This is a genomic window from Streptomyces sp. NPDC029956, from assembly GCF_055574655.1.
Genome location: NZ_JBVHZJ010000037.1, coordinates 42232 through 85490, shown reverse-complemented (window position 1 = coordinate 85490; position 43259 = coordinate 42232). Strand labels below are relative to the sequence as shown.

The 43259-nt window shown below is 72.1% G+C and carries 35 protein-coding genes, 1 tRNA gene and 1 pseudogene; 15 read left to right on the top strand and 22 right to left on the bottom strand.

Translation table 11 applies throughout. From position 1 onward, the window contains the following. The first annotated feature begins 137 nt into the window (after positions 1 to 137). Both ACZ4XX_RS26595 and ACZ4XX_RS26590 read left to right on the top strand, forming a co-directional pair. Complete coding sequence (locus tag ACZ4XX_RS26595) at positions 138 to 3434, top strand: ALF repeat-containing protein (RefSeq protein ID WP_468510384.1); 3297 nt, start codon at positions 138 to 140, stop codon at positions 3432 to 3434. 88 nt (positions 3435 to 3522) lie between these two features. Then, positions 3523 to 3906 carry a hypothetical protein gene (locus ACZ4XX_RS26590; protein ID WP_468510383.1) on the top strand — a complete coding sequence of 128 codons (384 nt, stop codon included), beginning with the start codon at positions 3523 to 3525 and terminating at the stop codon, positions 3904 to 3906. Between the two features lie 118 nt (positions 3907 to 4024). Here ACZ4XX_RS26590 and ACZ4XX_RS26585 read toward each other — a convergent pair. From ACZ4XX_RS26585 to galU, 7 genes are all read right to left on the bottom strand, one after another. Beyond that, a tRNA-Ala gene (locus ACZ4XX_RS26585) sits at positions 4025 to 4098 on the bottom strand. Positions 4099 to 4361: 263 nt separating this feature from the next. Further along, positions 4362 to 5402, bottom strand: a complete 1041-nt coding sequence (sepX, locus tag ACZ4XX_RS26580; protein WP_468510382.1) for a divisome protein SepX/GlpR — start codon at positions 5400 to 5402, stop codon at positions 4362 to 4364. Between the two features lie 137 nt (positions 5403 to 5539). Then, entirely contained in the window at positions 5540 to 6109 is a 570-nt protein-coding gene (locus ACZ4XX_RS26575; protein WP_468510381.1) for a GNAT family N-acetyltransferase, read from the bottom strand. A 38-nt stretch (positions 6110 to 6147) separates the two neighbouring features. Next, positions 6148 to 6720, bottom strand: coding sequence for a MogA/MoaB family molybdenum cofactor biosynthesis protein (locus ACZ4XX_RS26570; protein ID WP_468510380.1), 573 nt, complete (start codon positions 6718 to 6720; stop codon positions 6148 to 6150). Continuing rightward, complete coding sequence (moaC, locus tag ACZ4XX_RS26565) at positions 6717 to 7202, bottom strand: cyclic pyranopterin monophosphate synthase MoaC (RefSeq protein ID WP_468510379.1); 486 nt, start codon at positions 7200 to 7202, stop codon at positions 6717 to 6719. Before moaC ends, ACZ4XX_RS26570 begins: the two co-directional genes overlap by 4 nt. Positions 7203 to 7259: 57 nt before the next feature. Then, positions 7260 to 8519, bottom strand: coding sequence for a molybdotransferase-like divisome protein Glp (glp, locus tag ACZ4XX_RS26560; RefSeq protein WP_468510387.1), 1260 nt, complete (start codon positions 8517 to 8519; stop codon positions 7260 to 7262). A gap of 169 nt (positions 8520 to 8688) precedes the next feature. Then, positions 8689 to 9600, bottom strand: a complete 912-nt coding sequence (gene galU / locus ACZ4XX_RS26555) for a UTP--glucose-1-phosphate uridylyltransferase GalU (RefSeq protein ID WP_468510378.1) — start codon at positions 9598 to 9600, stop codon at positions 8689 to 8691. 103 nt (positions 9601 to 9703) lie between these two features. On the opposite strand from galU, the gene ACZ4XX_RS26550 reads away from it, so the two are divergent. Then, entirely contained in the window at positions 9704 to 10297 is a 594-nt protein-coding gene (locus ACZ4XX_RS26550) for a 5-formyltetrahydrofolate cyclo-ligase (RefSeq protein ID WP_468510377.1), read from the top strand. On the opposite strand, the gene ACZ4XX_RS26545 is transcribed toward ACZ4XX_RS26550, so the two are convergent. Beyond that, positions 10298 to 13063: a penicillin acylase family protein gene (locus ACZ4XX_RS26545; RefSeq protein ID WP_468510376.1), complete on the bottom strand. Its 2766-nt coding sequence runs from the start codon at positions 13061 to 13063 to the stop codon at positions 10298 to 10300. A gap of 204 nt (positions 13064 to 13267) precedes the next feature. Between ACZ4XX_RS26545 and ACZ4XX_RS26540 the strand changes: the two genes are divergently transcribed. The 6 genes from ACZ4XX_RS26540 (at position 13268) to mscL (ending at position 19109) form a co-directional block, all read left to right on the top strand. Then, positions 13268 to 14878 (top strand): potassium/proton antiporter, encoded by a 1611-nt coding sequence (locus ACZ4XX_RS26540; RefSeq protein WP_468510386.1) that lies wholly within the window; start codon positions 13268 to 13270, stop codon positions 14876 to 14878. A gap of 250 nt (positions 14879 to 15128) precedes the next feature. Beyond that, entirely contained in the window at positions 15129 to 16403 is a 1275-nt protein-coding gene (locus ACZ4XX_RS26535; protein ID WP_468510375.1) for an MFS transporter, read from the top strand. A 68-nt stretch (positions 16404 to 16471) separates the two neighbouring features. Next, positions 16472 to 16792: an FmdB family zinc ribbon protein gene (locus ACZ4XX_RS26530; protein ID WP_468510374.1), complete on the top strand. Its 321-nt coding sequence runs from the start codon at positions 16472 to 16474 to the stop codon at positions 16790 to 16792. 133 nt (positions 16793 to 16925) lie between these two features. Beyond that, a complete protein-coding gene (locus ACZ4XX_RS26525; protein ID WP_468510373.1) occupies positions 16926 to 17771 on the top strand; it encodes an S-methyl-5'-thioadenosine phosphorylase in 846 nt (281 codons plus the stop codon). 123 nt (positions 17772 to 17894) lie between these two features. Further along, the gene (locus tag ACZ4XX_RS26520; protein WP_468510372.1) at positions 17895 to 18437 is read left to right on the top strand and encodes a hypothetical protein; all 543 of its coding nucleotides are present in this window, start codon (positions 17895 to 17897) and stop codon (positions 18435 to 18437) included. 114 nt (positions 18438 to 18551) lie between these two features. After that, positions 18552 to 19109 (top strand): large conductance mechanosensitive channel protein MscL, encoded by a 558-nt coding sequence (gene mscL / locus ACZ4XX_RS26515; RefSeq protein WP_468510371.1) that lies wholly within the window; start codon positions 18552 to 18554, stop codon positions 19107 to 19109. Positions 19110 to 19128: 19 nt separating this feature from the next. Here the strand turns inward: mscL and ACZ4XX_RS26510 are convergent, their stop codons facing one another. The 10 genes from ACZ4XX_RS26510 to ACZ4XX_RS26465 all read right to left on the bottom strand — a co-directional run bounded on the left by ACZ4XX_RS26510 (position 19129) and on the right by ACZ4XX_RS26465 (position 32665). Then, entirely contained in the window at positions 19129 to 19347 is a 219-nt protein-coding gene (locus ACZ4XX_RS26510; protein ID WP_468510370.1) for a hypothetical protein, read from the bottom strand. 72 nt (positions 19348 to 19419) lie between these two features. After that, the gene (locus ACZ4XX_RS26505) at positions 19420 to 19893 is read right to left on the bottom strand and encodes a hypothetical protein (protein ID WP_468510369.1); all 474 of its coding nucleotides are present in this window, start codon (positions 19891 to 19893) and stop codon (positions 19420 to 19422) included. Next, complete coding sequence (locus ACZ4XX_RS26500; protein ID WP_468510368.1) at positions 19890 to 20549, bottom strand: Rieske (2Fe-2S) protein; 660 nt, start codon at positions 20547 to 20549, stop codon at positions 19890 to 19892. Before ACZ4XX_RS26500 ends, ACZ4XX_RS26505 begins: the two co-directional genes overlap by 4 nt. After that, the gene (locus ACZ4XX_RS26495) at positions 20546 to 21193 is read right to left on the bottom strand and encodes a 4Fe-4S dicluster domain-containing protein (protein ID WP_468510367.1); all 648 of its coding nucleotides are present in this window, start codon (positions 21191 to 21193) and stop codon (positions 20546 to 20548) included. Before ACZ4XX_RS26495 ends, ACZ4XX_RS26500 begins: the two co-directional genes overlap by 4 nt. 7 nt (positions 21194 to 21200) lie before the next feature. Then, positions 21201 to 23513: a molybdopterin oxidoreductase family protein gene (locus ACZ4XX_RS26490; protein ID WP_468510366.1), complete on the bottom strand. Its 2313-nt coding sequence runs from the start codon at positions 23511 to 23513 to the stop codon at positions 21201 to 21203. Further along, positions 23510 to 24661 carry an MFS transporter gene (locus ACZ4XX_RS26485; RefSeq protein WP_468510365.1) on the bottom strand — a complete coding sequence of 384 codons (1152 nt, stop codon included), beginning with the start codon at positions 24659 to 24661 and terminating at the stop codon, positions 23510 to 23512. Before ACZ4XX_RS26485 ends, ACZ4XX_RS26490 begins: the two co-directional genes overlap by 4 nt. A gap of 97 nt (positions 24662 to 24758) precedes the next feature. Beyond that, positions 24759 to 25583: a pyruvate formate-lyase-activating protein gene (pflA, locus tag ACZ4XX_RS26480; RefSeq protein WP_468510364.1), complete on the bottom strand. Its 825-nt coding sequence runs from the start codon at positions 25581 to 25583 to the stop codon at positions 24759 to 24761. Between the two features lie 80 nt (positions 25584 to 25663). Next, the gene (gene pflB / locus ACZ4XX_RS26475; protein WP_468510363.1) at positions 25664 to 28003 is read right to left on the bottom strand and encodes a formate C-acetyltransferase; all 2340 of its coding nucleotides are present in this window, start codon (positions 28001 to 28003) and stop codon (positions 25664 to 25666) included. A gap of 225 nt (positions 28004 to 28228) precedes the next feature. Further along, positions 28229 to 29650 (bottom strand): MFS transporter, encoded by a 1422-nt coding sequence (locus ACZ4XX_RS26470; RefSeq protein WP_468510362.1) that lies wholly within the window; start codon positions 29648 to 29650, stop codon positions 28229 to 28231. Positions 29651 to 29806: 156 nt separating this feature from the next. Then, positions 29807 to 32665, bottom strand: coding sequence for an FAD-dependent oxidoreductase (locus ACZ4XX_RS26465; RefSeq protein ID WP_468510361.1), 2859 nt, complete (start codon positions 32663 to 32665; stop codon positions 29807 to 29809). A 318-nt stretch (positions 32666 to 32983) separates the two neighbouring features. On the opposite strand from ACZ4XX_RS26465, the gene ACZ4XX_RS26460 reads away from it, so the two are divergent. The 4 genes from ACZ4XX_RS26460 to ACZ4XX_RS26445 all read left to right on the top strand — a co-directional run bounded on the left by ACZ4XX_RS26460 (position 32984) and on the right by ACZ4XX_RS26445 (position 37194). After that, complete coding sequence (locus ACZ4XX_RS26460) at positions 32984 to 33718, top strand: sirohydrochlorin chelatase (protein WP_468510360.1); 735 nt, start codon at positions 32984 to 32986, stop codon at positions 33716 to 33718. Positions 33719 to 33906: 188 nt separating this feature from the next. After that, positions 33907 to 35136, top strand: coding sequence for a low temperature requirement protein A (locus ACZ4XX_RS26455; RefSeq protein WP_468510359.1), 1230 nt, complete (start codon positions 33907 to 33909; stop codon positions 35134 to 35136). Between the two features lie 26 nt (positions 35137 to 35162). Further along, a complete protein-coding gene (locus tag ACZ4XX_RS26450; RefSeq protein ID WP_468510358.1) occupies positions 35163 to 36269 on the top strand; it encodes a P1 family peptidase in 1107 nt (368 codons plus the stop codon). 82 nt (positions 36270 to 36351) lie between these two features. Further along, positions 36352 to 37194 carry a DUF6227 family protein gene (locus ACZ4XX_RS26445; protein ID WP_468510357.1) on the top strand — a complete coding sequence of 281 codons (843 nt, stop codon included), beginning with the start codon at positions 36352 to 36354 and terminating at the stop codon, positions 37192 to 37194. A 72-nt stretch (positions 37195 to 37266) separates the two neighbouring features. Here the strand turns inward: ACZ4XX_RS26445 and ACZ4XX_RS26440 are convergent, their stop codons facing one another. Continuing rightward, entirely contained in the window at positions 37267 to 38358 is a 1092-nt protein-coding gene (locus ACZ4XX_RS26440; protein ID WP_468510356.1) for a glycosyltransferase, read from the bottom strand. Between the two features lie 281 nt (positions 38359 to 38639). On the opposite strand from ACZ4XX_RS26440, the gene ACZ4XX_RS26435 reads away from it, so the two are divergent. Beyond that, a complete protein-coding gene (locus ACZ4XX_RS26435; protein ID WP_468510355.1) occupies positions 38640 to 39665 on the top strand; it encodes a hypothetical protein in 1026 nt (341 codons plus the stop codon). Between the two features lie 93 nt (positions 39666 to 39758). On the opposite strand, the gene ACZ4XX_RS26430 is transcribed toward ACZ4XX_RS26435, so the two are convergent. From ACZ4XX_RS26430 to ACZ4XX_RS26420, 3 genes and pseudogenes are all read right to left on the bottom strand, one after another. After that, positions 39759 to 40043, bottom strand: coding sequence for a hypothetical protein (locus ACZ4XX_RS26430; RefSeq protein ID WP_468510388.1), 285 nt, complete (start codon positions 40041 to 40043; stop codon positions 39759 to 39761). A gap of 13 nt (positions 40044 to 40056) precedes the next feature. After that, positions 40057 to 40260: pseudogene (locus ACZ4XX_RS26425) on the bottom strand (PTS fructose transporter subunit IIB); the annotation flags it as partial. A gap of 70 nt (positions 40261 to 40330) precedes the next feature. Further along, a complete protein-coding gene (locus tag ACZ4XX_RS26420; RefSeq protein ID WP_468510354.1) occupies positions 40331 to 41866 on the bottom strand; it encodes an MFS transporter in 1536 nt (511 codons plus the stop codon). Positions 41867 to 41928: 62 nt separating this feature from the next. Between ACZ4XX_RS26420 and ACZ4XX_RS26415 the strand changes: the two genes are divergently transcribed. Beyond that, positions 41929 to 42891: a helix-turn-helix transcriptional regulator gene (locus ACZ4XX_RS26415; protein ID WP_468510353.1), complete on the top strand. Its 963-nt coding sequence runs from the start codon at positions 41929 to 41931 to the stop codon at positions 42889 to 42891. Positions 42892 to 43259 lie beyond the last annotated feature (368 nt).

Genomic DNA, 43259 nt, shown 5'->3' with positions numbered 1-43259 from the left:
ACAACGTCGGCGAGACCGCCGACCCCCAGGGCCGTGACTTCACCCTGCTGCAGATCGTCGCAGCCAGGTAACACCCGCCCCCACCACCGCACCACTCGTTCACGGAACCCGATTGAGACCACGTGGAGTTGTTCCGCATGACTGAAGGAAGTCGCTCGAGACGGCGACGCGGCACCGGAATATCCGGGCTCGCCCTGGGCCTGACGCTGAGCCTCTTCGGCTCGGCATGGGCCGAATCCGCCGCAGCGGCCGAAGTGGGCCTGCCCACGAACGCGCGCGCCCAGGTCCTCGACGCCTGGCAACTCGGCGGCCGCGCGGTACGCGCGGAAGCGGAGGCCGCGCTCGTCGGCGGCGACGAGAACCTCAAGGCCTTCCTCGACACGGGCCTGGTCCGCGCCCGCACCGAGGACGAACGCGCCGCCGTCCTTTCGATGCTCAACTACGCCGGCCCCGGCGTACGCGCGGCGGTCCAGCGCGCACTCTCCGGCTCGGACGCCGAACTGCACGCCTTCGTGACGGGGGGCTACAAGAACCCCCTGAACGACGACCGCCGGGCTGCGGTGCTCACCATCCTGGGCACCGGCGGCAAGGCGATCACCCGCGAGGCCAACAAGGCGCTCAACAACGGCTCCCCCACGGTCCTCGAAGCCTTCCTCACGACGGGCCGGCACAAGGCCCGCGAGGAGGACGAGCGCGCCGCGGCCTTCACCATGCTCAACGGCGCCGGGCCGAACCTGACCCAGGCCGTCAACCGGGCCCTCGACGGAACCGCGGTCGACATCACCCGGCTGCTGGAGAAGGACCAGTACCTGGCCCGGGCGCGCGACCAGGAGTCGCTGACGATCGGCCAGCTGGTGGAGCAGGCCGAGAGCGCGGGGCGCCGGGCCCGTGAGGCCACGCAGGCGGCCAAGGACGCCTCGGAGCGAGCCGAGGCGGCATCCGCCGAGGCCAAGAAGGCCGCCCTGAAGGCGGCCGCGGAGAGCGCCCAGGCACAGTCCGACTCCGTCAAGGCGTCACGCGCCGCCGGACGCGCGGCCGACGCGGCACAGGGTGCCGCCGACGCGGCCCGGACGGCGATCTCGGCCTCGCGGACCGCGATCTCCGCCGCCAGGACGGCGGCCTCCGCCGCCCAGGCCGCGGCCGGTGCGGCGGCTGCCGCGTCGAAGGCCTCGGTCCGTGCCCGCGACGCCGCCTCCGCGGCGTCCCAGGACGCCTCCCAGGCCGGTGCCGCCAGCGAGGCCGCCAAGACGGCCCGTGACACGGCGAAGATGGCCCGCAGGGCGGCGGACGCCGCCACGGCGGCCGCAGACGCGGGTGCCTCGGCCCAGCAGTCGAGCGAGGCCGCGGCGCGTGCCGGGCAGAACGCGGCCGACTCCGCCGAGGCGGCGGCCGACGCCGCCGCGGCCTCCGGCGTCTCCCAGGCGCAGGCCGACCGAGCCCGGCAGGCCGCGAACCTCGCCCGGTCCGCCGCCGACACCGCGACGCTCGCGGCCGGCCGGGCGGCGAAGCTCGCGGCCCGTGCCGCGACCGAGGCACGGGCGGCGGGCGCCGCCGCCAGCAGCGCCGCCGTGCACGCCGACGCCGCGGCGGCCGCCGCCGAGGACGCGGCCGCCCACGCCGGACAGGCGGTGGACTGGGCCAACAAGGCAACGGCGAACGCCAATGCGGCCATCGCGGCTGCCGAGGACGCCGGCCGAGCGGTGGAACAGGCCAAGGGGATCGCCCAGCTCGCCCGCGACACCGAGACCGCGCAGATCGCCGAGGAGCGCGCGCTGGCCATCGAGGTGGCCAGGCAGTTGAAGGTCGAGGAGAGCCAGTACCAGGCCCTGACACAGAAGAGCCAGGCCCAGGAGCAGTCGGCCACCCAGGAGACCCAGGACCTGCTGAACCGGGCGAAGACCGAGTCCGACGAGGACAAGGCCGCCTCCCTCGGCCGCAAGGCCGCGCTCAACCTGATGGACTCCTCGGGAGTCTGGACGCGCCAGGCGGCGCAGGCGGCACTGACCGCCGACGACGAGGGCGTGGTCGACTGGGCGAAGGAGGGGTACACCGACGCGGCGCAGCTCGACGACCGGGAGAAGGTCCTCACGCTGGCCAAACTCAACAAGGTGGTCCTCTCGGAGGCCGCGCAGCGGACCCTGGAGAGCGACGACCCCCGGGCCGTGACCGACTTCCTGGCCCACGGCGCCCGGAACGTGCAGGCGGACGACTACCGCGCGGCCGTGCTGAAGTCCCTGAACGGCGCGGGCAAGGCGGTGACCGCGGCCGCCAACGCCGCGCTGGACGACGGCAGCATCCCGGCTCTGCACAAGTTCCTGCTCGTCGACTACTCCACCGCGCAGACCGAGGACGACCGCGCGGCGACGCTGGCCGCTCTGAAGGATGCCGGGCCCAATGTGGAGGCCACGGCCCAGGCCGCCCTCGAGGGCCCGCAGTGGATGGTGCAGCAGTTCGTCGACTACGCCTACTACAAGGCTCAGGAGGCGGACCGGGACACCGCGACCCACGTGGAGTCCATCAGCACGCAGATCAGCGCGGCGGCGCGTATCGCCGCCACCGCCTACCAGGACGCCGCGGAGGCTTCCGAGGCGGCCGCCCGGGCCCGCAAGGCGGGCGAGGAAGCCACGATGTGGGCGACGAGGGCTTCCCAGTCGGCGCAGGACGCGCGCTCGTTCGCGGACAAGGCGGCTGCCTCGTCCAGGGCCGCCGACAAGTCCGCCGCGGAGGCGCAGGTATCGGCGAACACCGCTGCGTCGGCGGCGGCGTCCGCTCGTACGGCGAGCCGCCAGGCCAACTACTCGGCCAACCAGGCCACTCAGTCGGCCCGGGACGCGGTGGCCTCGGCCGCCAGCGCCAGGGACTCCGCCGAGCTCGCGCACGCCGCCCAGCTCGCCGCCGGCAAGAGTGCCGGCGAGGCCAGGGCCGCGCGGGACGAGGCCCAGCAGGTGGCCGAGCAGAAGCGCAGGGACGAGATCACCGTCGAGGCCGCGCAGGCGGCCGAGTCGGCTCGTCAGAACAAGGCGAACAACATCGACCCGGCCAACACGCCGGCCAACGACAGCGTCGTCGTGGGCCCGAGCCCGGAGGAGGAGCAGGCCTCCGCCGCCGCGACGGCGACGGAGATGGCGAAGATCAGCGCCTACCTGGGCGGAGCCGCGGTCGTCGTGGCCTTCGTGCCGGGCGGTCAGCTCCTGGCGGCCGGCCTGGGTGCGGCGTCGCTCGTCTTCGCGGGCATCAGCACCCTCTACAACGCCAAGGCCTACGGCTGGGGAAGCAAGGAGTTCGCCCGCAGTGTCGGCGGCATGGCCCTGAGCATCGGTCTCGGCGGCGTGGGAGGCCTCGCGGCTTCCATGGCGGCCACCAACGCCGGCAAGGCCGCGGTCAGCGGCATCAACAACGCGGCATCCACCCTCGTAGGCTGGTTCACGAGGTAGGACGATCGCCCGGACGGGCGGCGAGGGGCTTCCCCGCCGCCCGTCCGGGACGGCAGGTCTCATCCGAACCAAGACGGAAAGAGCATTGGTGATAGACAGAACATCCCCGCTGTGGTGGGTCTTCGCAGCAGGCACCGCGGCGCTCTACCTCGCGGTGATGTTCCCGGGCATGGTCACCCGAGGACAGAAGGTATTCGTGTCCTGCGGACCGGTGGCGGGATTCCTCGCACTGGCCGCCATGAGCGCGCACTACGGCTGGCCTCTCACCGAGACGCTTCCCCACTACTGCGCGATCAACCTGGGCGTCGTGACCGGCATGCTGGGCCACCGGAAGGCGCTCCACTCCTACATGGCCGACCGGGCGGAGAACCCGAGCCTGCCCGAGGACGGAACGGCCACCCCGTGGATCCTGCAGATGGCGCTCACCCTGCCCGTCTTCCTCGGCCTTGCCTTCTGGTACGCGCGCGGCTGAGCCCTCGTCGTTTCCGCCCCCACAGGGGAGGGGCGGAAACGACGAAGATCCCGTCCGATCTTTCGATCGGACGGGATCTCGTCACCGTTCCCGAGAGCTACTCGCGAACTGTCGTTTGTGGACCTGTGGGGATTTGAACCCCAGACCCCCTCGATGCGAACGAGGTGCGCTACCAGACTGCGCCACAGGCCCTTGCGACGTGTGAAACATTAGCATCCCGACCGGCTCAGGTAAAAATCCGTTCCCTCGCAGGTCAGCCGGGGCCGTCGCGGGGCGATGCGGTCGCCTCCGCGCATGGGCCGCCGAGCCGCAGCAGCTGTGCCGTCCCGCCCAGGGCCGGCTCTCGCTGCCCGCGCAGTTCCGTCACCGCCTCCGAGGCCTCCCGGCGCACCTCGGAGTGGGAGTGGTCGAGGAACCGCTCGCCCGCGCTCCGTCCCCGAGTGCCCCCGCGGGGGTCATTCGTTGGCCGCTCGGGGGCGGTCGTCGTCCGCGTACTGGTCGAAGAGCGGGGTGCGGCCGTTGTCGCGGTTGCGGCGGGGCGGGGTGGTGCGCTGGCGCGGGGCCGGGGGCGGGGTGGGGGTCGGGTCCGCCGCCGTGGAGGAGCGGGCCGCGCTCCAGGTCTCCGGGTCCGTGATGTCGATGCCGCTCGTGGCGCGCGGGGCGACCGGGGCGGTGACGTACGTGGGGAGCGGGACCGGGACCGGTTCCCAGCTGTCGCCGCGGGCCGGGCCGCGGTCGCGCTGCTGGTCGACCCACTCCGCGTGGTCGGTCTGCTCGACCAGGGCGCGCCGGTCCGCCTCCTGCGGGGAGGGGCCCGGGGCGGACTCGGGTGACAGCTCGGGCGTGGGCGTCGGGCGTCGGCTCTCGCGCAGCCGCGCAGCCGCCGCCTCGGCGCGCCGCCGGTCCATCACGTACACGAAGCGGCGGCGTTCCTGGACCCGCAGGTGCACGATGTACGCACTGAGGAGCAGTGCGGGGACGGCCGGCACCCACAGGAAGGCGACCCCGCCGACGGCGGCGACGACCGCACCGAGGGTGAAGCCGGCGAAGAGCAGCGTCGTGGTGCGGCGACGCCGGGCGAGGACCTTGCCGCGGCGGGCCCGCTCGGCCGCCGCGCCCGTGGCGGGGCGCGCCGGCGCCGGGGCGGGGTTCGGGGCGGGTTGCGGTGCCTGTTCCCGCTCGGGGAGTTCCAGGCGCGCTTCCGTTCTGGCCGCGGGCGCGGAAAACGCCCGGACGTCGACCGAGCTCAGATGCTCGGTCTCCGCGTCCGGGTCCACGTCGGGCGTCGGACCCTCCGCCGTACGGTCCCGCTGCTTGAGCTCCTTGGCATATCGGCGCTCCATGCCCGCCCGTCCGGAAAGGAGCCGGATGGCGGTGCTGAAGCGTTCCGTCGGACGGGCTTCGTTCAGCTCGTCCTGCCTGCGGAGCCACATCGGTACCAAGTAGGCGGCCCAGGCCCCGACGATGACTGCGTAGATGAGGCCGCTGCTGCTCACGCTTCACACGGTAGAGGGGTTCGCGCGGCGGCATCGGCCAATTGGCCCGGTGTGTCGCACGATCTGGCTGATATCACTGAACTTTTTTGTGATTGTTCAGATCGATTGACTGCCAACTACCGATTGAATTCGAACACTTATTTTATTCTTGCCTGATGCCAGCGGCGCAGCAGCCCCTCCGGCACCTCCTCCGCCGTCAGCGCGAAGACCAGATGGTCCCGCCACGCGCCGTCGATGTGGAGGTAGCGGGGCCGCAACCCCTCCTCGCGGAACCTCAGCTTCTCGACGACCCGCCGCGAAGGCCCGTTCTCCGGACGGATGCACACCTCCATCCGGTGCAGACCGACCGAGCGGAAGCAGTGATCGACCGCCAGCGCGACCGCCGTCGGCATGACACCGCGTCCGGCCACCTCGCTGTCCACCCAGTAGCCCACGTGCCCGGAGCACATCGAACCCCAGGTGATGCCCGCGACGGTCAGCTGCCCGACCAGCCGCCCCCGGTACTCGATCACGAACGGCAGCATCCGCCCGGCGTTCGCCTCCGACCGCAGATGGCGGACCATCTGACGGTACGTCGGCCGCTGCGCCACCGGCCCGCCGGGGGACGGCGGCGGAACCGTCGCCTCCCAGGGCCGCAGCCACTCCCGGTTGCGCCGGTTCACCTCGCGCCAGGCCGCGTGGTCACGCATCTTTATCGGACGGAGCATCACCTCTCCGTCCACGAGGACGACCGGCCAGGTCGGGATCACGACGGTCTCGGGTGGTCGCCGCCGCGGATCTGGTCGACGGCGTGCCGCAGGATCGGCTCCAGGACGGTCAGCCCGTCCCGTACCCCGCCGGAGGACCCCGGCAGGTTCACGATCAGCGTGCCGCCCGCGACTCCCGCGAGGCCCCGCGAGAGCGCCGCCGTCGGCACCTTCTCCCGGCCGTACGCCCGGATCGCCTCCGGGATGCCCGGGATCTCCCGCTCCAGGACCCGGCGGGTCACCTCGGGCGTCTCGTCGGTGGGCGAGATGCCCGTACCGCCGGTGGTCACGATCGCGTCGTACCCCGCGGCGATCCCCGCCCGCAGGGCCGCCTCGACCGGCGCCCCGTCCGGCACGACCTGCGGGCCGTCCACGGCGAAGCCCGACCGGGTGAGGGCCTCGGCGATCAGCGGACCGCCCTTGTCCTCGTACACCCCGGCCGCCGCCCGGTTGGAGGCGGTGACGACCAGTGCCGAGTAGGGAGCGAGCAACGCGCCGCCGATCCCCGCGTCGAGCACCGCGGGGGCGTGCTCGTGCTCGTGGACGCCCGACACCCGGCCCCCGCGCGTCACGACTCGCTCCGCGTCCAGTGGCCCGACTTTCCGCCCGTCTTCTCCTCCACCCGTACGTCGGAGATGACCGCGCCCTTGTCGACCGCCTTCACCATGTCGACCACCGTCAGGGCCGCCACCGAGACCGCCGTCAGCGCCTCCATCTCGACACCCGTCCGGTCCGTGGTCTTCACCGTCGCCAGGATCTCGACCGAGTCGTCGGTGACCGCCAGGTCCAGGGTCACGCCCGACACGGCCAGCGGATGGCAGAGCGGGATGAGGTCCGGGGTCTTCTTGGCGCCCATGATCCCGGCGATCCGGGCGGTGGCGAGCGCGTCGCCCTTCGGGACGCCCTCGCCGCGCAGCAGCTCGATCACGCGCGGCGAGACGAGCACCCGCCCGCTGGCGCGCGCCGTGCGGGACGTGACGTCCTTCGCCGATACGTCGACCATGCGGGCCGCGCCCGCCTCGTCGATGTGGGTGAGACCTTGCTGCGTGCTCATCGCCGTGACACTCCCGGTCGCTGTGTGGGACGACACCGTACCCCCACCCTCGCCCCCTCAGCCGAGGAGGACCACTTCCAGGACGGCGCCCGGCTCCACGCTCTCCGTCTCCTCCGGGACCACGAGCAGGCAGTCCGCGTGCGCGAGGGCCGCGATCAGATGGGAGCCCGCACCGCCCACCGGAGTGACGGTGCCCGCCTCCGGGTCGTACGTCCCCCGGAGGAACTGCCTCCGCCCGGCCGGCGAGGACAGCGCCTTGTCGGCGGCCAGCTCGGCCCGCACCCGGGGCCTGTGCAGGTCCTCGACGCCCATCAGGGCCCGGATCGCGGGCCGGACGAACAGCTCGAAGGAGACGTACGACGAGACCGGGTTGCCCGGCAGGGCGAGCAGCGGAATCTGCTCGGCGCCGATCGCGCCGAATCCCTGGGGCTTGCCCGGCTGCATCGCCAGCTTGCGGAAGTCGACCTGCCCGTCGGCGGTCAGCGCCTCCTTGACCACGTCGTACGCGCCGACGCTCACCCCGCCCGTGGTCACGATCAGATCGGCCCGGATGAGCTGGTCCTCGATGGTGGCGCGCAGCGACTCGGCGTCGTCGGCGACGGCCCCCACCCGGTAGGCGAGCGCGCCGGCGTCCCGCGCGGCCGCGGCGAGCGCGAAGCTGTTGGAGTCGTGGATCTGCCCCTCGCCCAGCGGCTCGCCGGGCTGGACCAGCTCGCTGCCGGTGGACATGACGACCACCCGGGGACGGGGACGGACCCGGACCGTGCCGCGGCCGATCGCGGCGAGCAGCCCGATCTGCGGCGGCCCGAGGACCGTGCCCGCCGACAGGGCGAGCTCCCCTGCCCGTACGTCGCTCCCCCGCTCGCGGACATGGGCGCCGGCCTCCGCGGCGCGGTGCACCCGGACCTCCCCGGACGCCCCCTCGGGGGCGGCGCTCGCGGCGGTCATGCCGGTGGCCGCGCCCCCGCCCGTACCGCCGTCGGTCCACTCGACGGGGACGACGGCCTCGGCGCCGGGCGGCAGCGGGGCGCCGGTCATGATCCGGGCGGCCTGGCCGGGTCCGACCTCGGGCAGGCCGCCGGCGCCCGCCGCGACGTCGCCGACGACGGTCAGGACGGCGGGGAACTCCTCGGTGGCACCGGCGACATCGGCGACCCGGACCGCGTACCCGTCCATGGAGCTGTTGTCGAAGGGCGGCAGCGCGACCGGCACCGTCACGTCCTCGACGAGGACACAGCCCTGCGCGTCGAGCAGTTGCAGCTCGATGGGTTCGAGCGGGCCGACCGTCGCGAGGATGTCGGCCAGGTGCTCGTCCACCGACCACAGTCCACGCGCGGGCCCCTCGCAGGGGTCGGCCGACTTCTCCTCGCCGCCCCCGCCGCCCCCGCCGCCCCCGCCGTGATCGCCGTGATCGCCGTGGTCATGGCCGTCGTGGCCCTCGTGGTCGTCGTGGGACGGCGACGGTGCCGCGCTGCTGCTCAAGGTGCTACATCTCCTCGCTGACGTATCTCCGGAGCCAGGCCCGGAAGTCCGGTCCCAGATCTTCACGTTCGCACGCGAGTCTGACAATGGCACGCAGATAGTCACCGCGGTCACCGGTGTCATAACGGCGGCCCTTGAAGACGACGCCGTGCACCGGGCCGCCGATCTTCTCGTCCGAGGCGAGCTTCTGCAGGGCGTCCGTGAGCTGGATCTCCCCGCCGCGGCCCGGCTCGGTCTCCCGCAGCATCCCGAAGACGGCGGGATCCAGCACATAGCGGCCGATGATCGCGTAGTTGCTGGGCGCCTCGTCCGCGTCCGGCTTCTCGACCAGGTCCGTCACCTTCACGACGTCCGGGTCGACGGTCGCCTCGACCGCCGCGCAGCCGTACAGGTGGATCTGCGAGGGTTCGACCTCCATGAGGGCGATCACGCTGCCGCCCTCGCGCTCCTGGATCTCCACCATCCGCGCGAGCAGCGGGTCGCGGGGGTCGATCAGGTCGTCGCCGAGGAGCACCGCGAACGGCTGGTCGCCGACGTGCGGGGCCGCGCAGAGCACGGCGTGGCCGAGGCCGCGCGGGGCGCCCTGGCGCACGTAGTGCATGGTGGCGAGGTCGCTGGACTCCTGGACCTTGGAGAGGCGTTCGGCGTCGCCCTTCCGCGCCAGGGCCTCCTCGAGCTCGTAGTTCCGGTCGAAGTGGTCCTCCAGGGGACGCTTGTTCCGGCCGGTGATCATCAGGACGTCGGAGAGGCCGGCCGCGACGGCCTCCTCGACGACGTACTGGATGGCCGGCTTGTCGACGACCGGCAGCATCTCCTTCGGCGTCGCCTTGGTCGCCGGGAGGAAGCGGGTGCCGAGGCCGGCGGCCGGGATGACAGCCTTGCTGATCCGGCCGAGCCTGGGGAGCGAGTGATTCATGCCGTGCACTTTAGTCGTTCGTAATGAGAGAAAGATGTGGCTCCGATTAACTTCCTCCACATAAAGACAGTTACGAGAATTTAGTGAATTCACAGGGGCCGACATGACACCCGAGATGTCCGAAAAGACCGTGCTGCGCAGCCGACTTCTGGCCGCCCGCGCCGCGCTGAGCACCGATTCCCTGGCCCGCACGGCCGAATCCCTCGCCCGCCGAGGACTGGAACTCGCCGAACTCGCGGAGGCGTCCACCGTCGCCGCCTATGTGTCCGTGGGCCGCGAGCCGGGCACGCGCGCGTTGCTCGACGCGCTCCACGCGCGCGGGGTGCGCGTCCTGCTCCCCGTGCTGCTCCCCGACAACGACCTGGACTGGGCGGCGTACGAGGGCCCCGAGGGGCTCGCGAAGGCCGGCCGGGGCCTGCTCGAACCGGTCGGGCCCCGGCTCGGCCCCGAGGCCGTGTGCGCCGCCGATGCCGTCCTGCTGCCGGGCCTCGCGGTCGACGGGCGGGGGATGCGGCTCGGCCGGGGCGGCGGCTCGTACGACCGGGTGCTCGCCCGGCTCACGCGCGCGGGTGTCGATCCGGCGCTCGTGGTGCTCCTCTACGCGGACGAGGTGGTCGCGCGGGTCCCGGAGGAACCGCACGACCACCCCGTGCACGCGGTGGTGACCCCCGAGGGAGTCACCCGCTTCCGGCCCTGATCAGGGCTTCAGCTTCAGCGTGTCCTTCGTCGCCGCGTCGACGGCCGCCTTGCCGTGGGCCCAGTCGTACAGGTCGCCCTTCGCCCACGCGTCCGTCTGGTCGGTGTAGTGGGAGTTGAAGGCGTGACCGGAAGCGCCGGTGAGGTTGATCCACCGGGACTTGTCCCAGTCGCCGACGTTGACGACCATCCGCATCGACGGCACCCAGATGACCTCGTAGCCGCCGGCCGCGTTCCAGCCGGTGGCGTCGACGGCGGCCTCGCCGCCGCCCAGGTTCCACGGGCCGCGGTTGAGGAGCTGCTGGACGACGCCGGGGCCGGCGGTGCCGAGGGTCTGGTTCTTCAGGGTCAGCTGGTGCAGCCGGCCCCAGCTCCAGGTGGAGACGTCCTTGCCGAGCTTGGCGGTCAGCTCCCAGCGCGCGTCCTTCATGGCGCGGGCGAGCAGCTGGTCGCGGGTCTCGGTGGCCTGGTCGGTGCGGTTGCCCGCGGTGACCCACCACTCGCTCTTCTCCTGCTTGAGGAGCGGGCGGACCACCTCGTACCAGCGGTCGCCGCCGTCCGGCTGCGCGGAGTCGGGGTCACGCTGACCGCATTCGCGTACGAGCTTGTTCTGCTCGTCGACCGGGCCGGTGGCGTCGGCCGGGCGCACGTTGATGCAGTCGCCCTCGGCGCGGAGCTCCTTGGGCAGCTTGTTGCCGAAGGACAGCTTGAGGACGTTGCGCCAGACCGCGTTGAAGTAGGCGGCGGCGGCCGAGTCGGGCTCCTGGGTGTAGTCCCAGCCCTCCAGCAGCTTCTGTGCCTCGCGGACGTACGGGTCCGAGATGTCGATCTTCAGCAGGAGCGGGTTCAGAAGGGTCGCGATCTCGCTGCGGTTGTCCGTCTGCATGGTCCGCATGTCGTCCGGCGAGATCTTTCCGCCGTCCTTGATCTTCGACTCGATGAGGTCGTTGATCCGCTGGCTGCGCGAGCCGTAGCCCCAGTCCTTGGTGAGCAGGTCGGGGTAGTTCTTCGCGTCGATCACGGCCTGGTTGGCGGTGACGATGTAGCCGCGCTCCGGGTCGTACTCGTACGGCAGCTGCTCGAAGGGGATGTACCCCTTCCACTTGTACGAGGAGTCCCAGCCGGGCGCGGGCAGGGTGCCGTCGCCCTTGGTGCGCTGCGGGATCTTGCCCGGGGACTGGTAGCCGATGTGGCCCTCGGTGTCGGCGTAGATCAGGTTCTGGGACGGGACCTCGAAGTTCTTCGCGGCGGCCCGGAACTGGTCGAAGTCCTTGGCGCGGTCGAGGGCGAAGATCGCGTCCATCGACCTGCCGGGCTGGAGGGCGGTCCACTGGAGGGAGACGCCGTAGCCGGTGCCGCGGTCGGGGGCGGCGTTGCCGACGGGGGCCTTCTGGCCGACCTTCTCCAGTTCGGAGGCGCGGTCGGAGACGAGCGGGCCGCGGTCGGTGGAGCGGACGGTGATCTTCCGGTCTTCGCCGCCGGCGACCTTGATGGTCTCCTCGCGGACCGTGAAGGGCTTGACCTTGCCGTCCACGAGGTAGCCGTCGGGGCCGATCTTCTCCAGGTAGAGGTCGGTGACGTCGGCGCCCAGGTTGGTGAGACCCCAGGCGATCTTGTCATTGTGTCCGATGATCACACCGGGCATGCCGGAGAACGTGTAGCCGGAGACGTCGTAACGGCAGGTCGCCGAGACCGAGCGGCAGTGCAGACCCATCTGGTACCAGAGGGACGGCAGCTGGGGCGCGAGGTGCGGGTCGTTGGCGAGCAGCGGCTTGCCGGAGGTCGTGTACTGCCCGGAGACGACCCAGGAGTTCGAGCCGATGCCGTTACCGTTGGGGCCGAGGAGGGCGGGCACGCCGTCCAGGACCTCGGAGAGCGCGCCGAGCTGGGACTGCGCGCCGGAGCCGTCGGAGGAACCCGACGAGTCGGAGCCGCTGCCGGGAACGCTGCCCGGGGTCTCGCCGGTGCTCAGGTCGTCGTCGCCGTCGCCCGCCTTGCCCTTGGGGTCGAACTTCCCGGTGGACTCGTCCACCGCGCCCCCGTCGACGATCGGCTGGTGCAGCGCGTACGGGTAGTCCGGGTACAGCTGCTTGATCTGGCTCGCGCTCATCCGGCTCGTCATCAGCGAGCGGTCGATCTCGTCCTGCATGTTGCCGCGCAGGTCCCAGGCCATCGCCTTGAGCCAGGCCACCGAGTCGACCGGCGTCCACGGCTCGATCGCGTAGTCGTTGGTGAGGGCGAGCGCCGCGTACTCGACGGAGACCTCGGCGGGGTCCCGGTCCTTCAGATAGGCGTTGACGCCCTCCGCGTACGCCTGGAGGTACTTCTTCGTCTCCGGCGACAGGACCTTGTCGTACTCCTGCTGCGCGACCCGGCGCCAGCCGAGCGTGCGCAGGAAGGAGTCCGTCTCGATCTGGCTCTCGCCGAACATCTCGGAGAGCCGTCCCGCGGTCACGTGCCGCCGGACGTCCATCTCGTAGAAGCGGTCCTGCGCCTGGACGTAGCCCTGGGCGCGGAAGAGGTCCGCCTCGTTGTCGGCGTAGATCTGCGGGACGCCGTTCGCGTCGCGCTTCACCTCGACCTCGCCGGACAGACTGTCGAGCCGGATCTCGCCCGTGGTCTGCGGGAACGAGGCCCGGACGGTGCTCACACCCCAGAACCCGCCGTATCCCACGCCTGCGACCAGAGCGAGGACCAGGACGAGGAGGATCAGGCGGGCGCGCCGCCCTTTCTTCTTGGCGGGAGGCGCGGTCGTGTTGGAGGGCATCGCTGTCCTTCGAGGGGCAGGGTGGTCCTGGAGTACGGGAGCAACCTTAGGCGCAGCGCCTGGAGGGCCCGGACGCGGTGTCCGGAAGAGAACCGTACTGGCGAGCGAAGAGGTGCAAAGACGGCGTCAAGAAAACGTTAAAGATTAGGTAAGGTAACGAAGTGTCTGCCGCTGGAGGAACGATCCAGCCGCGCGCGACGGCCGCTGGGAAACGGTCCAGCTGCATGTGAGGGGAAGGAACGGCCACTGACTGTCCACGAGCTCAACGAACTCCTGCTCATCAGCTCCCTCGTGCTGCTGATCGCGGTCGCGGCCGTACGGATCTCGTCCCGGAGCGGGCTCCCCAGCCTGCTGCTCTACCTCGGCATCGGCATCGCCATCGGCCAGGACGGCATCGGCAACGTCGCCTTCGACAACGCCGAACTCACGCAGGTCATCGGCTACGCCGCCCTCGTCGTGATCCTCGCCGAGGGTGGCCTCGGCACGAAGTGGAAGGAGATCAAGCCGGCGCTGCCCGCCGCGGTCGTCCTCTCCACCGTCGGCGTCGCGGTGAGCGTGGGCATCACGGCCGCCGCCGCCCACTACCTCGTGGGCCTCGACTGGCGACAGGCCCTGATCATCGGCGCCGTCGTCTCCTCGACCGACGCCGCCGCGGTCTTCTCCGTGCTGCGCAAGGTCCCCCTGCCGTCACGGGTCACCGGTGTCCTGGAGGCCGAGTCCGGCTTCAACGACGCCCCCGTCGTCATCCTCGTCGTCGCCTTCTCCACGGCGGGACCGGTCGACCACTGGTACGTCCTCGTCGGCACGATCGCCCTCGAACTCGCCATCGGCGTCGCCGTGGGCCTCTCCGTCGGCTTCCTCGGCGCGTACGGGCTGCGCCACGTCGCCCTGCCCGCCTCCGGCCTCTACCCGATCGCCGTCATGGCCATCGCCGTCGTCGCGTACGCCGCCGGCGCCATGGCCCACGGCTCCGGCTTCCTCGCCGTCTACCTGGCCTCGATGGTCCTCGGCAACGCCAAGCTGCCGCACGCGCCCGCGAACCGGGGCTTCGCCGAGGGACTCGGCTGGATCGCCCAGATCGGCATGTTCGTCCTGCTCGGCCTGCTCGTCACCCCGCACGAGCTCGTCCACGACTTCTGGCCCGCCGTCGTCATCGGCCTGGTCCTGACCATGGTCGCCCGGCCCATGGAAGTCCTGGTCAGCCTGCTGCCCTTCCGCATCCCCTGGCAGGAACAGGCCCTGATGTCCTGGGCCGGCCTGCGCGGAGCCGTCCCCATCATCCTGGCCACCATCCCGATGGTGTCCGACATCGAGGGCAGCGAGCGGATCTTCAACATCGTCTTCGTGCTCGTCGTCGTCTACACCCTCGTCCAGGGGCCGACCCTGCCCTGGCTGGCGAAGGCCCTCAAGCTCGGAGCCTCCGGGGAGGCGGCCGACCTCGGCGTCGAGTCCGCGCCCCTGGAACGGCTGCGCGGCCATCTGCTCTCCGTCGCCATCCCGGAGCACTCCCGGATGCACGGGGTCGAGGTCGCCGAGCTGCGGCTGCCGGCCGGAGCGGCCGTCACCCTCGTCGTACGGGAGGAGACGAGCTTCGTCCCGGGGCCAGCGACCGTCCTGCGGCGCGGCGACGAACTCCTCGTCGTCGCGACCGACCCGGTACGGGACGCCACGGAACGGCGGCTGCGCGCGGTCGGCCAGGGCGGCAAGCTCGCCGGCTGGCTCGGCACGGGGGGCGCGACCGCGGCCTCCACTCCCACGGACACGGCCCTGCGCTTTCACCGCTCAGGTGAGCACCACCGCCGATCATCCGATTAATCCGAGGCATTAATTGCAGGGAGGAGCATTTTCCCAGGCGGGAAGCGGCTCCTCCCTGTACCATGAAGGCACACCTGATCGAACCAACTCTGCCTGACGCAGAGCTGGCGCGACCGTATGGCGGCCGTGGCGCCCCTCCGCAGTGGGGCCGGCCCGGTATCTACCGCAGTAACGCGCATGAGGACAGCTCTCGGCGACACCCGCACCACAGTGCCGGGGCGCGCTACCAGGCGGCAGAAAGGCCAGGACCGTGGCGTCCACGGTCATCTCGGACAAGCGGCCCGGCTACGGGCAGCTGCTGCGCACCCCCGGTGCGTTGTCCTTCCTGCTCCCCGGCTTCGCCGCCCGGCAGCCCTTCGCGATGCTGACCATCGGCATCGTCCTGCTCGTCCAGCACACCACCGGCTCCTTCGGCAGCGCCGGCGCGGTCGCCGCCGTCACCGGCGTCTCGATGGCGCTGTTCGCGCCGCAGAGCGGCAAGCTCGCCGACCGCTTCGGCCAGCGCGCCGTCCTGATCCCCGGCGTCCTCGTCCACACCGCGTCCGTCTCGCTGCTCGTGGCGCTCGCCCTGGGCGGCGCCCCGCTGTGGGCCCTGTTCCTGGCGGCCGTGCCCGCCGGTGCCTCCGTACCGCAGGTCGGGCCGATGGTCCGGGCCCGCTGGGCCGCCAAGCTGGACGGCACCCCGCTGATGCCGACGGCCGCGGCCTTCGAGTCCGTCACCGACGAGTTCACCTTCGTCGTCGGCCCCGTCCTCGCGACCGCCCTGTGCACCGGCGTCCACCCGGCCGCCGGTCTGATCGCCGAGGCCGCGCTCACCCTCTTCGGCGGGCTCTTCTTCGCCGCCCAGCGCGCCACCCAGCCCGCGTTCGGCATCGCCGCGGCCGGCGGCTCCGCCGAGCCGCGCCGCTCGGCGCTCTCCATCCCCGGCGTCCGTGTCCTCGTCGTCGCCTTCCTCGGCATCGGCTCCGTCTTCGGCGGCATGCAGGTCTCCCTCACCGCCTTCTCCGAGGAGATCGGCAACCCCGGCGCCAACGGCCTGCTGTACGGGATCTTCGCCGCCGGCAACATGCTCGCGGGCATCGCCATGGGCGCCGCCGCCTGGAAGATCGGCCCTCGCCGCCGCCTGATCCTCGGCTACGCCGGCCTCACCGTGGCCGCTTCGCTGCTGTGGACCACGCACTCGGTGCTGCTCCTCGGCGCCCTCGGCCTGGTCGTGGGTCTGTGCATCGCCCCGGCCCTGATCACCGGCTACACCATCGTCGAGACCCTGATCCCGGCGTCCTCCCGTACCGAGGCCTTCACCTGGCTCACCGGCGCCGTCGCGCTCGGCCAGGCCGCGGCCGTCACGGTCGCCGGCCGCCTCGCCGACGCCCACGGCGCGAGCACCGGATTCCTGGTGCCGATGGTGGGCACGGCGCTCGCCCTGGCCACCCTCCTCGCCCTGCGGTCGCGCCTCACGCCGCGCGAGACGAGCCGCGTCGCGGCGCGTGGCATCGGTCACCGCGTGCCGGTGGCGGTGGACTGAACCCGCGGAATACGTCAGTATGGATTGTCGTTAGCACTCGATGAGTGTGAGTGCCAGGAGGAAGACAAGTGCCGACCTACCAGTACCAGTGCACCGAGTGCGGCGAAGGCCTCGAGGCGGTGCAGAAGTTCACCGATGACGCGCTGACCGAGTGCCCCCAGTGCAAGGGCCGCCTGAAGAAGGTGTTCTCGGCCGTCGGCATCGTCTTCAAGGGATCCGGCTTCTACCGGAACGACAGCCGCGGCTCGTCGTCCAGCAGCTCGCCGGCGTCGAAGACCTCGACCCCGTCGTCGTCCTCGACGTCGGACGCCAAGCCGGCCGCGTCGACCTCGTCGTCCGCCTCCGCCTCCTCGACGTCCTCGTCGAGCACCGGAAGCTCGGCCGCCTGACCCCTGCACCAGGCCTGATCCCGGTATCGCAAGCCCGGTGTCAGGACGCAGTCCGTACGGTTCTTCACCGAGGGCCCCGTCGTTCGCGACGGGGCCCTCGGCGTACCCCCGTGCCCCGCATAGGGTGACCGCCATGGCGAACCAAGGTGCGTACGCGGACATCGGAGTGATCGGCGGCTCCGGCTTCTACTCCTTCCTGGAGGACGTCACGGAGGTCTCCGTCGACACCCCGTACGGCAGCCCCAGCGACTCCCTCCTCCTCGGCGAGATCGCCGGCCGGCGGGTCGCCTTCCTCCCCCGTCACGGCCGGAACCACAGCGTCCCGCCGCACCGCATCAACTACCGCGCCAACCTCTGGGCCCTGCGCTCCGTGGGCGTCCGGCAGGTCCTCGGACCGTGCGCGGTCGGCGGACTCCGCGAGGAGTACGGGCCGGGCACGCTCGTCGTCCCCGATCAGCTCGTCGACCGTACGAAGACCCGCGCGCAGACCTACTTCGACGGGGAGCGGCGGGCCGACGGGGCCGTACCCCGCGTCGTCCACGTGACGTTCGCCGACCCCTACTGCCCGGACGGGCGGCGGGTCGCGGTCAAGGCCGCACGGGGACGGGGCTGGGAGCCGGTCGACGGCGGCACGATGGTCGTGATCGAGGGGCCCCGCTTCTCCACCCGGGCCGAGTCCCGGTGGCACGCGGCGGCCGGCTGGTCGGTCGTCGGCATGACCGGTCACCCCGAGGCCGTCCTCGCCCGCGAGCTGGGCCTCTGCTACACCTCGCTGGCGCTCGTCACCGACCTGGACGCGGGCGCCGAGACCGGCGAGGGCGTCTCCCACACCGAGGTGCTGCGGGTGTTCGGCGAGAACGTGGGACGGCTGCGGGACGTGCTGTTCGACGCGGTGGGCGCGCTGCCCGCGACGATGGACCGGGACTGCCTGTGCACGCAGGCGCACGACGGCTGGGACCTGGGGATCGAGCTGCCGTAACCCCTCTCAGGAGTGAGGGAGTTGTCCACAGGCGGTGGGTGATCCCCAGGCCGGAGCGGGGAAGCGGCGCGGGCCGGAGAGTGGGAGCCGACCCCATTCCCGACCAGGACGGCGGCACCCACGATGACGCACCCCTTCCCCTCTCCCTCACCCGTTCCGGCGCCCTGCGTGGTGCCGCCCTTCGAGCCCCTGCGGGTACGGGGCGCCCGACTCCGGCTGCGCAGGGCACTGCGACGGGGGCGCTGGACCCCCGCGGTACTCCTGGCCCTCGTGGCGGCGGCCCTCGCCGTCACGAGCGGCGGCCCGCCGCCCGGCGTCGCGGCGGCGCCCCCACCGGGCGACCGGACCGCCCCCGCCGCAGCCCGCGCACGGCCGCCCGTCGCCGTCCGGCTGGTGTCCGCTCCGGTACGGATCGCCGACGCCGCGACCGTACGGCTGCTGCGCCCCGGCGACCGGGTCGACGTGATCTCCGCGCCCGACTCGCCGCTCGGCGGGGAGGGTGAGGCGCGGGTCGTCGCCACGGGCGCCCGCGTGGCCGAGGTTCCGCACCCGGAGGAGACTCGTCCGGACGGAGGGGCGCTCGTCGTCCTGTCCGTGCCGCGGTCGACGGCCGCCGCGCTGGCAGGAGCCGGTGTCACGTCCCAACTGGCGGTGACCTTGTGCTGATTCGCACTGACACCCTGTCAAGTCACCGGTCCGTGTGTACGGATTGGACGGCTCTGTTCCGTTCGCGGCCTAATGGCACCGCACACAGCAGCACAAGCGACGAAAGGCACCTTGGTGGCCGAGAACAAGGAAAGTCTGATGGGCGGCTTCAAAGCCTTCCTGATGCGTGGCAACGTGATCGACCTGGCCGTGGCCGTCGTGATCGGTGCCGCGTTCACCAACATCGTGAACTCGGTGGTCAAGGGCATCATCAACCCGGTCGTCGGCGCCTTCGGCACGAAGGACCTGGAGAGCTACTCGTCCTGCATCAAGGACTCGTGCGTGGTCGTCGACGGGGAGGTGCAGGGCATCCAGCTCCAGTGGGGCCTGGTCCTCAGCGCGGTCCTCAGCTTCCTGATCACCGCGGCCGTCGTCTACTTCCTGATGGTCCTGCCGATGGCGAAGATCCTCGCGAAGCGTGCGGCGCACGACAGGGCGAAGGAGGGCGTCGCGGAGACCATGGAGATCAGCGAGCTGGAGGTCCTCAAGGAGATCCGCGACCACCTGGTCTCCCAGCGCGGCCCCGTCACGGGCACGGGGACGGGAACGGCGGGCCCGGGGTCAGGCACGGGTACGGGGACAGGCACGGGTACGGGTTCCGGTGGTGGTTCCGGGACGCACCCCACCTCCTGACCGGCACCTCGCGCCGGTGTCAGAGGTGGTGCGGCGGCTTCTCGTCGAGGAAGCGCGCGAGGTCGGCGGCGCCGCCGCCGGCCGGAGGCCGCTCGCCCCATCCACGGTCCGTGTCGTCCGCGGACTGCTGGTCCAGCGGATCGTCGAAGACGAGTGCCGGCTTCGGACTGTTCTCGGGGCTGGGACGTACGCCGGGCTGCTTCGCGTCTCGCGGTCCGTGGGCGGGGGCGGTGCTCATACCTCAAGGGTACGCCCGTCACCCCGCCCCGAACCCCTCTGATCTGCACATCTTCGGCACGTCGGACGCCCCTCAGCGGTCCTTCGGGTCGATCATCCAGAGGCCGAGCACCACGAGGAACGACAGGCAGAGGAATCCCGCGCCCCACCAGGCGGTACCGGTGTTCCCGGCCATCCACTCGTCGACGACGATCGTCAGCCCCCAGAGCTGGCCGATGACCACCGTGAGCGCCAGCGTGAGGCGGGCCGTCAGCTTCGAGGAGCGCTCCGGCTCCTGCTCCGTACCGGCTCCCGGCCCAGGCCCGGTATGCGTGGTCCGCGGGTCGCCGTATCCGCTGGTGGGCCGGATCTGCGGATACCGCTCGTGCACGGGACGGTTCAGACGCGGCTGGGCGCTGCCCGGGGTGTACGCCGGGGGCCGGGGGGCCTCCGGCGCGGCGGGCGCCGGGGGCGCCGGCGATGCCCCGGGCGCCGCGGGGGCGGTGGTGACGGGGGGCTTCGGGGGTTGTGGGGCCTCCGGGTCGCGGGGGAAGGCGTCCTCGGTCATGTGCGCTCCTTCCTCTCCGGCACCGCGCCCCGCGCGGACGCGCCGGGGCAGCCCAGCCGGTCGGCGAGTTCGGGGCGGTCGTCGCCGAGCTGGCGGCAGAGACCCTCGCGGGCGCTCTCGCCCGAGCGGGCCGTGCCGATCGCCCAGACGCTGCCGTCGGCCTCCTCCACGAGCACCACCTTCGGCAGCCCCCGGGGCGGCGGTCCCGCCGTGACCTCTCCCGTACGGGCGTCGAAGACGCCCTCGTGGCAGGGGCAGTACAGCTCGCCCTCGCTGCCGCGTTCCTTGCGCCAGAGCACGGCGCAGGCGAGATGGGTGCAGACGGCGGAGTAGCCGGCGAGGGTGCCGTCCTCCAGGCGGACGGCGACCGCCCGGTCCTCGGAGCCGGGGTAGCGGAAGGCGAGGGACTCCCCCGGCAGGATCACGTCGGCGATCTTCTTCGCCTCGGTTGCCCCGTCGCTGTCCCCGTGCCGGTGCAGGATGCCGGAGGCCACGGCGACACCGCCGACGGCGAGGCCGCCGGAGACGGTGGCGACGATCCGCAGGTAGTCGCGGCGGGTGGTGAGCGAGTCGGCGGCGATCCGGTCGTGGAGCGCTTCCTGGGCCGCGTCGGAGTGGGGGCCCGATGCGGGCGGCTGGGGGTCGGTGACGCTCAACGGACGCCCTCCCCTCGCCCGCCGCCGCCCTTGTTCGCGTTCGCTTCGCTCACATCGACTCCATTGATCTCGACGACGGGAAGGCCGCCGGGCACCGGCCACTGGACCTTGTCTGCGGGGACGACCATCGCCACGCCGGTGGAGACGGTCGTGGAGCCGAAGGTGAAGGAGTCGGCGACCTGGACGCCGGGGCGTTCGGCCTGGAGCTCTTCGAGGGTTCCGTAGAAGAGGGCGCCGGTGGGGCAGACGGTGGCGCACATCGGGGCGAGGCCGTAGGCGGTGCGGTCGTAGCAGAGGTTGCACTTCATCTGGAGCTTCGCCTGGAGGTCGATCTTGGGGACGCCGAACGGGCAGGCGTTGACGCAGTTGGCGCAGCCGATGCAGCGGGTGGTGTCGGCCTGCTGCACGACGCCGTCGGCGGTGACGAGGATCGCGTCGGCGGGGCAGACCTCGGCGCAGGGGGCGACGGGGTCCTCGCAGTGCATGCAGACGGTGGGGAGGGAGGCGACGGAGTGGCCCTCGTCGGGGTAGTCGAGGTGGATCATGGACTTGCCCCGGTGGGAGTCGCATTCGCGGCAGGCGGAGACGCAGGCCTGGCAGCCGATGCAGCGGCCCGGGTCGATGAAGATCGTGCGGCCCATCATGTGCGGGTCAGCTCCTCTCCGCGGTGCCGCGGCCCTGGGGGGAGGTGGGGGGCAGCGGGTCGGTACGGGAGACCTGGGTCTCCGGGTAGGCCTGGTGGCCCGGTGCGGTGGGTGGGGCGGGGACCTCGTCGATCCGTTCGGCGGCCTCGATGCGGGCGGCGCAGACCTTGTACTCCGGGATCTTGGAGCGGGGGTCGAGGGCGTCGATGGTGAGGGCGTTGGCCGCGGTGGGGACCGGCCAGTGGTACGGGACGAAGACGGTGTCGGGGCGGATGGCCTCCGTGACGAGGGCGGGGAAGACCTCGCTGCCGCGGCGGGTGACGACCCGGACGGGGTCGCCGTTGCGGAAGCCGTGGGAGGGGTGGACCTCGACCCAGGGGCGCGGGGTCTGTTCGACGAGGGCGCCCAGGCGGCGGGTCTGGTTGCCGGAGAGGAAGTGGGCGACGGTGCGGCCGGTGGTCAGCGAGAGGGGGAACTCCTCGCTGTACGGGTCCATGGGCGGGTGCCACTCGACGACCTGCATGTGGATCATGCCGTCGGGGTGGTAGGTGCGGCCGTTCTCGAAGAGGCGTGGGGTGCCGGGGTGTTCGGTGCTGGGGCACGGCCAGGCGATGCCGCCGGTCTCCTCCAGGCGCTCGTAGGTGATGCCGTAGTAGTCGTTGACGGTTCCGGCGGAGGCGATGCGGAGTTCCTCGAAGACGGAGCGGGAGTCGGGGAACTCGAACTTGTCGCCCGCGCCGAGCCGGCGGGCGAGTTCGCAGATGACCCAGGTGTCGGTGCGGACGCCGGCGGGCGGTTCCTGGGCCTTGTTGTGCTTGACGACCCGGGCCTCTGCGTTGGCCATGACGCCCTCGTCCTCGGCCCACACGGTGACGGGGAAGACCACGTGCGCGTTGGCCGCGGTCTCGGAGAGGAAGAAGTCGAACTGGGCGTGGAACTCGAGGGTGTCGTAGCCGTCCTTGACGGTGGCGTAGTTGGGCAGCGAGACGAAGGGGTTGTTGCAGATGCCGACGAGTCCGCGGATCTCCTTGCGCTGCATCTGCCAGACCATCTCCATCATGGAGGTTCCGGCGGGCGGGAGTTCGGCCTCGTCGATGCCCCAGATCTCGCAGATCTGGCGGCGGTGCTCGGGGTTGGTGATGGAGCGGCCGCCGGGGAGGAGGTCGGACTTCTGGCCGTGCTCGCGGCCGCCCTGGCCGTTGCCCTGGCCGGTGATGGTGCCGTAGCCGGCGCCGGGCCTGCCGATGTGTCCTGCGGCGACGCACAGGTTGATGATGCTGAGGCAGTTCTCGACGCCCTGGGAGTGGTGCTCGACGCCGCGGGCGTGCCAGGCCATGGCCCGGTCCGCGCCGGCGAACATGCGGGCGACCTGGACGATCTGCTCCTCGGGGACACCGCAGATCTCGGCCGACCGGGCAGGCGGGTACGCGGCGACGGTCGCCTTGACCTCCTCCCAGCCGGTGGCGTGGGCGGCGAGATAGGCCTCGTCGGTGAGGCCCTCGGCGACGACGACGTGGAGGACGGCGTTGAAGAACGCGGAGTCGGTGCCGGGCTTGATGGCGACGTGGACGTCCGCCGTGCGGGCGATCGCGGTCTCGCGCGGGTCGACGACGATGAGGGTGGCGCCCCGGTCGCGGGCTCCCCACAGGTACTGGGTCATGACGGGGAAGCACTCGCCGACGTTGGAGCCTGCGATGAGGAGGCAGTCGGTGAGGAGGATGTCGGAGAAGGGGTTGCCGGCCCGGTCGATGCCGAAGGCGAGCTTGTTGGCTCCGGCGGCGGAGACCATGCAGAGGCGTCCGTTGTAGTCGACGTGCCGGGTCTTGAGCGCGACCCGGGCGAACTTGCCGACGAGGTAGGTCTTCTCGGAGTACAGGCTGGCGCCGCCGAGGAGGCCGAAGGCGTCGTGGCCGTACTCGCCCTGGATCCGGCGGATCTCGGCGACGGTGTGGTCGAGGGCCTCGTCCCAGCTGACCTCGCGGAACTCCTCGTCGCGGTTGCGGCGCATGAGGGGCGCGGTGAGCCGGTCGGGGTGGTTGACCTGCTGGTACGCGTTGATGCCCTTGGGGCAGAGCCGCATCCGGTTGATGTCGTGGTTGCGCGGTTCGACGCCGAAGACCTTGCCGCCGCGGTCGACGCGGAGGTACATGCCGCACTGGACGCCGCAGAAGCAGCAGTGGGTGGGGACGAGGGTCTCGCCGTTCTGGTCGGCGTGCCAGCGGTCGGCGGGGATGCCGCCGGCGTCGCGGAAGTTGCGGGTGCCGGGCGGGGCGAGGGAGGGGTCGAGCGGCAGCGCCCTGTTCGGGTCGGTCGCGGTCACTTGAAGCCCTTCTTCACGTGGTCGAGGTAGGCGTTGCCGCGCAGGACGCGCTTGCAGCGGGGGCAGTACTCGGCCCACTCGTCGAAGCCGAGGTCGAGGTCCCGCATGGTGCCCTTGAGGTTCTCCACGTACGGGGCGGTGTCGATGGGCTCGTGGCAGCGGCGGCAGGCGAGCACCTCCTCGTCCTTGCGGCGGGCGGTGTACTTGAAGAGCTGCATGCCGACGGCGGCGGGCCGCTGGACGATGTGGAAGAACTTCCCGAAGGGGATGTAGATGAGGGTGAAGACGACCGACACCATGTGGAGGATCGCGAGGAACTCGTAGCCTCCGCCGTGCAGGAAGATCGACGAGAAGGTGAGCAGCAGCCCGGTCACGGAGATGACGATGAGGGCGAGCAGCGGCACCAGGTCGTAGGCGAAGCGCTGGCCGGTGATGGCTCCGCGGTCCTTCATGCGGCGCCAGAGGAAGTAGCCCGCGCCGGGGATGACCAGGACGGCGGCGATGTCGAGGCCGTGGAACATGAGCCAGCCGACGACGCTGAGGGCGTCGAAGCCGAGGATCTTGAAGCCCCAGATCCGCATCTCGTAGCCGGGGCCCGAGCCGGTGGACGAGGTGAAGGTGAACCAGCCCCAGGTGAGGGGGAAGGTGATCGCGGCGGCCAGCAGACAGCCCCAGAAGATGAGCTGGTGGGCGGCCCAGCGGGCGTGCGAGCGGGCGCCGAGGAACTTCTGGAAGCCGAGGTAGGTGGCGATCATCTTCGGGAGCGCGGTGGGCGCCTTGCGGAAGTTCGCGACGGAGAAGAGGGAGCCCCAGCCCTTGTGGAAGAGGCGGCGGGCGCCGGGGGCGGAGATCCAGACGGTGTAGCGGTAGGCGACGCCGAAGGCGAGGAAGACCGTGGCGACGGCGTAGGGCAGCAGGGCCGAGTCGAAGTTCTGGAGCAGACGGCTGCCGAAGACGATCGCGAGGATCAGCAGTACGGAGACGACGGTGCCCGCGAGGGTGGCGCGGCGGTGCACGGCGGCCGGGGTCTGCGGGGGGAGGCCGGCGGCCGGCGGTTCTCCCGGCGCGGGGCTGCCGGCGGCTGGGGCGCCCGGTGTGGGGTCGCCCGGCGGAGGTGTCGGCTCGGCTGTCTGCGGTGGCTCGGTCACGCGGCCACGGTAAGGCCGTAAGGGCGTTTTTGCCCTGTTTTACGGGGTTCTGGGGTGAGGGCGTCGCCCGGACGGGTTCGGGTGTCGCGCCGGGGCCTCAGACCGCGTTCAGGCCGTGGGCACGGAACACCTCGCGGGCCTCGGCGACCTGCTCGGGCGTCGGGGAGGGCGTGTCGTGCAGGGTGAACGGCCTGGCGAGTGCCTGCCACTTCGCTTCGCCGAGCTTGTGGAAGGGCAGGATGTCCACGCGGGAGACGTTGCCGAGACCCCCGGCGAAGGCGGCGACTCCCTCCACGTCGGCCGGGTCGTCGGTGAGGCCCGGGACGAGGACGAAGCGGACGTGGACCTCCTGGCCGAGGTCGGCGAGACGCCTGGCGAAGTCGAGGGTCGGCGCGAGCGGCCGGCCGGTGACCTCCTGGTACGTGGCGGGGTCCGAGGACTTGATGTCGAGCAGGACCAGGTCGGTGTCGCGCAGCAGGGCGTCGGTGGCGCGGACGCCCAGGAAGCCCGAGGTGTCGAGGGCCGTGTGCAGGCCGAGCTCGTGCTTCATCCGGTGCAACAGCTCGCCGGTGAAGACGGGCTGGAGGAGCGGTTCGCCGCCGGAGACGGTGGCTCCGCCCCCGGAGGCCGAGATGAAGCGGACGTACTTGCCCGCCTCGGCGATCACGGCGTCGGCGGAGGAGCGCCTTCCGTTGCGCATCTTCCAGGTGTCGGGGTTGTGGCAGTAGAGACAGGTGAGGGGGCAGCCCGAGAGGAAGGTGACGAAGCGGGTGCCGGGGCCGTCGACACCGGTGGACAGGTCCCAGGAGTGGACCGAGCCCTCGGAGGGGCGCCGGGTCGCGGCGGCGGCCGGGGTGGCGGGGCGTGCCGAGGCGGTCGCCGCGGCGGCCGGAGTGGTGGGCCCGAGGGCGAGGCTGGTCATGGCAGGGCCTCTTTCGATCGTGTCGGGCGCGCCCCGGTTCCGGGGTGAGGGCCACCGGCCCCGGGGCGCGGTCGAGGGGGCTACAGGGAGCCGTGGAAGGTGCGGTTCAGGACGTCGAGCTGCTGCTCGCGGGTGAGCCGGACGAAGTTGACCGCGTATCCGGAGACCCGGATGGTCAGCTGCGGGTAGTTCTCCGGGTGCTCCATGGCGTCCATGAGGGTGTCGCGGTTGAGGACGTTGACGTTCATGTGGAAGCCGTCGACGGCCATGAAGCCGTCGAGGACGCCCGCGAGGTTCCTGATCCGCTCCTCGGGGGTGCGGCCCAGGCCGTCGGGGGTGACGGTGTTGGTCAGCGAGATGCCGTCCTCGGCGTCCTCGTACGGGAGTTTGGCGACCGACAGGGCCGAGGCGACGTAGCCGTGGGTGTCGCGGCCGTTCATCGGGTTGGCGCCCGGCGCGAAGGGCTCACCGGCGCGGCGCCCGTCGGGGGTGTTGCCGGTCTTCTTGCCGTAGACGACGTTGGAGGTGATGGTCAGGACGGACTGGGTGTGTTCGGCGTTCCGGTAGGTGGGGTGCTTGCGCACCTTCCTCATGAACTCCTCGACCAGCCGTACCGCGATCTCGTCGGCCCGGTCGTCGTTGTTGCCGTAGGCCGGGTAGTCGCCCTCGACGGTGTAGTCGGTGGCCAGGCCGGACGCGTCGCGGTGCACCGTGACCCGGGCGTACTTGATGGCGGACAGGGAGTCGACGGCGACCGAGAGGCCGGCGATGCCGAAGGCCATGGTGCGGCGCACGTCGCGGTCGTGGAGTGCCATCTCGATGCGCTCGTAGGCGTACTTGTCGTGCATGAAGTGGATGACGTTCAGCGAGTGGACGTAGACGTCGGCGAGCCACTCCATCTGCTCGTCGAACCTGGCCATGACCTCGTCGTGGTCGAGGACTTCGGCCGCCCCCTTCTCCATGGAGCGCAGCGCGCCGGTGTCGGGGCCGACCTGGACGCCGGACTTCTCGTCGCGGCCGCCGTTGATCGCGTACAGGAGGGTCTTGGCGAGGTTCACCCGGGCGCCGAAGAACTGCATCTGCTTGCCGACGGGCATCGCGGAGACGCAGCAGGCGATGGCGGTGTCGTCGCCGAAGCGGGGGCGCATCAGCTCGTCCGACTCGTACTGGACGGAGGAGGTGTCGATGGAGACCTTCGCGCAGAACTCCTTGAAGCCCTGGGGCAGGCGCGGCGACCAGAAGACGGTCATGTTCGGCTCGGGGGCCGGGCCGAGGTTGTAGAGGGTCTGGAGGTAGCGGAAGGAGGTCCGGGTGACCAGCGGGCGGCCGTCCTCGCCCATGCCGGCGAGGGACTCGGTCACCCAGGTCGGGTCGCCGGAGAAGCCCTGGTCGTACTCCGGGGTGCGCAGGAAGCGGACGATGCGGAGCTTGATGATGAAGTCGTCGACGAGCTCCTGGGCCTGCTCCTCGGTGAGGACACCGGCCTCGATGTCCCGCTGGAGGTAGACGTCGAGGAAGGTGGAGGTGCGGCCGAGGGACATCGCCGCGCCGTTCTGCTCCTTCACGGCGGCGAGGTAGGCGAAGTACAGCCACTGGACGGCGTCGCGGCCGGTGACGGCGGGGCCGGAGATGTCGTGTCCGTAGGAGGCGGCCATCGCCTTGAGTTCGCCCAGGGCGCGGATCTGCTCGGCGAGTTCCTCGCGGAGCCGGATGGTCTCCTCGATCGAACGGTTCCCGGCGGGGAGCGGGTCGAGCTCCGCCTTCTCCTCCTTCTTCACCTCGACGAGACGGTCGACGCCGTAGAGGGCGACACGGCGGTAGTCGCCGATGATGCGGCCGCGGCCGTAGGCGTCGGGGAGTCCGGTGACGACTCCGGCCTTGCGGGCGGCACGGATCTCGGGGGTGTACGCGTCGAAGACACCGGCGTTGTGGGTCTTGCGGTACTCGGTGAAGACCTTCTCCAGCTCCGGGGAGACGGGGTAGCCGTAGGTCTCCAGGGCGCCGGCGACCATGCGCCAGCCGCCGTACGGCATGATCGCGCGCTTCAGCGGGGCGTCGGTCTGGAGGCCGACGATCAGGTCCTTGTCGCGGTCGATGTAGCCGGGGGCGTGGGCGGTGATGGTGGACGGCACGTCGTACGAGACGTCGTGGACGCCCTTGGCGCGCTCCTCGGGGAACCTGTCCGTGATGGCCTTCCACACGGCGGTGGTCCGCTCGGTGGGTCCGGCCAGGAAGGAGTCGTCGCCCTCGTACGGCGTGTAGTTCTGCTGGATGAAGTCGCGGACGTCGACGGCGTCGCGCCAGAGTCCGCCCTTGAAGCCCTTCCAGGCCCGCTCGTTCACCGTTGCCTCAGCAGGGGTCGCAGTCACTGCCCGCACCGCCTTCTTCGATTCATTCGATCGCGTCGTTGCTCCCTCCATTCCACTCCTCCTGATCGATCGTTTCGGTCGGCGATGGTCACCTCCGGACGGCCTTAGGTCCTGTTCCGTATACGCAGAAAGACCCCGCCGCGCGGGGTCTTTCTGCGGGTCCTTTCCACGGGCCTTTCCACGGGCCTTTCTCAGGAGTCTCTGCGGGCCTCTCCAGGGTCTCTCCGGGCCTCTCCGGGGTCTTCCGGGGTCTCTCCGGGGTCTTCCGGCGTCGGGTCAGCTGGGGGCCTCGGCGCTCTTGCGGGCGTAGAACCACCAGGTCACGACCATGCAGCTGACGTAGAAGGCGACGAATCCCCACATCGCGCTGGTCACGTCCACCGAGCCGAACAGGGCCGGGATGAAGAAGAAGCCGTAGGCAGCGACGGCCGAGGTGAATCCGGTGACGGCACCGGACTCCATCTCCGCCTGCTTCAGCGCCCTGGTGTATTCCGGGGTGCCTTCCACGAGTCCCTTGAGGTGGGTGCCGCGGAAGATGACCGGGATCTGGCGGAAGGTCGAGCCGTTGCCGATCCCGGAGAAGAAGAACGCCGCGAGGAAGCAGAAGAAGAAGCCGTAGAACGAGCCGCCGTCACTGCCCGAAGGCAGGAATTCGATCACACCGACGAGGGAGACGGCCATGCCCACGAAGGACAGAATGGTGACCCGGGCGCCGCCCCACTTGTCCGCGATCCAGCCGCCGCCCCAGCGGGCGAGCGCGCCCACGGCGGGGCCCATCCAGGCGTAGGTGGCGATCGAGTAGTCCGGGAACGTGGTCTTGATCAGCATCGGCAGGGCGGCGGCGAAGCCGATGAAGGAGCCGAAGGTGCCGACGTACAGCCAGGTCATCAGCCAGTTGTGCTTGCGCCTGAAGATGATCTTCTGCTGCTTGAACGGGGTCGAGGCGACCTTCAGGTCGTTCTGTCCGAACCAGGCGACGGCCGCGAGGATCAGCAGGACCGGCACCCAGAGGAAAGCGGCGTTCTGCAGGTGGACGGGGGTGCCGTCGGCCTTGTGCTGGGCCGAGCCGATCGCGATCGTCGACCAGGTGATCACGATCGGGGTCAGCAGCTGCACGACGGAGACGCCGAGGTTGCCGAGACCACCGTTGATGCCGGTCGCGCTGCCCTTCTTCGCCTTGGGGAAGAAGAAGCCGATGTTGGCGAGGGAGGAGGCGAAGTTCGCGCCGCCGATGCCGCAGAGGGCGGCGATGGCGACCATCACGGCGTACGGGGTCGTCGGGTCCTGGATGGCGACGCCGAGCCAGATCAGCGGCACGATCAGCACGACCGTCGACAGCGCGGTGAAACGGCGCTGGCCGACCATCGGACCGAGGAAGGTGTAGAAGATCCGGGCGGTGCCGCCGGTCAGACCGGGGATGGCCGTCAGCCAGAACAGCTGGGAGGTCGAGAAGCCGAAGCCGACGTCCTTGAGGTTGGTCGCGGTGACCGACCAGACCTGCCAGACGACGAACGCCACGAGCAGCGCCGGCACGGCGATCCACAGGTTGCGGGTGGCGACCTTCTTGCCGATCGACTTCCAGAAGAGCTCGTTCTCCGGCTCCCAGTCGGTGATCGGCTTGCCGGGGCGGTACTGCTCCGTGTCGTACGAGGCGGAGGGCCCGCCCGTCCTTCTGCTGTCCTGGACTACGGAACTCATGGCGCTTCCCTGACTTCCCTGTTCGGGGCTTTCCTTGCTCTTCCAGGCTGCGCCGCGGGGTGGGGGGCGGGTCAGTGCCGATGGTCGCCGGACGGGCGGGCCAAGGTCGGGCCGTCGGGCGGGCCAAGGTCGGGCGGTCGGCGGGCCTAGGTCCCCTCAGGGGCGGGCCGTAGGCACCGGGAGGACCGGGAGGGTCACCGCCGGGTCGTCGAGGCAGGCGCCCGTCAGCAGGTCGAACTCCTGCTTGTGCAGGGGGGACGCCACCACCGGCACCCCGTCCCGGCTGCCCATGATCCCGTCCGCGATGACGTCGGACCCCGAGAACGGGTCCCGGTTGCCCACCGCGTACACCGCGCCGTCCCCGTCCCGGAACAGCGCCGCCTCGGTGCCGTCCGCGAGGACCGCCGCCCGGCCCCGGCCCGGCTCCAGGAACTCCGCGCCCGCCACGTGCGGCTCGAAGCGGGCCAGGGCCGCCGGGTCGTCGAGGACGGCCTGCCACTCGTCGCGGTACGCGGCCACGTGCCGGTCCATCTGTGCCTCGAGCTCCGCGCAGATCCCCAGCGAGTCCTCGATCAGGACCTCCCTGAGGTGCGCGGTCCCGCCGCCGATCCGTTCCAGCCACGCCGAGGTGCGTTCGAGGCGCTCCGCGGTCCGTACGTAGTACATGAGGAACCGGTCGATCAGCGCGAACAGCCCGGCGGCCGTCAGGTCGGAGGCGAGCAGGTCGGCGTGGCGGGGGTCGGTACCGCCGTTGCCGCACACGTACAGGTTCCAGCCGCCGGCGGTGGCGATCACGCCGATGTCCTTGCCCCGGGCCTCCGCGCACTCGCGCAGACAGCCCGAGACCCCGCCCTTGATCTTGTGCGGGGCGCGCAGGCCCCGGTAGCGGAGCTCCAGGTCGATCGCGAGCTGCACCGAGTCGCCCTGCCCGAAGCGGCAGAACCGGGACCCGACGCAGGACTTCACCGTGCGCAGGGACTTCCCGTACGCCTGCCCCGACTCGAAACCGGCCGCGATCAGCCTGCGCCAGATGGCGGGGAGTTCCTCCTTCCGCGCGCCGAAGAGGTCGATCCGCTGGCCGCCGGTGATCTTGCTGTAGAGGCCGTGGTCGCGGGCCACCTCGCCGATGACGATGAGCTGTGCGGCGGTGATCTCGCCGCCCGGGACGCGCGGCACGACCGAATAGGTGCCGTCCTTCTGGAGGTTGGCGAGGAAGAGGTCGTTGGAGTCCTGGAGCGCGGCCTGCTCGCCGTCGAGGACGTGACGCAGGCCGAGTTCGGGGGCGAGGCTGCCGAGGACGTTGGCGACGACGGGCTTGCAGACGACGCAGCCGACGCCCGCATGGGCACCCGCGCGCGCCTTCCCGCCCCGGGCCGCGCCCCCGTTCCCTCCCGCGCCCGCGTCGGCGTCGGCGGCCGAGGTCGCGCCGCCGGAGCCGTACCGCTCCATCAGCTCGGTGAACGAGCGGATGTGCTCGGTGCGGATCAGTTCGTAGATCTCGGGGCGGGTGAGCTCGGGGAAGTGCTCGCACAGCCCGCGGGACCTCTCCACGCCCGCCGCGTCGAGGACGGCCCGGAGCGTGTTCACACAGCCGCCGCAGCCCGTGCCCGCCTTGGTGCAGCGCTTGATGCCGCCGATGTCGGTCAGGCCGTGCTCGGCGATCGCTCCGGCCACCGCGCCCTTGGTCACGTTGTGGCAGGAGCAGACGACGGCGTCGTCGGGGAGCGCGTCCGCGCCGGGCAGTTCCGCCCCGGCCGCGCCGGCCGGGAGGAGGAACGCCTCGGGAGGGCCGGGAAGCCGACGGCCCGCGTGCGGCTTGAGGGAACCGTACGCCTCGGCGTCGCCGACCAGGATGCCGCCGAGGAGCTGCCCCTCGGGGCCGAGCAGCAGCTTCTTGTAGACGCCCTCGCGGCCGTCCGAGAACACGATCCCGGTGGCCCGCGGCCCACCGTCCCGCCCGTCGGCGAACGGGTCGCCGAAGGAGGCCACGTCCGCGCCGAGCAGCTTCAGCTTCGTGGAGGTGTCGGCGCCCGTGAACACCGTCGTACCGGAGCCGGCGAGGTGGTCGGCGACCGCCTCCGCCATCTGGTAGCCGGGCGCGACCAGCCCGTACACCCGCCCGTCGGAGGTCTGCGCGCACTCGCCGATCGCGTACACGAACGGATCGGTCGTCCGGCAGCGCTCGTCCACCGCCACTCCCCCGCGGTCCCCGACCGCGAGCCCCGCCTCGCGGGCGAGCCGGTCGCGCGGCCGCACCCCGGCGGAGAAGACGACGACGTCGGCGGGGAGCCGTTCGCCGTTCGACAGCCTCAGGGCAGCGGCCTTCCCGTCGGCGTCCGTCTCGACCTCGACGGCGCCGACCCCGGTGTGCACGGCCACGCACATCGACTCGATCGTCGCGCGCAGGGCCGCCGCGCCGCCGTCGTCGACCTGGAGCGGCATGAGCCGGGGCGCGAACTCGACGACGTGCGCGGCGAGTCCGAGAGTGCGGAGCGCCCCGGCGGCCTCCAGGCCGAGGAGTCCGCCGCCGATGACGACACCGGTCCCGGCCTGCTCGGCGTACCGGGTGAGGGCGTCGACGTCGTACAGCGTGCGGTACGTGAAGCAGCCGGGCGCGTCGGCGCCGGGGATCGGCGGCACGAAGGGGTACGAGCCGGTCGCCAGGACCAGCGCGTCGTACGGGACGACCGCGCCGGAGGTGGTGGTGACCGTGCGGGCGGCCGGGTCGAGGTGCTCGGCCGGGTCGCCGAGCCGCAGGTCGATGCCGTGTCCGGAGAGGAACTCGGGTGTGGAGAGACCGAGTTGGTTGGGGTCGGTGCCGGTGAAGACGGAGGACAGGTGCACCCGGTCGTAGGCGGGCACGTCCTCCTCGGCGAGCACCGTGACCCGCCAGCCGGGGCCGCCGGGCACGGCCGGGTCGGCGAGCGCGCCGCGCTCGGCCAGCGCCTCCAGGAGCCGGTGGCCGACCATGCCGTGGCCGATGAGCACGAGGGTCTGTGTCCGCTGGGCGGCCATGGCGGTCTCCGTGGGGTGGGGGGTCGGGTTCGCGGTACCGGTCGCGGTGCTGGTTCGCGGTGCTGGTTCGCGTACGGGTGGCTTCTCCTCCGACCGTAGGGGCGCGGGGTGGGCGTGTCGGGGCCGTGAACGGCCCGAGGATCCGGGACTTGCGACCCCCCGGCCGGGGCCGAACGGCGCGGCCGCGGGGCGGTGGCGCGGGCTTAGCGTGAGCGGGTGGGGCCGCGACGACGAACGACACCGTCGCGCGGCCCCCGACGGGACCGACAGGACCCGGGGGGCGTTGCGTCGCACGAGCGGGGGCGGGTGGAGGGCCGGATGACACGCGACCTGGTCCTCGCCGTGCACGGGAGCACCGTGCCCGAGGCGGGCGGGACGATCGCACGGCTCGCCGAGTCCGTGCGCGGACTGAGCGGCGCGCCCGTCGCCGTCGGGCACCTCGACCACCGGGCGCCCTCCCTGCCGTCCGTCCTCGCGGACCGGCCCGGGGCGGTCGTCGTGCCGCTGCTCCTCGGCGACGGCTACCACCGCACCGTCGACCTCCCGGCCCTCGCCCGCCCCTTCGACTGCACGGTCACACGCGGGCTGAGCGGCGAACACGCGGTGGCCCTCGCCCTCCACGACCGGCTGCGGGCCGCCGAACGGGCGGCCGGCGGTCCGGCGGACGCGGTCGTCGTCGCCGGCGCGGGTTCCTCCCGGCCGGGCGGCAACGACGGCACCCTCGCGGCGGTCCGGCAGCTCGGCCTGCTCCTGCCGGTACCGGTGACCCCCGCGTACTGCTCGGCGAGCACCCCGACTCCGGCCGAGGCGGTCGCGCTGCTGCACGCCGGTGGCTTCCACCGGGTCGCGGTGGCCACCCATCTCCTCGCCCCGGGCCGCTTCACGCGCGCGCTTGCCGCCGTCCCGGGCACCTGGACGGTCGCGGCCCCGATCGCCGACCACGCGCGCGTGGCGCGGCTCGTGGTGGCACGGTGGACGGGGGCGGGGGCGGGCGGACGCGCGTCGGCGGGAACGGGCGGGCTGCAGGCCGCGGGAACGCGGGCAGCAGCCTGAGGCCCCTCGGGCTGCTGCCCGCGTCCCCGCCACCTGAGGCCCCTCGGGCTCGCGGCCGGTCCCGCCACCTGAGGGCGCCCCTCCGCCTCGCGCCCTGCCCCGCCGCCCGGATGCCGTCCGGCTCCGGGCCGGTCCCGATTCGCGTGGCATGTGAGCAGGAGAGCCTTCGGCTCTGATGTGCTGGGGCCATGACACAACCGTTCCTCCCCCTCACCGCGCGCTCCCGCGAGGAGTCGCACCGGGCTGCCACGCCCCTGGAGCTCTTCTTCGACCTCTGTTTCGTCGTCGCCGTCGCCCAGGCGGGCGCGGAACTCGTACACGCGGTCGCCGAGGGCCACGCAGGCGAGGGGATCATCAACTACGCGATGATCTTCTTCGCGATCTGGTGGGCGTGGATGAACTTCACGTGGTTCGCCTCGGCCTACGACAACGACGACGTGCCGTACCGCGTCGTCACCCTCGTCCAGATCGCCGGCGTGCTGATCCTCGCGGCCGGCGTCTCGCGGGCCTTCGAGGACCACGACTTCCTCGTCGTGTTCATCGGCTACGTCGTGATGCGACTGGCGCTCGCCTCGCAGTGGCTGCGGGCCGCGCACCACGCCACCGATCCCGCCGAGCGGACGATGTGCCGGCGGTACGCGGGCGGGGTCGTCGTCGTACAGATCGGCTGGAGCGCGCTGCTCTTCGTGCCGGAGGCGGCCCTCCCGTGGGTCTTCCTCGTCATGGCACTGGCCGAGACGGCCGTGCCCCTGGTCGCGGAGAGGGACGCGCCCAGCACCTGGCACCCGCACCACATCGCCGAGCGGTACGGCCTGTTCACCATCATCGTGCTCGGTGAGACCGTCGCCGCGGCGACGGTGGCAGTGAAGACCGGCATCGCCGAGAACGACGCCCTGGGCGAGGTGCTGCCGATCGCCGCCGGAGGGCTGCTGCTCGTCTTCGCCGCCTGGTGGATCTACTTCGTCGTGCCCGCGCACAACCGGCTGACCTCCAGCCGTGAGGCCTTCCGGTGGGGATACGGCCACTACGTGATCTTCGCGGCGGCGGCGGCCGTCGGCGCGGGCCTGGAGATCGCCGTGGAACAGGCCGTGGGCAAGGCCCACATCTCCACGCTCGCCGCCTCGGCGGCGGTGACGATCCCGTCCGCCGTGTTCCTGCTGTCCGTCTGGCTCCTCCACGCCCGCTACTTCAAGGTCGGCCTCGCGCAGCAACTCGTCCTGCCCGTCTCGGCGCTCGCGATCCTGATGTGCTCGTTCGCGGGCCGCTGGGCGGTCCTGGCCGCGGGCGTCGTCGCGGCGGCGACGGTCGCGGTCGGCGTGACCCTGACGGCGAGGAACCCGGCGGCGCGACCGGGCGCGGGCACGGGGACGAACACGGGGACAGGCACGGGGACGGGCGCCGGCACGACGACCGGCTGAACCGGTCCGCGTGGTAGGCAGGAGACATGACACAGCCCGAACAGCACGGGACGACGGACTCGATCACCGATGTGCGCGGTCTGCGCGTGGGGCACGCGCGCGTGAAGGGCGAAGGGGCGCTGAGCGGTACGACCGTGGTGCTCGCGCCGGCCGGCGGGGCCGTCGCCGCCGTGGACGTGCGGGGCGGCGGGCCGGGTACGCGGGAGACGGACGCGCTCGACCCGCGCAACGTCGTCCAGCGGATCGACGCCGTGGTCCTGACCGGCGGCAGCGCGTACGGCCTGGAGTCCGCCGCCGGCGTGATGGCCTGGCTGGAGGAGCGGCACCGGGGCGTGCGGGTGGGTCCCGACCCCTCCCACGTCGTGCCGGTGGTGCCCGCCGCGTGCGTCTTCGACCTGGGCAGGGGTGGTGACTTCACGGCCAGACCCGGACCGGCGACGGGGCGGGCGGCGGTGGAGGCGGCCGACGCGAGCGGGGACCACGCGCGCGTGGAGACGGGCGCGGTCGGCGCGGGCACGGGCGCCGTGGTCGGCGGCCTCCGGGGCGGGGTGGGCACGGCGAGCACCGTCCTGGAGTCCGGGATCACGGTCGGCGCGCTCGTGGTCGTCAACGCGGTGGGTTCGGCCGTCGACCCGGCCACGGGTGCCCTGTACGGGAGTTACGGGGACTCTTCCGACGGCGGTCTGCCCACCTTCCCCGATCCGGCGGTGCACCAGGCCGCACTGCGGCGCCTCGCGGAGGCGCGGGAGGCGGCCGCCCCGCCCCCGCTGAACACCACGCTCGCCGTCGTCGCGACCGATGCCGTGCTGACCCGCGCACAGGCGCAGAAGGTCGCGGGCACGGCGCACGACGGCATCGCGCGCGCCCTGCGCCCGGTGCACCTCATGAACGACGGCGACACCGTCTTCACCCTCGCCACCGGGGCGCGCGAACTACCGGAAGATCCCGGTCCGCTGGCCCTGAACGAGATCCTGGCGGCCGGCGCGGACCTGGTGACGCGGGCGATCGTCCGGGCGGTGCTCACGGCTCCCGGCGGCCTGCGCGGGCCGGGCGGGGACTTCCCCTCGTACCGCGAGCTCTACGGCGGTCCGCACGGGCCGAACCGACCGCGATCGGAGCCGTACTCCCGGTAACGGCAAGGGAGTTGGGCAAGAAGGGCCCGGACGGGCGGGAACTTCCCTCCGACCCCCTTCGTTTTCCGGAACCCCGGACGCAATGTCGGACCCAGGGACTACGTTAAGCAAGCACCGAGTGACATGCGGCGACGGCCTGGAGACCCTCTTGAACGATCCGCAGGATCCTCACGATCCGTACGAGACGACCGAGACGCACCTTGAGCGACTCCTCGGCCGGGCGCTCAACTCCTTCGACCTGCCCGACTCGACCGTCGAGCGCCTCGGCACGGCGCTCGCGCACTCCAGCGCGCTCCATTCCTCGCACCACAGCGCGTCGCTGCACCGCGCCACCTACCGCCACACGTATCTGCTGAGCGACGGCTCGGCCCTCAGCCTCTGGGAGCTCACGCACAACGCCGGCCGGGACGGCACCGAGCAGCACGAGCTGTACGCCGAGGAGTCGGAGGCCCGGCTCGCCGCCTCCCGCCTCCCCACCGGCCCCCTGCCGGGCTGGACCGCCGAGCACTCCGACGGCCGCGCCTTCGACGAGGACGACGACCTGGAGCTGCTGAGCGCGCTGCTCGCCCGCCCGATACCCGTCCAGCCCCGGATGTACGTGCCGGACAACTCCGCCGACCACGCCCGCCGCGTCCTGCGGCGCGCGGAGAACGCGGACCGGCCGGGCTCTGCGACGGCCCGCCGGCTCCGGCTGGCCTTCGCCCACCACATCACCCAGGCCTTCGGCCGCCACTGTCCGGTGGACGGGGGCCGGGACGCCGGCTTCACCCTCTACGAGCACCAGTTCCTGCTGCTCGACGGCACCGAGGCCAGTCTGTGGGAGGTCGAGCACACGGCGACCCCGGACGGACGCCACATGTGCGAGGTGTACGAGGACGAGCGCGCGGCCCGCGACGCGATGGAGTCGCGCTCCCGGGTCCGCTGACGTCCCCGCACCCGACCCCTCGGCCGCCCCCGCGCCCGTCCTCGCCCCGTGCCCCCGTACGGCTCCGAGTGCTCAGACCAGCGCGGGGGCGTCCGCCGTCTCCGCGAGACGCTGCACGGCGAACGCCCGGTTGGCGCGGGTCTGTTCGCGGTACGTCTCCGGCAGGTCCGGCAGACCGAGCAGCCGGTCGCAGGCGGCGAGGGAGGCGGCGTGGTCGCCGACCCAGTACGCGGTGATCGAGTACTCGAAGAGCAGCCCCCACCGGTACACCCAGGGCTGCATGAACAGCAGGTCGTCGGGCTGCTCCCGGTCCAGGACGGCGGAGACCACGGCATGGGCCGCCCGGTAGCGGCGCATCTTCCGCAGCCGCGCCACCAGCTCGTAGCAGGCCTCGAGGCGGTCCGGCCGGGACTCCCAGGCACGGGAGAGCGCGTCCATCGCGGTCGGCCAGTCGCCGTTCTCGGCGCGGAGGACACCGGACTGGAGCAGGGAGTAGTAGACCTCCTCGCCCCAGCCGCCCATGGCCGCACGCCGCTCGTAGAGGTCGGCGGCCTCCTGGGCGCGGCCGAGGTCGCGGAAGGTCTGCGCGAGGTAGAAGACGGTGCGCGGGTTCGACGGGTCGCGTTCCAGCTCGGCGCTCAGGAGGCGGGCGTCGCGCTCGAACTTGTCGTGCCGTGAGCCGCCGTCCGCGTAGTCCTCGATGACGAGGGCGTCGAGGTTCTCCTGGACGCGGTCGCCCTCGGCCGTCAGGTACTCGTGGGTGACACCCTCGTACCGCCACGGCAGACCGGCCCTGACCAGGCGTTTGATGCGGTACTCCAGTGCCCCCTCGTGCCGGAGCATGTACCCGTCGGCGGTGAGCGCGGGCAGCGGGCCCTCCTGGCGGAGGACGTGGTCGGCGTCGAGGAGCAGGAGGTAGTCGGCGCGGCCGCGGGCGTGCGCGATGTTCAGGCTGCGGTTGTGGCCGAAGTTCTCCCACGGCTCCTCGCGCAGCTCGCCGGGGATGCCGGCGAGGGCCGTCCTGATCAGCTCCTGGGTCCCGTCGGTGGACCCCGTGTCCGAGATGACCCAGGTGTCCACGAGACCGCGGACGGAGGCGAGGCAGCGCTCGATGACCGCGGCCTCGTTCTTGACGATCATGCACAGGCAGATGGACGGCTTCACGGCAACACCACCTCCGGCGGTTCGGTCGGGGGGCGACGGTACGCAGGACCCGTTGCAGGGGCGGCTGCGGCACGCCGGGGAGGCGCTCCAGGTTCGCCGTGCCGTACGCAGCCATTCGACTGGCGGGACTACGCCATGGCGGCGCAACGCGTCCAGGACCCATCAAGTTCTCGCCGTCGCGATCCGGTGATCCGATGGGAAGCCCATCTGGGCTTCCGTCTTCGTTCCACCCCCCGCATCGTGGCGCCGGCGCTCGCAGCCGGCGGAGGAAAGGAGCATGCATGCGTCCTGATCCCAGGACTCTGTCCAGGTCCAAGCTCGGTCCGCTGCCCCGGCGGCGCGTCTGGGTGGGCGGCGGTGCGCTGGCCTCGGTCGCACTCGTCCTCACGGGCCTCGCACCCACCGCGTCGGCATGGGCCGGCCCCACGGCGGGTGCCCCGGCGGGCACGGCGGCCGCCGATCCGACCGGCGGCTGCAAGCCCCGGGCGGCGCAGGAGTCGGCCCCGGAGCAGTACGGCGAGCAGGGCCGCCCGATGACCGCCGCCCTCCAGGAGTTCCTGGACGAGGAGGTCGGACGCCTGGTCGGGGACGCCCAGGCACGCACGCTCGGCGCCCCGGAGTCGCCGGACGGCGGCTGCAAGGGCCCGAAGGGCAACACGGGCCCGACGGGACCGAAGGGCCCCACGGGCCCGCCCGGACCGAAGGGCAACACGGGAGCGACGGGAGCCACGGGCGCTACCGGTGCCACGGGTGCCACCGGAGCGACGGGTGCGACGGGTGCGACCGGAGCCACGGGAGCTACCGGTGCGACCGGAGCCACCGGAGCGACGGGTGCGACCGGAGCCACCGGAGCCACGGGAGCCACGGGAGCCACGGGAGCCACCGGAGCGACCGGCGCCACGGGAACCACCGGGCCCTGCTCCGACATCGCCATCTACGACCCGAACGGCACCGAGGACTTCCAGGTCGTCCTCCACAACGGCAAGGTGTCCGCGGGCCGGGCCGCTTCGCTCGGCGGGAACCCGATCGTCTGGACGGACCTCACCAACGCCACGGCGGTCGGCATGGACCCCGCCAACCCGAACTATCCGGCGGGTGTGTGCTCCGTGGGCATCGAGGCGCAGGGCGACGACGCCTACATCAAGGTGCTCACGACCGGTGGTGAGGTGTGGCAGACCCACGGTGACGTCAACGGCACCAACTTCATCTGGGACGAGGCCTGGGTCCAGCGCACGACGCCTCCGGCCCTCCGCTCCACGACGTTCACGCGCGGCACGATCGACCAGGATGCCGTGAACCGCTCCTGACGGAGCGTTGAGACACCGAGGGGCGGTGCGTTCGCCGATACCGCACCGCTCCTCGCGTCCGTCCCTCGCAACCGGCCCCGCGCCGGGACCGGGTCAGGCCGCCACGGCCACCCCGGTCCCGGACGGGGCCTGTTCGGCGTCCGGAGCCGACGCCGGAGCCGCATCCCGGGCAGCGTCCGGGCCCGCCTCCGGGGCCGGCTTCCGCAGGCCCTTGAGGAGGATGACGAGTCCCGCGCTGACGAGCGTGCCCGCGACGATCGCGAGCGGGTACGGCAGCGGGTTTCCGATCAGCGGCAGGACGAACAGGCCGCCGTGCGGGGCCCGCAGAGTGCACTCGAAGGCCATCGACAGGGCTCCGGTGACCGCGCCGCCCGCCATCGTCGCCGGGATGATCGGCGGGGCGGTTGATGCCGGCCTTGACGCCGACGTCGACGGTGGCCTTTCCGACGAACCGTTCCTTCTCCCGTACGGGCACGTCGTGCGCGAAGATCACGCCGTCGGCTGCGGCGACGACGGCCGGGTCGAGCCGGGTGAACCCGGCGGATCCCTGCGTCTCGACGACCACGTCCACACCGGCGGCACGGCCGGCGTTCTCCGTGTCCGGAGATGACGAAGGGCCCTGCTCCCGGGACGATCCCCGGGACCAGGGCCCTGCCGCGGCCGGCTCAGTGCGCGAGCGCCGGCTCCTTGCCGATCGCGGCGTCGTCGCCGTCGTCGCCACCCTCCAGGTGCTGCTTCGGATGCGCCGGAAGGGCGAACATCACCACGAAGATCACGCCGAGCACGACCGCCACCCAGCCCATCGCGTTCTGGAAGGCGTCGGCGAACGCCAGGCCCGCCTCGGTCGGCGACTTCGGCGCGGGCTTGCCGTCGATCACGCCGAAGAAGACCACCGACACCAGACCGAGCCCGAGCGCGTTGCCCATCTGCCCGGTCGTGTTGATCAGACCCGAGGCCGACCCCGCGTGCTCCTTCGGCACCTCCGAGAGGACCGCGTCCGTCAGCGGCGCCACGATCAGCCCCATGCCGAGCCCCATGACCACCAGCGGCGGAATCATCTGCCAGGACTCGATGCCCGTCCCGTACCGGCCCGCCTCGAAGAGGTAGAGCAGGACACCCGCGATCATCGTGAGCGCGCCCGTCTGGAGCACCTTCCGGCCGAAGCGCGGCACCAGCTTCTGCACCGAGAGACCGGCCGCCGTCGATACCGCGATGGAGAACGGCACGCCGGTCAGACCCGCCCGCAGCGGGCTCCAGCCGAGGCCGATCTGCATGTACAGCGTCCAGACCAGGAAGAAGATGCCCATCACGACACCGAAGGTCAGCTGCACCGCGATGCCCGCCGCGAAGCTCTTCACCTTGAACAGCGACAGCTCGACGAGCGGCGAGCCGTCCTTCTTCGTCTTGTACTTCTCGTACGCGACGAGCGCGCCGAAGACGACCAGGCTGCCGGCCATCATGAAGTGGCCCCACACCGGCCAGTCCAGCTCACGCCCGCGCGTCAGCGGGTAGATCAGCATCAGCAGCGCCGCCGTCACCAGGAGCACACCGACGATGTCGAGGCGGAGCGCCTTCGGGGCCTTCGACTCGGTGATGAACTTGCGGCCCAGGAGCAGGCCCGCGATGCCCACCGGCAGGTTGATGAGGAAGATCGGACGCCACTCCAGGCCCGCGATGTTCCACTGCGTGAGCAGCGCGCCGAGCAGCGGGCCCGAGACGGCGCCCAGCCCGATGATCGCGCCGAACAGGCCGAAGACCTTGCCGCGCTCGTGCGCGGGGAAGGTGACGTGGATGATCGACAGGACCTGCGGCACCATCATCGCGGCCGCCGCGCCCTGGAGGAGGCGGGAGGCGACCAGCATCTCCGGGTTGGCCGCGAAGCCGCAGAGCGCGGAGGCGATCGTGAAGCCCGCCGTACCGAGGAGGAAGAGCCGCTTGCGGCCGTAGATGTCTCCGAGCCGTCCGCCGGTGATCAGTCCGGCCGCGAACGCGAGCGCGTACCCGGCGGTGATCCACTGGATGGCCCCGAAGGTGGCGCCGAGGTCCCGTTCGATGCTGGGGATCGCGATGTTGACGATGGTCGCGTCGACCAGGTCCATGAAGGCGGCCGTCATGACGATGGCCAGGGCTATCCAGCGCCGCTTGTCGCTCGTGTCGGTGGGGGCCGCGTCCGTGGTGACGCCGGCGTCGTGTGCACTCATACGGAGAAGATAAAGGCCATCTAGGTCAAAAGACGGCCTAGATGGCCGCCATCCTGGGATTCATGAACGACACCCCGGTACGACTCCTGAATCTGCTCTCGCTCCTTCAGACCCCGCGCGAGTGGCCCGGCAGCGAGCTCGCCGAACGGCTCTCGGTCTCCCCACGCACCATCCGTCGCGACATCGACCGGCTCCGCGACCTCGGCTATCCCGTCGAGGCGACGCTCGGCGCGGTCGGAGGCTACCGGCTCGTCGCCGGCACGGCCATGCCGCCGCTGCTCCTCGACGACGAGGAGGCCGTCGCCATCGCGGTCGGGCTGCGGGCGGGGGCCGGGCACGCGATCGAGGGGGTGGAGGAGGCGTCGGTACGGGCCCTGGCGAAGCTGGAGCAGGTGCTTCCGGCGCGGCTCCGGCACCGGGTCTCGACCCTCCAGAACGCGACGATCCCGTTGACGAGGGGGGACGGCGCGACGGTCACCCCTGCCACTCTCACCACCCTGGCGGGCACGGTCACCGGCCGCGAGAAGCTCCGCTTCGGGTACCGGGCGGGCGACGGGGTCGAGTCGAAGCGCCTGGTCGAGCCCTACCGGCTGGTCTCCACCGGGCGCCGGTGGTACCTGGTCGCCTACGACCTGGGGCGGGAGGACTGGCGGACCTTCCGGGTGGACCGGGTGAGCGACCCGCTCGCCACGGGGGCCCGCTTCACCCCGCGGGAGCTGCCGGCGGGCGACGCGGCACAGCTCCTGGTCCGCTCCATGTCGCGGGCGCAGCCGGAACTCGACCTGGACGTCACCTTCGACGCACCGGCCGACTTCGTCACGGCGCGCCTCCCGTCCCACCTGGTCCCGACGGCGACGGGCCCGACGACCTGCCGTCTCCGCGCGCGCTCGACGGACTCGGTCGAATGGCTGGCCATCCGCCTGGCCCTGGTGGACGCGCCTTTCACGATCCACGGCCCGGAGTCACTGATCACGTACGTGGAAGACCTGGGAGCACGACTGACGACGGCGGCGACACGCGACTGACACGACGTGGCTGCGGCCGGAGGTGGCGGGCTGCGCCGGGACACGGACGCGGCTCGGTTGCGTACGGGTGCGGCCGGCCGCGGCCTTGACCGCGTCCGGCTGTGGCCGGCGCGTGCACGGCCCCCGGGCCTGCTGTCGCCGACGGGCTCGCCCCACGTGGGAGCCCGCAGCCGACGTCGTACCGCCCGGGTGGTGCGGGTGGGAAACCCGGGGCGGCCAGAAGGCCGGGGGCGCGGCGCGGCAGGCGCCGACCCGCCCCGGGGCACCCGGGCGGGGGGGGGGGGGGGGGGGGGGGGGGGGGGGGGGGGGGGGGGGGGGGGGGGGGGGGGTGGGGGGGGGGGGGGAGGGGGGGGGGGGGGGGGTGTGTT

What these genes read in the sequence shown, in the direction of transcription:
- ACZ4XX_RS26595 (WP_468510384.1), top strand. Translation starts at nt 138, where the DNA reads ATGACTGAAGGAAGTCGCTCGAGACGGCGACGCGGCACCGGAATATCC.
- ACZ4XX_RS26575 (WP_468510381.1), bottom strand. Translation starts at nt 6,109, where the DNA reads ATGCTCCGTCCGATAAAGATGCGTGACCACGCGGCCTGGCGCGAGGTG.
- moaC (WP_468510379.1), bottom strand. Translation starts at nt 7,202, where the DNA reads ATGAGCACGCAGCAAGGTCTCACCCACATCGACGAGGCGGGCGCGGCC.
- galU (WP_468510378.1), bottom strand. Translation starts at nt 9,600, where the DNA reads ATGAATCACTCGCTCCCCAGGCTCGGCCGGATCAGCAAGGCTGTCATC.
- ACZ4XX_RS26550 (WP_468510377.1), top strand. Translation starts at nt 9,704, where the DNA reads ATGACACCCGAGATGTCCGAAAAGACCGTGCTGCGCAGCCGACTTCTG.
- ACZ4XX_RS26545 (WP_468510376.1), bottom strand. Translation starts at nt 13,063, where the DNA reads ATGCCCTCCAACACGACCGCGCCTCCCGCCAAGAAGAAAGGGCGGCGC.
- ACZ4XX_RS26525 (WP_468510373.1), top strand. Translation starts at nt 16,926, where the DNA reads ATGGCGAACCAAGGTGCGTACGCGGACATCGGAGTGATCGGCGGCTCC.
- ACZ4XX_RS26520 (WP_468510372.1), top strand. Translation starts at nt 17,895, where the DNA reads ATGACGCACCCCTTCCCCTCTCCCTCACCCGTTCCGGCGCCCTGCGTG.
- ACZ4XX_RS26510 (WP_468510370.1), bottom strand. Translation starts at nt 19,347, where the DNA reads ATGAGCACCGCCCCCGCCCACGGACCGCGAGACGCGAAGCAGCCCGGC.
- ACZ4XX_RS26505 (WP_468510369.1), bottom strand. Translation starts at nt 19,893, where the DNA reads ATGACCGAGGACGCCTTCCCCCGCGACCCGGAGGCCCCACAACCCCCG.
- ACZ4XX_RS26495 (WP_468510367.1), bottom strand. Translation starts at nt 21,193, where the DNA reads ATGATGGGCCGCACGATCTTCATCGACCCGGGCCGCTGCATCGGCTGC.
- pflA (WP_468510364.1), bottom strand. Translation starts at nt 25,583, where the DNA reads ATGACCAGCCTCGCCCTCGGGCCCACCACTCCGGCCGCCGCGGCGACC.
- pflB (WP_468510363.1), bottom strand. Translation starts at nt 28,003, where the DNA reads ATGGAGGGAGCAACGACGCGATCGAATGAATCGAAGAAGGCGGTGCGG.
- ACZ4XX_RS26470 (WP_468510362.1), bottom strand. Translation starts at nt 29,650, where the DNA reads ATGAGTTCCGTAGTCCAGGACAGCAGAAGGACGGGCGGGCCCTCCGCC.
- ACZ4XX_RS26465 (WP_468510361.1), bottom strand. Translation starts at nt 32,665, where the DNA reads ATGGCCGCCCAGCGGACACAGACCCTCGTGCTCATCGGCCACGGCATG.
- ACZ4XX_RS26460 (WP_468510360.1), top strand. Translation starts at nt 32,984, where the DNA reads ATGACACGCGACCTGGTCCTCGCCGTGCACGGGAGCACCGTGCCCGAG.
- ACZ4XX_RS26455 (WP_468510359.1), top strand. Translation starts at nt 33,907, where the DNA reads ATGACACAACCGTTCCTCCCCCTCACCGCGCGCTCCCGCGAGGAGTCG.
- ACZ4XX_RS26450 (WP_468510358.1), top strand. Translation starts at nt 35,163, where the DNA reads ATGACACAGCCCGAACAGCACGGGACGACGGACTCGATCACCGATGTG.
- ACZ4XX_RS26445 (WP_468510357.1), top strand. Translation starts at nt 36,352, where the DNA reads ATGTCGGACCCAGGGACTACGTTAAGCAAGCACCGAGTGACATGCGGC.
- ACZ4XX_RS26435 (WP_468510355.1), top strand. Translation starts at nt 38,640, where the DNA reads ATGCGTCCTGATCCCAGGACTCTGTCCAGGTCCAAGCTCGGTCCGCTG.
- ACZ4XX_RS26430 (WP_468510388.1), bottom strand. Translation starts at nt 40,043, where the DNA reads ATGGCGGGCGGCGCGGTCACCGGAGCCCTGTCGATGGCCTTCGAGTGC.
- ACZ4XX_RS26420 (WP_468510354.1), bottom strand. Translation starts at nt 41,866, where the DNA reads ATGAGTGCACACGACGCCGGCGTCACCACGGACGCGGCCCCCACCGAC.
- ACZ4XX_RS26415 (WP_468510353.1), top strand. Translation starts at nt 41,929, where the DNA reads ATGAACGACACCCCGGTACGACTCCTGAATCTGCTCTCGCTCCTTCAG.